At 65.8% G+C, this 56364-nt stretch carries 51 protein-coding genes and 1 tRNA gene (1 of these 52 only partly in view); 28 read left to right on the plus strand and 24 right to left on the minus strand.

The genetic code is table 11. The features are described 5' to 3' along the window. Positions 1-211 precede the first annotated feature (211 nt). On the minus strand, positions 212-739 hold the full coding sequence (locus QMZ05_RS10240; protein WP_353700656.1) for an SH3 domain-containing protein: 528 nt from the start codon (positions 737-739) through the stop codon (positions 212-214). A 346-nt stretch (positions 740-1085) separates the two neighbouring features. Between QMZ05_RS10240 and QMZ05_RS10245 the strand changes: the two genes are divergently transcribed. Further along, the gene (locus QMZ05_RS10245) at positions 1086-2090 is read left to right on the plus strand and encodes a D-glycerate dehydrogenase (RefSeq protein WP_057015287.1); all 1005 of its coding nucleotides are present in this window, start codon (positions 1086-1088) and stop codon (positions 2088-2090) included. 424 nt (positions 2091-2514) lie between these two features. Here the strand turns inward: QMZ05_RS10245 and QMZ05_RS10250 are convergent, their stop codons facing one another. Then, positions 2515-3426, minus strand: a complete 912-nt coding sequence (locus QMZ05_RS10250) for a LysR family transcriptional regulator (RefSeq protein WP_353700657.1) — start codon at positions 3424-3426, stop codon at positions 2515-2517. A gap of 123 nt (positions 3427-3549) precedes the next feature. On the opposite strand from QMZ05_RS10250, the gene QMZ05_RS10255 reads away from it, so the two are divergent. Then, the gene (locus QMZ05_RS10255) at positions 3550-4557 is read left to right on the plus strand and encodes an aldo/keto reductase (RefSeq protein ID WP_353700658.1); all 1008 of its coding nucleotides are present in this window, start codon (positions 3550-3552) and stop codon (positions 4555-4557) included. Positions 4558-4566: 9 nt separating this feature from the next. Here the strand turns inward: QMZ05_RS10255 and moeB are convergent, their stop codons facing one another. Next, positions 4567-5370, minus strand: coding sequence for a molybdopterin-synthase adenylyltransferase MoeB (gene moeB / locus QMZ05_RS10260; RefSeq protein WP_353700659.1), 804 nt, complete (start codon positions 5368-5370; stop codon positions 4567-4569). 110 nt (positions 5371-5480) lie between these two features. Between moeB and QMZ05_RS10265 the strand changes: the two genes are divergently transcribed. Beyond that, positions 5481-6854, plus strand: a complete 1374-nt coding sequence (locus tag QMZ05_RS10265; RefSeq protein ID WP_353700660.1) for a serine protease — start codon at positions 5481-5483, stop codon at positions 6852-6854. Between the two features lie 245 nt (positions 6855-7099). Here QMZ05_RS10265 and ggt read toward each other — a convergent pair whose 3' ends face one another. The 3 genes from ggt to mutM all read right to left on the minus strand — a co-directional run bounded on the left by ggt (position 7100) and on the right by mutM (position 10331). Further along, the gene (ggt, locus tag QMZ05_RS10270; protein ID WP_353700715.1) at positions 7100-8779 is read right to left on the minus strand and encodes a gamma-glutamyltransferase; all 1680 of its coding nucleotides are present in this window, start codon (positions 8777-8779) and stop codon (positions 7100-7102) included. A gap of 111 nt (positions 8780-8890) precedes the next feature. Next, a complete protein-coding gene (locus tag QMZ05_RS10275; RefSeq protein WP_353700661.1) occupies positions 8891-9448 on the minus strand; it encodes a GNAT family N-acetyltransferase in 558 nt (185 codons plus the stop codon). Position 9449: 1 nt separating this feature from the next. Then, the gene (gene mutM, locus QMZ05_RS10280) at positions 9450-10331 is read right to left on the minus strand and encodes a bifunctional DNA-formamidopyrimidine glycosylase/DNA-(apurinic or apyrimidinic site) lyase (RefSeq protein WP_353700662.1); all 882 of its coding nucleotides are present in this window, start codon (positions 10329-10331) and stop codon (positions 9450-9452) included. Between the two features lie 139 nt (positions 10332-10470). On the opposite strand from mutM, the gene ubiE reads away from it, so the two are divergent. The 8 genes from ubiE to QMZ05_RS10320 all read left to right on the plus strand — a co-directional run bounded on the left by ubiE (position 10471) and on the right by QMZ05_RS10320 (position 20416). Further along, on the plus strand, positions 10471-11232 hold the full coding sequence (ubiE, locus tag QMZ05_RS10285; protein WP_353700716.1) for a bifunctional demethylmenaquinone methyltransferase/2-methoxy-6-polyprenyl-1,4-benzoquinol methylase UbiE: 762 nt from the start codon (positions 10471-10473) through the stop codon (positions 11230-11232). Beyond that, positions 11229-12803: a 2-polyprenylphenol 6-hydroxylase gene (gene ubiB / locus QMZ05_RS10290; protein WP_353700663.1), complete on the plus strand. Its 1575-nt coding sequence runs from the start codon at positions 11229-11231 to the stop codon at positions 12801-12803. The genes ubiE and ubiB overlap by 4 nt, the downstream gene beginning before the upstream one ends. Before the next feature lie 65 nt (positions 12804-12868). Further along, positions 12869-14293 carry a bifunctional phosphopantothenoylcysteine decarboxylase/phosphopantothenate--cysteine ligase CoaBC gene (coaBC, locus tag QMZ05_RS10295; RefSeq protein WP_353700664.1) on the plus strand — a complete coding sequence of 475 codons (1425 nt, stop codon included), beginning with the start codon at positions 12869-12871 and terminating at the stop codon, positions 14291-14293. Further along, positions 14290-14748, plus strand: coding sequence for a dUTP diphosphatase (dut, locus tag QMZ05_RS10300; RefSeq protein WP_353700665.1), 459 nt, complete (start codon positions 14290-14292; stop codon positions 14746-14748). The genes coaBC and dut overlap by 4 nt, the downstream gene beginning before the upstream one ends. 319 nt (positions 14749-15067) lie before the next feature. After that, complete coding sequence (locus QMZ05_RS10305) at positions 15068-17578, plus strand: ATP-binding protein (protein WP_353700666.1); 2511 nt, start codon at positions 15068-15070, stop codon at positions 17576-17578. Further along, positions 17575-19098 carry a tRNA (adenosine(37)-N6)-threonylcarbamoyltransferase complex ATPase subunit type 1 TsaE gene (gene tsaE / locus QMZ05_RS10310; RefSeq protein ID WP_353700667.1) on the plus strand — a complete coding sequence of 508 codons (1524 nt, stop codon included), beginning with the start codon at positions 17575-17577 and terminating at the stop codon, positions 19096-19098. Before QMZ05_RS10305 ends, tsaE begins: the two co-directional genes overlap by 4 nt. Before the next feature lie 98 nt (positions 19099-19196). Beyond that, positions 19197-19514, plus strand: coding sequence for a PilZ domain-containing protein (locus tag QMZ05_RS10315; protein ID WP_353700717.1), 318 nt, complete (start codon positions 19197-19199; stop codon positions 19512-19514). A 179-nt stretch (positions 19515-19693) separates the two neighbouring features. Next, positions 19694-20416, plus strand: coding sequence for a nucleotidyltransferase family protein (locus QMZ05_RS10320; RefSeq protein ID WP_353700718.1), 723 nt, complete (start codon positions 19694-19696; stop codon positions 20414-20416). Between the two features lie 12 nt (positions 20417-20428). Here QMZ05_RS10320 and QMZ05_RS10325 read toward each other — a convergent pair whose 3' ends face one another. Together QMZ05_RS10325 and QMZ05_RS10330 are read right to left on the minus strand one after the other, a co-directional pair. After that, positions 20429-21442, minus strand: a complete 1014-nt coding sequence (locus QMZ05_RS10325; RefSeq protein WP_353700668.1) for a DUF2891 domain-containing protein — start codon at positions 21440-21442, stop codon at positions 20429-20431. 15 nt (positions 21443-21457) lie between these two features. Further along, positions 21458-22471 carry a hypothetical protein gene (locus QMZ05_RS10330; RefSeq protein WP_353700669.1) on the minus strand — a complete coding sequence of 338 codons (1014 nt, stop codon included), beginning with the start codon at positions 22469-22471 and terminating at the stop codon, positions 21458-21460. On the opposite strand from QMZ05_RS10330, the gene QMZ05_RS10335 reads away from it, so the two are divergent. From QMZ05_RS10335 to QMZ05_RS10355, 5 genes are all read left to right on the plus strand, one after another. After that, positions 22458-23378 (plus strand): LysR family transcriptional regulator, encoded by a 921-nt coding sequence (locus tag QMZ05_RS10335; protein ID WP_353700670.1) that lies wholly within the window; start codon positions 22458-22460, stop codon positions 23376-23378. The genes QMZ05_RS10330 and QMZ05_RS10335 overlap by 14 nt on opposite strands. Positions 23379-23458: 80 nt before the next feature. Further along, the gene (gene addB / locus QMZ05_RS10340; RefSeq protein WP_353700671.1) at positions 23459-26605 is read left to right on the plus strand and encodes a double-strand break repair protein AddB; all 3147 of its coding nucleotides are present in this window, start codon (positions 23459-23461) and stop codon (positions 26603-26605) included. Continuing rightward, complete coding sequence (gene addA / locus QMZ05_RS10345; protein ID WP_353700672.1) at positions 26599-30075, plus strand: double-strand break repair helicase AddA; 3477 nt, start codon at positions 26599-26601, stop codon at positions 30073-30075. Before addB ends, addA begins: the two co-directional genes overlap by 7 nt. A 116-nt stretch (positions 30076-30191) precedes the next feature. Further along, a complete protein-coding gene (gene trxA, locus QMZ05_RS10350; RefSeq protein ID WP_016847387.1) occupies positions 30192-30512 on the plus strand; it encodes a thioredoxin in 321 nt (106 codons plus the stop codon). Positions 30513-30666: 154 nt separating this feature from the next. Then, entirely contained in the window at positions 30667-31125 is a 459-nt protein-coding gene (locus QMZ05_RS10355; protein ID WP_353700673.1) for a DUF2231 domain-containing protein, read from the plus strand. 28 nt (positions 31126-31153) lie between these two features. Here QMZ05_RS10355 and QMZ05_RS10360 read toward each other — a convergent pair whose 3' ends face one another. The 10 genes from QMZ05_RS10360 to rpsA form a co-directional block, all read right to left on the minus strand. Further along, positions 31154-31894 (minus strand): metallophosphoesterase family protein, encoded by a 741-nt coding sequence (locus QMZ05_RS10360; RefSeq protein ID WP_353700674.1) that lies wholly within the window; start codon positions 31892-31894, stop codon positions 31154-31156. A 47-nt stretch (positions 31895-31941) separates the two neighbouring features. Then, the gene (locus tag QMZ05_RS10365) at positions 31942-33186 is read right to left on the minus strand and encodes a folylpolyglutamate synthase/dihydrofolate synthase family protein (RefSeq protein ID WP_353700719.1); all 1245 of its coding nucleotides are present in this window, start codon (positions 33184-33186) and stop codon (positions 31942-31944) included. A 95-nt stretch (positions 33187-33281) separates the two neighbouring features. After that, positions 33282-34223: an acetyl-CoA carboxylase, carboxyltransferase subunit beta gene (gene accD, locus QMZ05_RS10370; RefSeq protein WP_050425714.1), complete on the minus strand. Its 942-nt coding sequence runs from the start codon at positions 34221-34223 to the stop codon at positions 33282-33284. A gap of 104 nt (positions 34224-34327) precedes the next feature. Further along, entirely contained in the window at positions 34328-35164 is an 837-nt protein-coding gene (gene trpA / locus QMZ05_RS10375; RefSeq protein ID WP_353700675.1) for a tryptophan synthase subunit alpha, read from the minus strand. Next, positions 35161-36378, minus strand: coding sequence for a tryptophan synthase subunit beta (gene trpB / locus QMZ05_RS10380; RefSeq protein WP_353700676.1), 1218 nt, complete (start codon positions 36376-36378; stop codon positions 35161-35163). The genes trpA and trpB overlap by 4 nt, the downstream gene beginning before the upstream one ends. After that, positions 36375-37034, minus strand: coding sequence for a phosphoribosylanthranilate isomerase (locus tag QMZ05_RS10385; RefSeq protein WP_353700677.1), 660 nt, complete (start codon positions 37032-37034; stop codon positions 36375-36377). Before QMZ05_RS10385 ends, trpB begins: the two co-directional genes overlap by 4 nt. A gap of 75 nt (positions 37035-37109) precedes the next feature. Beyond that, a complete protein-coding gene (locus tag QMZ05_RS10390) occupies positions 37110-37496 on the minus strand; it encodes a LapA family protein (protein ID WP_353700678.1) in 387 nt (128 codons plus the stop codon). An 83-nt stretch (positions 37497-37579) separates the two neighbouring features. Then, on the minus strand, positions 37580-37909 hold the full coding sequence (locus QMZ05_RS10395) for an integration host factor subunit beta (RefSeq protein ID WP_050426527.1): 330 nt from the start codon (positions 37907-37909) through the stop codon (positions 37580-37582). Between the two features lie 174 nt (positions 37910-38083). Continuing rightward, positions 38084-39061: a signal peptide peptidase SppA gene (gene sppA / locus QMZ05_RS10400; protein ID WP_353700679.1), complete on the minus strand. Its 978-nt coding sequence runs from the start codon at positions 39059-39061 to the stop codon at positions 38084-38086. 287 nt (positions 39062-39348) lie between these two features. Then, entirely contained in the window at positions 39349-41058 is a 1710-nt protein-coding gene (rpsA, locus tag QMZ05_RS10405) for a 30S ribosomal protein S1 (protein WP_018269280.1), read from the minus strand. A 502-nt stretch (positions 41059-41560) separates the two neighbouring features. Here rpsA and QMZ05_RS10410 point away from each other — a divergent pair. Next, on the plus strand, positions 41561-41734 hold the full coding sequence (locus QMZ05_RS10410; RefSeq protein WP_353700680.1) for a hypothetical protein: 174 nt from the start codon (positions 41561-41563) through the stop codon (positions 41732-41734). Positions 41735-41811: 77 nt separating this feature from the next. Here QMZ05_RS10410 and cmk read toward each other — a convergent pair whose 3' ends face one another. Together cmk and aroA are read right to left on the minus strand one after the other, a co-directional pair. Then, on the minus strand, positions 41812-42441 hold the full coding sequence (gene cmk / locus QMZ05_RS10415) for a (d)CMP kinase (protein WP_353700681.1): 630 nt from the start codon (positions 42439-42441) through the stop codon (positions 41812-41814). Beyond that, entirely contained in the window at positions 42438-43775 is a 1338-nt protein-coding gene (gene aroA / locus QMZ05_RS10420) for a 3-phosphoshikimate 1-carboxyvinyltransferase (protein ID WP_353700682.1), read from the minus strand. The genes cmk and aroA overlap by 4 nt, the downstream gene beginning before the upstream one ends. A gap of 146 nt (positions 43776-43921) precedes the next feature. Here aroA and QMZ05_RS10425 point away from each other — a divergent pair, with 146 nt between their 5' ends. The 3 genes from QMZ05_RS10425 to QMZ05_RS10435 all read left to right on the plus strand — a co-directional run bounded on the left by QMZ05_RS10425 (position 43922) and on the right by QMZ05_RS10435 (position 44910). Further along, positions 43922-44329 carry a TIGR02300 family protein gene (locus QMZ05_RS10425; protein ID WP_074131087.1) on the plus strand — a complete coding sequence of 136 codons (408 nt, stop codon included), beginning with the start codon at positions 43922-43924 and terminating at the stop codon, positions 44327-44329. A 109-nt stretch (positions 44330-44438) separates the two neighbouring features. Continuing rightward, positions 44439-44514 (plus strand) — tRNA-Ala (locus QMZ05_RS10430). 159 nt (positions 44515-44673) lie between these two features. Beyond that, entirely contained in the window at positions 44674-44910 is a 237-nt protein-coding gene (locus tag QMZ05_RS10435; RefSeq protein WP_353700683.1) for a GIY-YIG nuclease family protein, read from the plus strand. 13 nt (positions 44911-44923) lie between these two features. Here QMZ05_RS10435 and QMZ05_RS10440 read toward each other — a convergent pair whose 3' ends face one another. Continuing rightward, on the minus strand, positions 44924-45385 hold the full coding sequence (locus QMZ05_RS10440) for a MarR family transcriptional regulator (protein WP_353700720.1): 462 nt from the start codon (positions 45383-45385) through the stop codon (positions 44924-44926). A gap of 171 nt (positions 45386-45556) precedes the next feature. On the opposite strand from QMZ05_RS10440, the gene QMZ05_RS10445 reads away from it, so the two are divergent. The 8 genes from QMZ05_RS10445 (at position 45557) to QMZ05_RS10480 (ending at position 52721) form a co-directional block, all read left to right on the plus strand. Beyond that, positions 45557-45982 carry an organic hydroperoxide resistance protein gene (locus QMZ05_RS10445; protein WP_076863571.1) on the plus strand — a complete coding sequence of 142 codons (426 nt, stop codon included), beginning with the start codon at positions 45557-45559 and terminating at the stop codon, positions 45980-45982. A 212-nt stretch (positions 45983-46194) separates the two neighbouring features. After that, positions 46195-47400: a CaiB/BaiF CoA-transferase family protein gene (locus QMZ05_RS10450; protein ID WP_353700684.1), complete on the plus strand. Its 1206-nt coding sequence runs from the start codon at positions 46195-46197 to the stop codon at positions 47398-47400. A 212-nt stretch (positions 47401-47612) separates the two neighbouring features. Beyond that, the gene (ugpB, locus tag QMZ05_RS10455; protein WP_050424109.1) at positions 47613-48929 is read left to right on the plus strand and encodes a sn-glycerol-3-phosphate ABC transporter substrate-binding protein UgpB; all 1317 of its coding nucleotides are present in this window, start codon (positions 47613-47615) and stop codon (positions 48927-48929) included. A 64-nt stretch (positions 48930-48993) separates the two neighbouring features. Then, positions 48994-49875: a sn-glycerol-3-phosphate ABC transporter permease UgpA gene (gene ugpA / locus QMZ05_RS10460; protein ID WP_146986266.1), complete on the plus strand. Its 882-nt coding sequence runs from the start codon at positions 48994-48996 to the stop codon at positions 49873-49875. Then, a complete protein-coding gene (gene ugpE, locus QMZ05_RS10465) occupies positions 49875-50723 on the plus strand; it encodes a sn-glycerol-3-phosphate ABC transporter permease UgpE (RefSeq protein ID WP_353700685.1) in 849 nt (282 codons plus the stop codon). The genes ugpA and ugpE overlap by 1 nt, the downstream gene beginning before the upstream one ends. After that, positions 50723-51805, plus strand: coding sequence for a sn-glycerol-3-phosphate import ATP-binding protein UgpC (locus tag QMZ05_RS10470; RefSeq protein ID WP_353700686.1), 1083 nt, complete (start codon positions 50723-50725; stop codon positions 51803-51805). Before ugpE ends, QMZ05_RS10470 begins: the two co-directional genes overlap by 1 nt. A 170-nt stretch (positions 51806-51975) precedes the next feature. After that, complete coding sequence (locus QMZ05_RS10475; protein WP_021082592.1) at positions 51976-52401, plus strand: Hsp20 family protein; 426 nt, start codon at positions 51976-51978, stop codon at positions 52399-52401. A gap of 50 nt (positions 52402-52451) precedes the next feature. After that, positions 52452-52721, plus strand: coding sequence for a DUF1150 domain-containing protein (locus QMZ05_RS10480; protein WP_050424105.1), 270 nt, complete (start codon positions 52452-52454; stop codon positions 52719-52721). Between the two features lie 87 nt (positions 52722-52808). Here the strand turns inward: QMZ05_RS10480 and QMZ05_RS10485 are convergent, their stop codons facing one another. The 3 genes from QMZ05_RS10485 to QMZ05_RS10495 all read right to left on the minus strand — a co-directional run. Continuing rightward, positions 52809-53156 carry a DUF6665 family protein gene (locus QMZ05_RS10485; RefSeq protein WP_353700687.1) on the minus strand — a complete coding sequence of 116 codons (348 nt, stop codon included), beginning with the start codon at positions 53154-53156 and terminating at the stop codon, positions 52809-52811. 109 nt (positions 53157-53265) lie between these two features. Continuing rightward, positions 53266-54597, minus strand: coding sequence for an MFS transporter (locus QMZ05_RS10490; protein WP_353700688.1), 1332 nt, complete (start codon positions 54595-54597; stop codon positions 53266-53268). Positions 54598-54895: 298 nt separating this feature from the next. Further along, positions 54896-56364, minus strand: partial view of an AMP-binding protein gene (locus tag QMZ05_RS10495; protein WP_353700689.1) — the 3' portion only. 55 nt of this gene lie beyond the right edge of the window; 1469 of the gene's 1524 nt are visible here — the last part of the coding sequence; the start codon falls outside the window, past its right edge; it ends in the stop codon at positions 54896-54898.

Raw genomic sequence — 56364 nt, forward strand, 5'->3', positions numbered from 1 at the left:
TGACGTGTCCCATCGTCCCCCCGAATCAATCTCAGCCGCCAAAATCCACCATCAGAGCGTGGTTTTTGCACGGCCTGGAAAGCCGGGACCCATAACCACAAATCTTGGTTGCTGCTAAAGGCGTCTCCTACCGCGCGCCAACGATAAATCACGCGGTATGGGTCCGGCCCCCCGTGCGCGATTGCGCACTCGGCCGGGACGACAACAAATCTCAGTCCACCTTCTCGTCGGCGTAGACGCCCCAGAGGCGCTGCTGCTCGATCCAGCCGTCGAAGCCGTTGCCGGTGACCCGGCACCAGCTGTTAGCGCATTTCTTGACCTGCGCGACGACGCCGGCCTGCAGGCGCGCCGCGATCGCGCTGGTGGCGTCGGGGCGATCGTACAGCGAGGCCAGATCGTCCTTGTTCTTCATCGTGACGACCGCAGTGCGGCGGCCGGACAGCAGGGAATGATAGACCCAGCCTTCGGCGCCTTCGGAATCGCGCACCCGGCGCCAGTTCTCGAACTCGGCGGTGATTTCGACCGGCAGCCCCGAGCGCGTGTAGACCCAGGCGACGTCGTTATCCTTGGTCGGGCCGCCGCGGACGTTCACATGATCGGATTTCAGGCTGACATAGCGCGGGATCGGCAAACCGCTGGTGGTGGGGCTCAAATCCTTGGCGGTATGTCCCGGGCTGACCGACGCGCTCAGCATGCTCCCGACCAGAGCCACCAATGAACCGAAACGCCAGACCATCAACTCGTCTCCTGCCGGGATGCCCAACCGCATTCGGCGAGCTGCAACCCAAACCCAAATCCAAACCCAAACCCACGCCTAAAGTCTCAGGCCCCTGCGCCGTCCGCTCCCGCACCGCACGTCCGAGGGGTTCTTGTCTTGGCCCGGCCTTCTGCTAGAGAGGACGGAACGCCTGAGAGCCAGAACACCCGAATTTCCCCTGACGAAAGCCGGGGCAAGTATCGGGGAACCCTAGGAAACGCGAAGGAAACGCCGGGACAGCGCGGCTATCAGCAGTGTCGAACAACCGGGTTAATGAGGCCTCAACGGCTCGGTTTTTGGCGAGCCGCGCGCCTCATGAAAGCAGGACATGTCGGTGAAGAAAAAGCCTCTCGTCGTCGTCACCCGCAAGCTGCCGGACTCGATCGAGACCCGGATGCGCGAGCTGTTCGATGCCAGACTGAATCTCGACGACACGCCGATGACGCCGGAGCAGATCGCCGAAGCGGCGAGGACCGCCGACGTGCTGGTGCCGACCGTGACCGACATGATCCGCGAGGACGTGATCAATCAGCCCGACTGCAAGCTGAAGATGATCGCCAATTTCGGCAACGGCGTCGACAATATCGACGTCGCCGCAGCCCATGCCCGCGGCATCACGGTGACCAACACGCCGAAGGTGCTGACCGAGGACACCGCCGACATGACCATGGCGCTGATCCTTGCAGTGCCGCGCCGGCTGATCGAAGGCGCCTCGATCCTGACCGAAGGCAAGCAGCACTGGGCCGGCTGGTCGCCGACCTGGATGCTCGGCCACCGCATCGGTGGCAAGCGGCTCGGCATCGTCGGCATGGGCCGCATCGGCCAGGCCGTGGCGCGCCGCGCCCGCGCCTTCGGCCTGCAGATCCACTATCACAACCGCCGCCCGGTGGCGCCCATGATCGCCGAAGAGCTCGGCGCGACCTATTGGGAAAGCCTCGACCAGATGCTGGCGCGGATGGACATCATCTCGGTGAACTGCCCGCACACGCCGGCGACCTACCATCTGCTCTCGGCGCGGCGGCTCAAGCTGATCCGGAAAGAGGCCTATGTCGTCAACACCGCGCGCGGCGAGGTGATCGACGAGGACACACTGATCAAGCTGATCGAAGCCGGCGATATCGGCGGCGCAGCGCTCGACGTCTATGAGCACGAGCCCGCGGTGAACCCGAAGCTGGTGCGGCTCGCCAAGGCGGGCAAGGTGACGCTGCTGCCCCACATGGGCTCGGCCACCATCGAAGGCCGCGTCGAGATGGGCGAGAAGGTGATCATCAACATCCGGACCTTCCTCGACGCCCACAAGCCGCCGGATCGCGTGCTGCCGAGCATGCTGTAGGAATTCCGTAGCCCGGATGGAGCGCAGCGAAATCCGGGACAGCATCGCCACGTCAAGACCGCCCCGGATTACGCTTCGCTCCATCCGGGCTACGGCACTGCCAAAATATCGAAAACAACCCCATGCAAAGGAGCCGGTGCGGCCGACCCGCATTCGGTGTCGTCCCTGCCTAGTGCGCAATTGCGCGCGGGAGCCCGGACGACAATGTGGGACTGTTCTGAGGTCGCACAGCGCTCTTTCACCCTCCCCTGGAGGGGAGGGTCGACGCGAATGAAATGAGCGGCGGGGTGGGGTGACGGTCTCTCCACGCAGACACTGTCCGTGTTGAGAGATCACCCCACCCCGTCTCACATTCCGCTGCGCTCCATGTGAGCCGACCCTCCCCCTCCAGGGACCCTCCAGGGGAGGGTGTGACAGCTCGACCTTATTTCCTCCGCCGCGCCTGCTTGCGCCAGTCGGCGACGAACGACACGAACGCGGCGAGCGCCGGCGGCGGCTGGCGGCGACTCGGGTAGTAGAGGAACGGGCCGTCGAACGGCGGGCACCAGTCGTCGAGCACGCTGACGAGCGCACCGGATTTGACGCCGTAGCGGACGTAGCCCTCGAACGTCGCCCAATAGCCGACGCCGTCATGGACCGCGCGCAGCGCGAGGCCGAGATGGGTCGCGGTCAGCTTGGCCGGCGGCGAGATCTTCACCACGCGGCCGTTCTTCTCGAACTCCCAATCGAACATCACGCCGTTGCTGAAGCGGCTGCGGATGCAGGCATGCGCCAGCAGATCCTTCGGATGCATCGGCCGGCCATGCTTGGCGACATAGTCGCTCGACGCCACGACCGCGTAGCGCTGCGGCGCGCCGAGCGGAACCGCCACCATGTCCTGCGCCAAATGCTCGCCGTAGCGCACGCCGGCGTCAAATCCCTGCGCGACGATGTCCACGAACGCGCTCTCGGCCACGAGGTCGAGGTCAACTTTCGGATATCTGGCGAGGAACGGCGCGATCATCGGCGCCAGCACGAGATCGACCGCGGGCGGCGGCGCGTTGATGCGCAGGCGCCCGGACGGCTCGGCGCGCAGGCCGCGCACCTCGGTGATCGCGTCGGCGACATTGACCATGGCCGGCGCGACGCGCGCGAGTAGCAGCTCGCCGGCCTCGGTCAGCGATACGCTTCGGGTGGTGCGGTTCATCAGGCGGACGCCGAGCCGCTCCTCCATGTCGCGCAGCCGCTGGCTGAGGCTGGACACCGAGACGTGCTGCTCCAATGCGGCGCGTCGGAAGTTGCGGGTGCGCGCCACCGCCACGAAGGCGTCGAGGTCGCGAAGGTCGAAATCCTGCATTGTTCGATATAGTGAACAACCTATTCTGGATTGTCCAGCTTATCCCGAAACCCGGGTCGGCCCATATCAGCCGCGCGATTTTGGCGACGTGATCGCACGCCGTAACACGCAGGGAACGCCACCATGGATACACGCAAACTCGGTTCCACCGGCCCCACGGTTTCGCAGATCGGCCTCGGCTGCATGGGGATGTCTGAGGTCTATGGCCCAGCCGATCGCGGCGAGAGCATCGCCACGGTGCATGCGGCGCTCGATGCCGGCATCACGCTGCTGGATACCGGCGACTTCTACGCGATGGGCCACAATGAGATGCTGGTGCGCGAAGCCTTGAAGGATGTCGCGCGCGACCGGCTCCAGATCAGCGTCAAGTTCGGCGCACTGCGCGGCCCCGCGGGTGAATTCGCCGGAATGGACACGCGGCCGGCCGCGACGAAGAACTTCCTCGCCTATTCGCTGCAACGTCTCGGCACCGACTACATCGACATCTACCGCCCGGCACGTCTTGATCCCAACGTTCCGATCGAGGAGACGATCGGCGGCCTCGCCGATCTGGTGAAGTCCGGCTACATCAAACATATCGGCCTGTCCGAGGTCGGCTCCGACACCATCCGCCGTGCCCATGCCGTGCATCCGATCGTCGATCTCCAGATCGAATACTCGCTGATCGAGCGTGGCATCGAACGCGACATCCTGACGACCTGCCGCGAGCTTGGCATCGGCATCACGGCCTACGGCGTGCTGGCGCGCGGGCTGATCAGCGGTCACTGGTCGAAGGATTCCGGCAAGATCGGCAGGGACTATCGGCTGATGACGCCGCGCTTCCAGGGCGCGAACCTCGACGCCAATCTCGCGCTGGCGGAGCAGTTGCGCGCCATTGCCGCCGAGATCGGGGCAACACCGGCGCAGGTCGCGATCGCCTGGGTGGCGGCACAAGGCAAGGAGATCGTGCCGCTGGTCGGCGCCCGCACCCGCAACCGTCTCACCGAAGCGCTCGGCGCGACCAGGCTGACGCTGACGCAGGCACATCTCGCAGCGCTGGCGAAAGCCTTCCCGCCGGATATCGCTGCCGGCACGCGCTATGCGGCCGAGCAGATGGCGCATCTCGACAGCGAGAAGCCGGCCACCCGATAACGGCGGCAATCAGGTCCGATGTCCGCTCAGATCGGTGATGCCCGGTGCATCACCATTGAGCGGGTTCTGCGGATCGCGCGCGTAACGCAGGGTTTCGAACCGCATCGCGCGCGCATCCACCATCAGGAGGCGGCCGACCAGGCCCTCGCCGAAGCCGACGATCTCGCGGATCGCCTCGAGCGCCATCATCGATCCCATGAGTCCGGCCAGCGCCCCCATCACGCCGGCCTCGGCGCAGGCCGGCACGGTGCCCGGCGGGGGCGCCTCCGGGAACAGGCAGCGATAGGTCGGGTTGAAGACGCCTTCCGCATTCTTCTCGTGGGCGCGGATCGTGGTCAGCGAGCCGTCGAACTGGCCGAGCGCCGCCGTGATCAGCGGCCGCTTCGCGAGGAAGCACGCGTCGGCGACGAGATAGCGGGTCTCGAAATTGTCGGAGCCGTCGAGCACGAGATCGTAATTTCCGATCAGCGCCATCGCATTGTCGGCGGTGAGCCGCATCGGATGCGCCTCGAACGTCACATGCGGATTGAGCGCGTGGATCTGCGCCGCCGCGCTGTCGACCTTGCGCTTGCCGATGTCGGACGTCGTATGGATGATCTGGCGCTGCAAATTGGAGAGCGAGACGATGTCGTCATCGATCACGCCGAGACGGCCGACGCCGGCCGCAGCCAGATACATCAGCACCGGTGCGCCGAGGCCACCGGCGCCGATCACCAGCACCGATGCCTCTTTCAGCGCATTCTGGCCGGGGCCGCCCACCTCGCGCAGCACGATGTGGCGGGCATAGCGTTCAAGTTCGTCGGCACTCAGCATCTTGATGTCCTGCGCGCTGTTCCCTGAACCGGAGCGCGGTTGTTGCCGACCAAGCAGATGTGCTTAATTGCGTCGACGTCAATGGTTTCAGTCATTTCCCCGGATTTGTCATGAGATTGATGCTTTCGGCAACATTGATGGTCGCGGCCGTGACGGTTGGAGGCATGGGCGCTGCACATGCCCAGTTGACGCCGCCATCGACGGCCGGGGCCAAGCCGAAGACCGTGACGACGGTGCCGATCCGCCCGGCGCTGCAGAAACCAGAGGATACCGCCAGCGCGATGGCGCAGGCCGAGCGGCTGGCGCTGCAATCCGACCTCGCCTGGGTCGGCGAATATAACGGTGCGATTACCGGCGACGTCAGCGAGCGCATGGTCAATGCGATCAAGGAATTCCAGAAGAACCGCGGCGGCAAGCCGACCGGCGTGCTGAACCCGCAGGAGCGCGGCGTGCTCGCCGACACCGCGCGGCGCAAGCAGGAGAGCGTCGGCTGGCGGATCGTCACCGAGCCTGCCACCGGGGCGCGGCTCGGCATTCCCACAAAACTGGTGCCGCAGCTTACCAGCGACGCCTCCGGCGCCAAATGGACCTCGCCGACCGGCACCGTCCAGGTGCTGCTGACCCGGCGCAAGGAAGCCAGCCCGACCACCGCAAAGCTCGCCGAGCAGGAGAAGAAGGAGCCGGCCGGCCGCACCATCGACTACACCGTGGTGAAGCCGGATTTCTTCGTGCTGTCGGGCATGCAGGGGCTGAAGAAGTTCTATCTGCGCGGCACCTTGAAGGGCGACGAGGTCCGCATCCTCACCATCCTCTACGATCAGGCGATGCAGATCACGGTCGAGCCGGTGGTGATCGCGATGTCGAGCGCCTTCAATGCATTTCCATCTGGCGTGCAGGCCGGCCCGCCGCCGCGCAAGACCGTCGAATATGCCACCGGGGTCGTGGTCAGCGACGATGGCGCAGTTATCACCGACCGGATAGCGACCGATGATTGCATCGCGCTGACGATCCCGGGCCACGGCAATGCCGACCGGGTCGCGGCCGACAAGGACCACGATCTCGCATTGCTGCGCATCTATGGCGCGCGCGGACTGAAGCCGCTCAACATCGCAGGCCAGGCAACCCAGACCGCGCTCGACATCACCGGCATCGCCGATCCGCAGAACCAGGGCGGCGGCGCGGCCGCGAGCAGCGTCAAGGCTGCGGTGGCGCAGCTCGGCGGCGGCGATCAGGCACTGTCACCACCGCCGGCGCTCGGGTTCTCGGGTGCGGCAGCGCTCGACGGCGGCGGCAAGTTTGCCGGCATCGCATTGCTGAAGCCCGTCATCGTTGCAGGTCCCGCAAACGCGGCACCACCGGCGCAGGCCGCGCTGGTGCCGGCCGACACGGTGCGCACCTTTCTGAAGGCACATGCCGTCACCGCATCGGGCGAATCAGCGGATGCCAAATCCGCCGTGGTCCGCGTGATCTGCGTCAGGAAGTAATTCGGCAGAGCAGCCCGGGTTCTGTCCATTCGTCGTCCCGGCCTAGTGCGCAATTGCGCACGGGAGCCGGGACCCATACGCCGCAGCAGGTGTTGTAGGCGGGACTCGTCGTTTCAGCGGTGCGCAACAATGACGGGCTGTGGTTATGGGTCCCGGCTTTCGCCGGGACGACGGTGGGTATAGCTCTCGTTCTGGATGCCCGCTTTCGCGGGGTATGACGATCTCACTTGCGAGTGTACCCAACCTCACCTCAGCGCAAACCGCACGCCCGCCCGCGCGAGACCACCGGCAATGCCGACCGGCGTGCCGTCGGCGCGCCAGCAGGCCGCGCCGGACATCGTGCCATCGGCGTGGAACTGGATCGCGTTCATGCCGCCGGCCACCGTGGCCACCACCTGCACGCGGTGGCCTTTCGCTGAGAGCGCCGCACGCACGGCCTCCGGCACCGCCTGCTCGACCTCCAGCGCATTGCCCTCGGTCCACACCCGCGGCGCCTCGACCGCTTCCTGCAAATCCATGCCGTGATCGATCAGATTGATCAGCGCCTGCATCGCGCTCGGGAAGATGCGCTTTCCGCCGGGCAGGCCGAGTGCGTAGGCCAGCTTGCCGTCGCGCAGCGCCATCATCGGCGACATCGAGGTGGTGACGCGCTTGCCCGCGGCCAGCGACAGCGCGTGCCCCGGCCGCGGATCGAACAGGTTCATGTAGTTGTTCGGCACGGTGCCGAGGCCCGGGATCAATATCTTGGCCCCGAACAGATTGTTGATGGTCTGGGTGGTCGCGACCACATTGCCCATCGCATCCGCCGCAGTCATGTGCGTGGTGTGCGCGCTTTCGAGCTGGGTGATGCCGGCGCCCCAGGCCTGCGCGCGGTCGGGATCGATCGCCCGGCGGCGCTCCTCGGCATAGGCCTTCGAGGTCAGCTGCTCCACCGGCACGTTGATATAGGCGGGATCACCGCTCGCCGCTTCACGGTCCGCAAAGGCGATCTTCAGCACCTCGGCAAGATAATGGATCGTCTCGGCCGTGCCGAAGCCGAAGTGGGCGATGTCATAGCCTTCGAGGATGTTGAGCATCTCTGTGATGTGCACGCCCGACGCGGCCGGCGGCGGGGGCCCGAGGATTTCCCAGCCGCGATAGTCGCAGCGGATCGGCTGCCGCTCGACGGTCTTGTAGGTCGCGAGATCCTGCTGCGCGATGAAGCCGCCGTTCCTCTTCATGTAATCGACCAGGATGTCGCCGAGCGGTCCCTGGTAGAGCGCGTTGTCGCCATGGTCGGCGATGTATTTCAGCGTCTCGGCATACTCCGCCTGCACCACGCGCTCGCCCGGCTTCAGCGGGATGCCGTTGGGCAGGTAGATCGCCGCGATCGGCTTGTCCTTCAGCATCTCTTCGGCGCCGTCGGTGATGCATTCGTGCAGATAAGGCGTCGCCGCATAGCCGCGCGCCGCATGCTTGATCGCGGGTTGCATCACGTCGGCAAGGCTCATGGTGCCGAAGCGGCGCAAGGTTTCGCACCACGCCTTCAGCGAGCCCGGCACCGCGACCGCCTTCGGGCCATTCAGATTCTCATTGCCGACGGTGTCGAACACGTCATGCGCCGAACCGGGCTTCGACGTGTAGGTATCCGGCTTCACCGCCTGCGGCACCGTGCTCTGGCCGTCGATGAAGCGATGGCTGCCGTCGGCGAGACGAATATGCGCCATGCCGCCGCCGATGATGCCGACCATCATCGGCTCGACCACGGTCAGCGTGAACAGGGTGGCGATCGCCGCATCGATCGCATTGCCGCCGGCAGCTAACATCTCGGCGCCCGCAGCTGACGCCAGCGGATGATTGCTCACCACCATGCCGCGGCTGCTGGTGGCCGGCTGCTTCTCGCACTGAAAACTTGTCGCGGCGCGATCGCGCCAGTTGCCGTTCATCGCCATTGTGTTCTCGTTTTTCTAGGGAGCGATGGGCGGCATGTTGTTCGGCCTCGCAGGCGCGGTCAAGCCACCGCGAACTTCGTCATGGCGGCATTCGCGAATGCGACGTCAGCGCCGATCGCGCAGCCAGGCCTCGCGCGTGACCTTCCACTTCTCCGCCCGGGATTCGCCGTTGTGATGCGGAAGCTCGACGAAGCCGACGAATTCGGCGCCGGTCTTCTGCTTGACCCGGCGCGAGGCGACGTTGGACGGCGCGTTGCAGACATGGAAGTGATCGAGGTCGAGCGTCAGGAAGGCGAAATCATTCACCGCGGCGATCGCCTCGGTCATGAGGCCCTGATTCCAATACGGTTCGGCGAGCCAGAACCCGCGATTGCCCTTGCGGCCATCGGCGCGCGGCCGGAAATTGATGTTGCCGATCGCTCCGCCATCGCCGGCGCGCAACACCAGCACCCATTGATAGCTCTCCTCGCCGGCCGCGATCTTGTCCAGCTCCCGCTTGATGAAGCTTTCCGCGCCGTCGTTGGGATACGGCCACGGCACCACCGTGGCGAGGGTCTTGATCACGTTCCAATTGTTGAAGTGACGCTGGATCGCCGGGGCATCCGAGGGCGCAAGCGGCCGCAGGATCAGGCGCTGCGTCTCGATGCGCGGCGTCGCGAACATGTCACTTCTGGCACTTCGGGCACCAGAACGTCGAACGGCCGTTCTGGGTGAAGCGCCTGACGATGCCCCCGCAGCCCGAGGTGCGGCATGTCTCGCCTTCGCGGTCATAGACCTGGAACGAATGCTGGAAATAGCCGAGATCGCCGTTGGTCAACCGATGGTCGCTGATCGAGGAGCCGCCGGCCTTGATCGCCTGGTTGAGCACCGAATGGATCGCATCGACCAGCCGTTTGGCGTGGTCGGTGGGCTCGGCCTTCTTGGTCGCAAGCGTCGCGGCCAATCGCCGCGGCGACAGGTGCGAACGAAACAGCGCCTCGCAGACATAGATGTTGCCAAGTCCCGCCACCACGCGCTGATCGAGCAGCGCCGCCTTCAGGCTGGTCTTCTTGTTGTGGCAGGAGCGCGCCAGCATCGCGGCGCCGAACTCGTTGCCGAGCGGCTCGGGACCGAGCCCCTTCAGCAGTGGTTCATCCTCGACCGCGTTGCGGGCGATGATCTTCATGTAGCCGAAGCGCCTGGGATCGTTGAACACGACCGCCGCGCCCGACGACATGTGGAACACGACATGATCGTGCGCGCGATCGTCGCTGCGCGGGTGGTGGAATTGCCCCGGCGCCGCCGCGCCTTCCTGCTTCAGCACCCGGAACGAGCCCGACATGCCCAGATGCATCAGCAGCACGTCGCCGGAGTTCAGGTCCGCCATCAAATATTTGGCACGGCGGCCGAGCCCGGTGATGGTCCGGCCCTCGAGCCGGGCGATAAAGTCTTTTTGAAACGGAAACCGCAAATCCTTGCGGCGGGCCTCGGCCTTGAGGATTTTGGAGCCTTCCATGGCCGGTTGCAGGCCGCGGCGGACGGTCTCGACTTCGGGTAATTCCGGCATGGCAGGCATTCACCTTTTGAAAGTGACGTGATAGCGCCATTGCGGCCGCCGCGCTATGGTTTGGCTGGAGCGTTTTCGAGCGAAGCGGGCACCGGTTCGCGTGAGGAAAACGCGACCAAAAAGGTAAGAGTTCTGAGTGATGGATCGGCCGGATCAAACCACCCATTTCGGCTTCAGGGACGTGCCCCTGGGCGAGAAGCAGACGCTGGTGAACGACGTGTTTCACAGCGTAGCGTCGCGCTATGACTTGATGAACGATCTGATGTCGGGCGGCCTGCACCGGGCCTGGAAGGACGTCATGATCACGGCGCTCAACCCGCCGAAGGGCAACCGGCCGTTCGCGCTGCTCGACGTCGCCGGCGGCACCGGCGACATCTCGTTCCGGGCCGCCAAGACCGCGGGCACCGGCTTCCATGCCACGGTCTGCGACATCAATACCGACATGCTGGCCGTCGGCCGCGAGCGCGCCACCAAACAGCACCTCGATGACCGCGTGTCGTTCGTTGAGGGCAATGCCGAGGCGCTGGGCTTCGCCGACCGCGCGTTCGACGCCTACACCATCGCGTTCGGCATCCGCAACGTGCCGCAGATCGAGCTGGCACTGCGCGAGGCCTATCGGGTGCTCAAGCCCGGCAGCCGTTTCCTGTGCCTGGAATTCTCCACCGTCGACGTGCCCGGCCTCGACAAGATCTACGATCTGTTTTCCTTCAAGGTGATCCCGCCGCTCGGCCGCGCCGTCACCGGTGACGCCGAGTCCTATCAGTATCTCGTCGAGTCGATCCGCAAATTCCCGCGCCCGAGCGCGTTCGCCGAGATGATCGGCGCCGCCGGCTTTGCGCGCGTGAAGTGGCAGAGCCTCTCCGGCGGCATCGTGGCGCTGCATTCGGGCTGGCGTTTGTGATCTCTGCACTGTCCCACATTACGCGCCTTGCCCGCGCCGGTTTCGTGTTTGCGCGCGAAGGCGTGTTCGGCGTCGTCGATCCCGCGCTGGTGCCGCCGCCCGGGCAGCTCGCGCTGAAGCTGGCGCGGCTGATCGAGCGCCGCGACGGCAAGTCCGGTCCACGGCTGTCGCGCGCGCTGACCCGGCTCGGGCCGGCCTATCTCAAGCTCGGCCAATTCCTCGCCACCCGCCCCGACGTGGTTGGCGTCGCGATGGCGCGCGACCTCGAAAGCCTGCAGGACCGGCTGCCGCCGTTCGCGCAGGAAGAAGCCGAAACCGTCGTCACGCAATCGCTGGAACGGCCGCTGGCGCAGGCCTTTGTGCATCTCGGGCCTGCAGTTGCCGCAGCCTCGATCGCGCAGGTGCATCGCGGCGAGGTCGAGCGCGACGGCGTGCGGCAGCAGGTTGCGGTCAAGGTGCTCCGGCCCAACGTCGCCGCCCGCTTCCGCCGCGACCTCAGCGACTTCTTCTTCGTTGCGCACAAGGCGGAGGCGCATTCCGCCGAGGCGCGGCGGCTGCGGCTGATCGAAGTCATCAACACGATGTCGCGCTCGGTCGCGATGGAGATGGACCTGCGGCTCGAGGCGGCCGCGCTGTCGGAGATGGCCGAGAACACGCGCGACGACCCGGATTTCCGCGTGCCTACGGTGGATTGGGATCGCACCGCGCACAGCGTGCTGACGATGGAGTGGATCGACGGCATCGCGCTGAACGACCATGCTCGCCTCGCGCAAGCCAAGGTCGACCTGCCCGATCTCGGCCGCAAGGTGATCCAGAGCTTCCTGCGCCACGCGCTGCGCGACGGCTTCTTCCATGCCGACATGCATCCGGGCAACCTGTTCCTCGACGAGGCCGGCCGGCTGGTCGCCGTCGATTTCGGCATCATGGGACGGCTCGGGCTGAAGGAGCGGCGCTTCCTCGCCGAGATCCTGCTCGGCTTCATCACCCGCGACTATCGCCGCGTCGCCGAGGTGCATTTCGAGGCCGGCTATGTCCCGGGCCACCATTCGGTGGAGAATTTCGCGCAGGCGATCCGCGCCATCGGCGAGCCGATCCACAACCGCACCGCCGAGGAAATCTCGATGGCGAAGCTGCTCACGCTTCTGCTCGAGGTCACCGGCCTGTTCGACATGCAGACGCGGCCCGAACTGATCCTGCTGCAGAAGACCATGGTGGTGGTCGAGGGCGTGGCGCGCGGCTTCGACCCCAAGCTCGACATCTGGAAGATCGCCGATCCCGTGGTGCGCGAATGGATCACGCAGAATCTCGGCCCGGCCGGACGAATCCAGGGCGCGATTTCGGGTGCGGGCGAGCTCGGCCGCATCCTCGCCAATTTGCCGTCGATCGCCAGCCGCGCCGTGACGGTGCTCGAGCAGCTGGAGACCATGACACGGGAGGGTCACATGCTGTCGTCGGACTCGATCGACGAAATGGCCCGCGCCGAGGCCCGCAAGGCGCGGGTACAGACCGTGGGCCTCTGGGTCATTGCCATCGCCTCCATCGCAATCTTCTTCGCCATCCGTGCACACTGATTGCAATGCATGCACTGTGTGATAGCATCGCTATCACTGTTTGAGCATGATGCCTGGGACACGCCATGGCCAGCCTGACCATCCGCAAACTCGACGACGCGCTGAAAAGCTATCTGCGGCTCCGCTCCGCCAAAAACGGACGCTCGGTCGAGGAGGAGGTCCGGGTGATCCTCCGGGAGCTCGCAGACGGCGGTACGGAGCCCACCGGGGCGCTTGCGGCCGGTTCCCTTACCGTGACAGCCCCTGCCCCACGGCCCGCCAGCGCGGCCGGCGAGCCCAAGGTGACCCTGATCATCGGCGGCGGGATCGCAGCCTACAAGGCGCTGGATCTGATCCGGCGGCTCAAGGAGCGGCGCATCCAGGTCCGCTGCGTGCTGACCAAGGCGGCCCAGCAGTTCGTCACGCCGCTGGCCGCCAGCGCGCTGTCGCATGAGCGCGTCTACACCGACCTGTTCGACGCCGAGAGCGAGTTCGACGCCGGCCATATCCGCCTGGCGCGGGACTGCGACCTGATTGTGGTGGCGCCCGCCACCGCCGACCTGATGGCCAAGATGGCGCAGGGCCATGCCGACGACCTCGCCACCGCCACGCTGCTGGCGGCCAACCGGCCGATCCTGCTGGCGCCGGCGATGAACCCGCTGATGTGGAACAATCCGGCCACCCGCCGCAACGTGCTGCAACTCCGCCGTGACGGCGTCCATACCGTCGGCCCCAATGCCGGCGAGATGGCCGAAGCCGGCGAAGCCGGCGTCGGGCGGATGGCCGAGCCAACCGAGATCGCCGCGGCCGCCGACCGCATGCTGCGGCCGCCGCAGCCGCACCCGCTCGCGGGCAAGCGCGTGCTGATCACCGCCGGGCCGACCCATGAAGCGATCGATCCGGTGCGCTACATCGCCAACCGCTCGTCCGGCAAGCAGGGCTTTGCCATCGCCGCCGCCGCGCGCGCCGCCGGCGCCGAGGTGGTGCTGGTGACCGGCCCGGTCGAGCTCGACGATCCCCAGGGCATCTCCGTGATGCGCGTCGAATCCGCGCGCGACATGCTGCACCGGGTCGAGGCGGCGCTGCCGGTCGACGTTGCGATCTTTGCCGCCGCGGTCGCCGACTGGCGGGTCGCCAGCGAAGGCACCCAGAAATTGAAGAAGACCGCGGCCGGCATGCCGCCGCTGCAGCTGGTCGAGAACCCCGACATCCTCGCGACCATCTCCAAGCTCAAGGAGAAGCGGCCGCCGCTGGTGATCGGTTTCGCCGCCGAGACCGAGCACCTGATCGAGAACGCCAAGGCGAAGTTCGCGCGCAAGGGCTGCGACTGGATCGTCGCCAACGACGTCTCGCCGGCAACCGGCGTGATGGGCGGCGACCGCAATACCGTTCACCTGCTCTCGCGCGAGGGCAAGGACGTCACCGTCGATTCCTGGCCCGTGATGACCAAGGAGGAAGTCGCGACCGCGCTGGTCTCGCGGATCGCACGAGAAGTAGGAACCGGATCGTGAGCGCCACCATCAAGGTTGAAGTCCACCAATTGCCGCATGGCGCAGATCTCCTGCTGCCGATCTACCAGACCGCAGACGCGGCCGGGCTCGACCTGTTGGCCGCGGTGCCGCGGTCGGCGCCGCTGCTGCTGCTGCCGGGCCGGTACGAGATGGTTCCAACCGGGCTGACGATCGCGCTGCCGCCGGGCTTTGAGGCACAGGTGCGGCCGCGTTCCGGCCTTGCCGCCAAATACGGCGTCACGGTGCTGAACTCGCCCGGCACGATCGATGCCGATTATCGCGGCGAGATCAACGTGCTCCTGATCAATCACGGCCATGAGGTGTTCTCGATCCGGCGCGGCGAGCGCATCGCGCAGATGGTGATCGCGCCGGTCACCCGCGCCGAGCTGGTTCCGGTCGACGTGCTGCCGGCAACCGATCGCGGCGGCGGCGGCTTCGGCTCGACCGGCCGCTAGCGCGAAGTGTGCGGACCGCCTCCGCGAGATCACGCTTTGCGCGCGCTCTCCGCACGATTACGGAGTCAATTCGCGTAAAATCCACACCACCGGCCGCATTTTTTCACAGCGGATTCTGCGTTCACGGTCTGGACTCTTACTCGCCGAGTCCCGTTGGGACTATTCTGGATTGATTCGAGCGCGACGGGGGGTCTTCGTCGGGCTGTCGGGTCCTGCTTGGGCATGATCCCCGGACAAACGTCGTACGTTTGCCGTGAGGGAACACCGGTCTCCTCTTTTCCGGATCATGCCTTAAGGTTTGTGCGTTCTGGGGCAACATATGTCGGGCGTAGTCGCGGCAATGCGTCGAACCCTGCTGTCATGCACCTCACTGGCGCGCGACGGCATGATTGGGCTCGCCATGTCAGCATTGCTGCCGGCCCGCACCTCGTTTGCCGCCGAAGGCCTGGTGGCCCAGGCGATGTCGGATCATTTCGGTTTCAATCATCAGGAGGTCGCGGTCCTCGCGACGTCGTTCGCGCTGGTCGGCTTCTCCGCCGTCGCCGCGATCCTGTTGATGCGCACCCGGCTGCGCGCGACGCGGAACGAGGAGCAGCTGCAGTCCGAGATCACGGACCTGCAGGCGCAATCGGACCGGCTGCGCGCATTGCTGTTCGTCGAGCCGCAGGTGCTGATCTCGTGGGCCGCCGGCGACAACCGGCCGCAGATCTCGGGCGACATCTCGCTGGTGATGTCGCAGGAAGGCCCGCCGCAACGCGTCCTCGCCTTCGGAACCTGGCTGCCGCCCGAGCCGGCGTTGCAGATGGACCACGCGGTCGACGCGTTGCGCGAGAAGGGCGAGGCGTTCCTGCTCAACCTCTCGACCTCGGCCGGCCGCGCCATCGAGGCGATGGGCCGCGCGATCGGCGGCCAGGCCATCGTGCGGATCCGCGAGCTCGGCGGCCTGCGCCGCGAGCTCGCCGAATCCAACCTGCGCTACAAGACGCTGCAGGAGGAGACCGAGCTGCTCCGCGATTTCGCCGCCGCAGCCCCCTGGCCGATCTGGGCCAAGAGCCTCGAAGGCAATCTGCGCTATGCCAACGCCGCCTATGTCCGCGCCACCGAGGGCAAGAGCGTGTCGGACGCGCTGCAGCGCAATCTCGAACTGCTCGAAAGCGACCAGCGCACCGAACTGACCCGCGCGCTGAACGACAATGCCAATTATGCCGCACGGCTGCCGATCGTGGTCAGCGGCGAGCGCCGGATCTACGACGTCCAGGCGCTGAAACTCTCCGGCGGCAGCGCCGGGATCGCGATCGACGCCAGCGAGGCCGCGGCATTGCGCGCGGCGATCGCGCGGATGGTCGAAGCGCACCGCCGCACCCTCGACCAATTGTCCTCGGGCGTCGCGGTGTTCGACGCCGACCGGCGGCTCACCTTCTACAACGAGTCCTATCGGCGGCTGTGGGGCCTCGACCAGGCCTTCCTCGACAGCAATCCCGATGATTCCAGCGTGCTCGATCGCCTGCGGGCCAACCGCAAGCTGCCCGAGCAGCCTGACTTCCGCGCCTGGAAGGCCAAGCTGCACGAGGCCTATCGCGCGGTCGAATCCGAGACCTACACTTGGTTCCTTCCGGACGGCCGCGCCATCAGCGTCGTCACCACGCCGAACCTCGAGGGCGGCGTCACCTATCTATTCGACAATGTCACCGAGAGCCTCGATCTCGCGCGCCGCTACGACCGCCTGACCAGGGTGCAGCGCGAGACCCTCGACAATCTCGGCGAAGCGGTCACGGTGTTCGGCAGCAACGGCCGTGCCGAACTGTTCAACCCGCCCTTCGCCAAGATGTGGAAACTGCCGGCCGACGCGCTGCAGGGCGAACCGCATATCGAGCAAGTGGAAGCGCTGTGCCGGCCGCTGTTCGACGACGCGCTGACCTGGCGGACGCTGCGCGAATCGATCACCGCGATCGAGAACCGCGCCCAGGTCGCGCTCAAGCTCGAGCGCAAGGACGGCAGCGTGCTGAATTGCATGACCATCCCGCTGCCGGACGGCAAGACCCTGCTCGCCTTCCAGGACATCACCGACACCGAGAATGTCGAGCGGGCGCTGCGCGAACGTAACGAGGCGCTGGAAGCCGCCGACCAGATGAAGGTGGATTTCGTCCACCACGTCTCCTACGAGCTGCGCGCACCGCTCACCACGATCATCGGCTTCGCGCATTTCCTCAGCGATCCCTCGACCGGGCCGCTGACGCCGAAGCAGGCCGAGTATCTCGACTACGTCACCAAATCGACCAACGCACTGCTGGCGCTGACCAACAACATCCTCGATCTCGCCACCATCGACGCCGGCGCGATGAAGCTCGAGCTCGGCCCGGTCAATATCGGCCAGGCGATCGAGGCCGCGGCCGAAGGCATCCAGGATCGTCTGGCGACCGACCGCATCACGCTGAAAGTCGATATCGAGCCCAACATCGGCGCCTTCGTCGGCGACGAGCGGCGCGTGGTGCAGGTGCTCTATAATCTGCTCGCCAACGCCGTCGGCTTCTCGCCGCATGATGCGACCGTCACGATCAGCGCGCACCGCACCGAGCACAGTGTGGTGTTTGCGGTGACCGATGCTGGTCCCGGCATTCCAGCCGAGATGCGGGACAAGGTGTTCAACTGGTTCGAGAGCCATTCGCACGGCTCGCGGCATCGCGGCGCGGGGCTCGGGCTGTCGCTGGTGCGCTCCTTCGTCGAGCTGCATGGCGGAGGGGTGCGCGTCGATTCGACCGTAGGCCGCGGCACCACCGTGACCTGCGACTTCCCGATCGACCAGACCGCACACCGCAACGCTGCTGAATGACGGCGACCTCGACATTCTCGGTGGCGCTCGCGAACGAAACCGCGACGTCAGAGCTGATGGCCGACCTCGCGCTCTTGATCGGCGCCGGCGACGTCGTCACGCTCTCGGGCGACCTCGGCGCCGGCAAGACCGCGGCCGCCCGCGCGCTGATCCGCTACCTCGCCGCCGACGATACGCTGGAAGTGCCGAGCCCGACCTTCACGCTGGCGCAGAGCTACGAGCTGCCGTCGTTTCCACTGGTTCATGCCGATCTCTACCGCATCAATGACGCGAGCGAGCTCGAGGAGATCGGGCTGTCGCCGCTGCCCGACGACATCGTGGCGCTGATCGAATGGCCGGAACGTGCACCCGACGCGATGCCCACTGACCGCATCGACATCGCGTTCAGCCACCGCCCGGCGCTCGGATCGGCTGCGCGCGCCGCCGAGATCACCGGCTACGGCAAGGCCGCCGCCAAGGTCGCGCGGCTCAACGAGCTGCGCCAGTTCCTCGATCGCGCAGGCTTCCTCAACGCGCGGCGCGAGCGCATGCCGGGCGATGCCTCGACCCGCTCCTATGCGCGGCTGCGCAACGACGACGGCAGCGTCATCCTGATGAACTCGCCGCGCCGTCCCGATGGCCCGGCGATCTACAACGGCAGCTCCTACAGCGCCGCGGTGCATCTCGCCGAAGACGTGCGGCCCTTCGTCGCGATCGGCAACGGCCTGCGCAAACATGGCTTCTCCGCACCGGCGATCCGCCACATCGATCTCGAATCGGGCTTCCTCATCACCGAGGATCTCGGCGCCGAAGGCATCATCGAGGGCGATCCGCCGCGGCCGATCGCCGAGCGCTACGAGGCCGCCGTCGACATGCTGGCGGCGCTGCATCGCGAAGCGCTGCCCGACATGCTGCCGCTGACGGCAGACGAGAGCTACGACATCCCGGTGTTCGATATCGACGCCTGGCTGATCGAGATCGGGCTGATGCTGGAATGGTACCTGCCCGACCGCGGCGTGCAGCCGAGCGAGGAGCTGCGCACCGAATTCCTCGGGATGTGGCGCGGCCTCCTGGAAAAGCCCGCCGCGGCGCCGCAGACCTGGGTGATCCGCGACTTCCATTCGCCGAACATCATCTGGCTTGCCGAGCGCACCGGCATCCTGCGCGTCGGCATCATCGACTTCCAGGACGCGCTGCTCGGCCCCGCGGCCTATGACGTGGTGTCGCTGTTGCAGGACGCGCGGATCGACGTGCCCGAGCAGCTCGAACTGTCGCTCTTGACCCGCTACATCAAGGCGCGGCGCGCCACCGACGAGAGCTTCGATCCGGCCGGCTTCGCCGAGCTCTATGCGATCATGTCGGCGCAGCGCAACACCCGCCTGCTCGGCACCTTTGCGCGGCTCAACCGCCGCGACGGCAAGCCGCAATACCTCAAGCACCAGCCGCGGATCTGGACCTATCTCGAACGCTCGCTCGCCCATCCGGCGCTGACGACTTTCCGCATCTGGTACACAGCCAACGTCCCTCCCCCAGTACCTTAGTTTACGGGTTATTAGCCCTTTATTAGTCTTGGGTCCCCTAAGCTCGCCAAGGCCGCACCTCATCCATGGCGCGGCCGGATCGGGAGCGGGACCACACGATGGCGACGGAACGACGCAGGGGCGATCGTGTCACGTTTGAGCGCGGCATAGCCGCGCACATGATGGGTATCGACGGCACCTGGCGGCGCGACTGCACCATGGAAGACGTATCCGAGACGGGCGCCAAGCTGACCGTCGAGGGCTCGGTCGAGGGTCTCGCCCTGAAGGAGTTTTTTCTGCTGCTGTCGTCCACAGGATTGGCCTATCGCCGCTGCGAGCTGGCATGGGTCAATGGCGACCAGATTGGCGTCAACTTCCTCAAACAAGGCGACAAGAAGAAGAAAACTGCCAGACGCGGCGCGCAAGCCGACGTCTAAGAGCATGATCCGGAAAAGTGGAGACGGTTTTCCGGCAAGATCATGCTCCAACAAAGGGTCGTCGTTATTGCCGTCTTACGGCCGTCATGTCCCATGACTATGGCGTCTGATTGATGTGCTTGCCGAATCGCCGTGATATGATCGGCGCATGAGAGATGATGACCGAGAATATCCGGAAAATGCCCGTCACTCCCCATAAAGCCATGGTGCTCGCTGCGGGTCTCGGCGTCCGCATGCGCCCGCTGACCGACACGATGCCGAAGCCGCTGGTCAGCGTCGCCGGCCAGCCGCTGCTCGACCATGTGCTCGACAAGCTCGCCGGCGCCGGTGTCAGCGAAGCGGTGGTCAACGTGCATTATTTGCCCGACCAGATCATCGAGCACGTCAAGCCCCGCAGCCGCCCGCATGTGATCATCTCCGACGAGCGCGACCAGGTGCTCGGCACCGGCGGCGCGGTCGTCAAGGCGCTGCCGCTGCTCGGCGATGCGCCGTTCTTCCATCTCAATGCCGACACGATGTGGATCGACGGCGTGCGCTCCAATCTGGCGCGGCTGGCCGAGACCTTCGATCCGGCGCGGATGGATATCCTGCTGCTGATGGCGCCGACCGCCTCGAGCATCGGCTATAGCGGCCGCGGCGACTATTCGATGCTGCCCGACGGCGCGCTGCGCAAGCGGCGGGAAAACCAGGTGGTGCCGTTCGTCTATGCCGGCGCCGCGATCATGTCGCCTGCGCTGTTCGCGGACGCGCCGGCCGGGGAATTCTCGCTGACCAAGATGTTCGATCGCGCCAACGAGCAGGAGCGGCTGTTCGGCCTGCGCCTCGACGGCGTCTGGATGCATGTCGGAACGCCCGACGCGATCCAGGCTGCGGAAGAAGCCTACCTGGAAAGCGTCGCGTAAGCGGCATCATCCTCAGCCATCTGCATCGATCGCAAGCACCGCAAAACTCGCCAGCCAATGCTCGCCCATATAGTCGCCGGCGATATGCGGCAGGCCGGCGTCGAGATGGCGTCGCGCAGCATCCAGCAGGATCGGGCGCCGCGCATCGCCCTCCGGCAACGCGCCGGCCAACGCACGCCAGCACCACGCCCGGCTGAGATTGAGCCCATCGAGGTGCGCAAGCTTGCCGTCGCTGCGATCGGTCACGGTCGCGGGCCGGAATAAGGTTGCGGGCTCGCGTTGCGCGAGGTGCGGCAGGAAGCGGTCGAACCAGGGCAGGAAGTCGCGAGGCGACAGCAGCCGCCGCATGCATTCTGCTTCGATCAGCGCGGACGACTGGAAGTCGTCGCCGCTCGGCTCGCCCCAGGCGGGACAATCCTGATCGGCTCCGTACCAGCGCAGTGCCGTCTCGCGCAGCAGCGCACCGAGCGCATCGTCCTGCGTCGCCGCGGCGTAGTCGGCGGCCATGCGCAGCCCGAACGCGGTGTTGAAATGCGTGCCGACCCGCACCGGATAGGTGGCGAGCGGCAGGAAATCGCGAAAGCGCTGCGCGAAGATTGCGGCCAGCGGCGCGATTTGCTCGCGCCAGCTGACGTCGTCGAGTAGCGCGAGCTCTGCCGCGAGCTTCAACAGCCAGCCCCAGCCGTAAGGCCGCTTGAAGCCGCGCGCGGTCGGGGCCGCGAGATAGGCGCACTCGGCCGCGATCTTCTCCGTAACGAACTGCGCGTCGAACAAGGCGCGGATCGCATCCGCAGCTTCGGAGGCCGGATAACGGCGCAGCAGCCGGGCAAGCATCCAATAGCTGTGGACGCAGGAGTGCCAGTCGTAGCTGCCGAAGAACACCGGATGCAGCTCGCGCGGCGTGCGTGCGTCCTGCGGCCCTGCCAGCACATGGTCCGGCTTGTTCGGATATTCGCGCGTGACGTGGCCGAGCGCGATGCGCGCGAAACGGACGGCGAGCTGTTCGGTCAGGATCGTCTCGCTCATGGTGCGGTATTCTCCTTATCGCTCGCGACGGACAAGCATCTCGATCAGGCGCGGCGTCGTGTAGATCGGAAACTGTGTCGCCGCGAAGAACAGCGCCGTCATCGGCGACACCGCCGCGCCCATCGCCGACCAGACCAATCCGACATTGCGGTTGCCGAGAATGAGGCCCGTGGTCAACCGTTCGGCCAGCGGACCCGGCGTCAGCAGCGCGCCAAGTCCTTGCAAGGCGAGATTACAGGCGAAGGCTAGGCCGACACAGGTCGCCGCTGCGATCGGCTGCGCCTCGATCTGCGCACGCACCCCGGCCATGGTGGCAATTGCGAACAGCAGCAGCGAGGCAAGCACGAGCGCGTCGATGAGGCGCGCATGCTGCACCAATTGTGCAACGGCCTGACGGCGCAGCAGCAATGCCAGCGCGCCGGCGCCGCCGACCAGCAGCGCCAGCCGCGTCGCGAGCGCCAGCGGATCGAGTGCAAGGCCGGCAATTGCCGCGGCGATCAGCGGCACGGTGACCGGGGCCAGCACCATCGACAGCAGCGTCACGGCCAGCGGAACGGTGGCATCGAAGCCGAGCATGCGCGCGACCGCCGCGGTACCGCTCGACGGCGGCGCGCAGACCGACAGCACCAGCGCGACAATCAGCTCCGGCGCAAATCCGGCGCCGCGCGCCGCGAAACCGACCGCAAGCGGACAGACCAGCATCGCGAGCGCCGGCAACAGCAGCCAGACCAGCGGCCGCCGCAACGCGCGCCGGAACGCCGCGCCGTCGATCTGGAGGAAGGTGCCGAGCACCAGCACGAAGATCGCGGCCGCCATCAGCGGGCGCACGCCGTCCGCCAGGGACGGGAAGGCCAGCCCGGCCAGCACGCCGATGATCAGCAAGGTCGGCCCGCGCGGCATCAGTCTCGCAAATGATCGTCCCAAATCTTCCAGCCTCGTCGTCATGCCTGCGACGACCCTAGGACTATCAAGATCATTGTTGAAATCGATTATTATTATGACAACTATTGCTGTGATGAATTTAGCCACCGTCGATCTCAACCTGCTGGTCGCCTTCGAGGCGCTGATGGAGGAGCGCCACGTCACCCGCGCGGCCGAACGCATTGGCCTCGCCCAGCCGTCGATGAGCAGCGCGTTGCGAAGGCTGCGCGCGTTGTTTGCGGACGAATTGTTCCTGCGCGCCGGCGCGGGCATGCAGCCGACCGAGAAAGCACTGGCGCTGGCGGGCCCGATCGGCGAGGCGCTGCGGCAGATCCGGGGCGCGCTGGCGCCCGACCGGAGCTTCGATCCGGCCACCGCGCGCCGGCGCATCACCATCGCAGCGACCGACTATGGCGATCTCGTCCTGGTGCCGGAACTGACCCGGCTGTTGCGCATGGAGGCGCCCGGCATCGACCTTGCCGTGCGCCCGCTGACCGATGCGACGGCGGCGCTGGCAAAACTCGAGCGCGGCGAGCTCGATGCATTGATCGGCGGCCATCTGCCGGAGACGCCGCGCTGCGTCCGGCATCGGCTGTTCGAAGAGCGCTTCGTCTGCATCCGCGACGCCGCGCGTGCGAGCCGGTCGGAGGCTCTCAGCCTGGAGGACTACGCGACCCTGCCGCACGCGCTGTTCTCGGCAGCCGGCGGCGATGGCCTGCCGAGCGTGATCGACGCGCTGCTGGCGCGTCATGGGTTGAAGCGGCGCCTCGCCGTGACGCTTGCGCATGTGGTGGCCGTTCCATTCGCCGTGGCCGGCACCGATCTCATCGCCACAATGGCCGAGCGCGTCGCCCGGCGCTTCACGCATCTGGCTGAAATCGCCATCGTCGCGCCGCCGATCGAGATCCCCGCCTTCGCAATCGACCTGATCCATACCGGCCGTGCCGCGCAGGATCCGGCTTTGCGCTGGTTCCTGGATGCCGTCGATCGCTGCGCGGGCCACCTGCGACATTGAGCTGTCATGGCTGACCGACAGGGGTGGCTAACGACGGCCGCCGCTCCCTATATTGGCGCCTGATTCGAACAAGGCAGCCCATGCGCGTTTTCAGCGTTCCCGTTTCCGCGCCGTTCCTGCGCACCGTCATTGCGGCGCTGGTCGACGGCCGCCTGGTGGCGGGATTCGAGGCGCGCAACGATCCGGCCAAGCTCGCCAACGCCACGCTCTATCTGCCGACCCGCCGCGCCGGCCGGCTGGCGCGCGAAATCTTCCTCGACGTGCTCGATTCCGACGCCGCGGTGCTGCCGCGCATTGTCGCGCTCGGCGAGATCGATGAGGACGAGCTCGCCTTCGCCGACCAGAGCGACGATGTCGGCGGCGCCGCGCCGCTAGAGATCCCGCCTCGGCTCGGCGAGCTCGAGCGCCGGCTGACCCTGGCGCATCTGGTCGCGGCCTGGGCCAAGACGCCGGTATCGGCGCCGCTGGTGGTTGGCGGACCCGCCTCGACCTTGCAGCTCGCCGGCGATCTGGCGCGGCTGATGGACGACATGGTGACGCGCGGCGTCGACTGGCGCGCGCTCGACCGCCTGGTGCCGGACCAGCTCGACAAATACTGGCAGCACTCGCTCGACTTCCTGCGCATCGCGCGCGACGCCTGGCCGAACTATCTCAAGGAGATCGGCCGGATCGAACCCGCCGCGCGCCGCGATCTCCTGATCGAGGCGGAGGCGGCGCGGTTGACCGCGCACCCTACGGGCCCGGTGATCGCCGCCGGTTCGACCGGCTCGATGCCGGCGACGGCGAAATTCCTGCACGCAGTGGCGAAGCTTCCGAACGGCGCGGTGGTGCTGCCCGGGCTCGACACCGATCTCGACGAGGACAGCTGGGACACGATCGGCGGCGAGCGCAGCGACGACGGCCGGTTCACCACGCCGCCCTCGTCGAACCATCCGCAATTTGCGATGCACGCACTGCTCGACCGCTTCGGCATCAAGCGCCGCGATGTCGAGAGCCTCGCGGAGCCCGCGCCGCTCGGCCGCGAGGTGCTGGTGTCGGAGACGATGCGTCCCTCGACGGCGACCGCGCAATGGCACGACCGGCTGGAGCGGCCGGAGATCGTGGCGCGGATTTCCGCGGGGATGACCAATCTCACCGTGGTCGAGGCGCCCAATCCGGAAATGGAGGCGCTGGCGATTGCGGTCGCGATGCGCGAGGCGCGGCATCTCGGCAAATCGGCCGCGCTGGTGACGCCGGATCGCGCGCTGGCGCGCCGGGTGATCGCTTCGCTGACGCGCTGGAAGCTGGAGTTCGACGATTCCGGCGGCGATGCGCTGATCGAAACACCGGCCGGCGTGTTCGCCCGCCTCACCGCGGAAGCTGCGGCCAACGGGCTGGAGCCGCCGACATTGCTCGCGCTGCTCAAGCATCCGCTGTTACGGCTCGGCGGCGCCCATGGCGCGCTGAAGCGCGCGATCGAGGTGCTGGAGATCGCGCTGTTGCGCGGAACGCGGCCGCAACCGGGGACCGGCGGCCTCGCGCGCGACTTCGCGCGCTTCCGCGCCGAGCTCGTGAAGCTGCATGGCGGCGAGACCTCGTCGCTGCACGCCATGGAGCCGCGCGCCCGGCTGCGCGACAACGAGCTCAACCAGGCCGAGGGCCTGATCGCCAGATTGCAGGCGGCGCTGGCACCGCTGGAAGGCATGGCGTCGTCAAGGCCTTACGATTTCGCCGAGCTCGCGGCGCGCCATCGCGAGGCATTGATCGCACTGTCGGCCGATCAGAATGGCGTCGCCATCATATTCGAGGAGCGTGCCGGTGCGTCGCTCGCCTCCGCCTTCGACGAGCTGCTCGCCAGGCAGCAGCCGAGCGGGCTGATGACGCCGCTGTCAGATTATCCCGAGGTGTTCCAGACTGCGTTCGCCGACCGAATGGTGCGGCGGCCGGAATCGGCGCGCGCACAGCTCAACATTTTCGGTCAGCTCGAAGCGCGTCTCACGGAATCCGATCGCGTCATCCTCGGCGGATTGGTCGAGGGCGTCTGGCCGCCGGCGCCGCGGATCGATCCGTGGCTGAGCCGACCGATGCGGCACGAGCTCGGGCTCGATCTGCCCGAGCGGCGCATCGGCCTGTCCGCGCACGACTTCGCCCAGCTGCTCGGCCATGACGAGGTGATCCTCACCCATGCCGCCAAGGTCGGCGGCGCGCCGGCGGTCGCCTCGCGCTTCCTGCACCGGCTCGAGGCGGTTGCCGGCGAAGCGCGCTGGAAAGCGGCGACCTCGGCCGGCGAGAGCTACGTGCAATATGCCGCCGAGCTCGACCGCCCCGACACGGTCGAGCCGATCCCGCAGCCGGAGCCGCGGCCCCCGCGCGAGGCGCGGCCGCTGAAGATGTCGGTCACCGCGATCGAGGACTGGCTGCGCGATCCCTACACGATCTATGCGCGCTACATTTTGAGGCTCGATCCGCTCGATCCCGTCGACATGCCCTTGTCGGCGGCCGATCGCGGCTCGGCCATCCACGAGTCGCTCGGCGAGTTCACGCAGGTCTATGCCGACGCACTGCCTGACGACATCAAGAGCGCGCTGCGCGATATCGGGGCCAAGCATTTTGCGCCGCTGATGGAACGACCGGAGGCGCGCGCGCTGTGGTGGCCGCGCTTCCAGCGCATCGCGGCGTGGTTTTCCGAATGGGAGCAGGCACGGCGCGGCAATATCGATGCGATCAAGGCCGAAATCCGCGGCGAGATCGGCATTCCGCTCGACGATGCCAGGACATTCACGCTCTCCGCGCGCGCCGACCGCATCGAGCGGCGCGACGACGGCAGCTTTGCGATCCTCGACTACAAGACCGGCCAACCGCCGACCGGCAAGCAGGTGCGCATGGGCCTGTCGCCGCAGCTGACGCTGGAGGCCGCGATCCTGCGCGAAGGCGGCTTCGCCGACATCCCGGCCGACTCCTCGGTCGGCGACCTCGTCTATATCAGGCTGAGCGGCAACAACCCGCCGGGCGAGCAGCGTTCGCTGGAGCTGAAGATCAAGACCAGCGACACACCGCAGCCACCCGATGAAGCCGCCGACAGCGCGCGGCGCAAGCTGGAAGCCCTGATCCGCGCCTTCGACGACGAGCAGCAACCCTACACCTCGCTGAACCTCTCGATGTGGGCCAACCGCTACGGCGCCTATGACGACCTCGCGCGGATCAAGGAATGGTCCGCCGCCGGCGGCCTGGGGATCGAGGAATGGTGAAGGCCCCACGTCCAATCCCATCAGCAGTGCGCGACGCGCAGGCGCGTGCATCCGATCCGAAGGCATCGACCTTCGTGTCGGCCAATGCCGGCTCAGGCAAGACCCATGTGCTGGTGCAGCGCGTGATCCGCCTTTTGCTGTCAGGCGTGCCGCCGGAGAAGATCCTCTGCATCACCTTCACCAAGGCCGCGGCGGCCAACATGGCCGAACGCGTGTTCACGACGCTGGGTCATTGGGTGACGCTCGACGACGCCGGGCTCGATGCCGCGATCCGCGAAGCCGGCATCGCGCATCCCAGCGTCTCGCTACGGCGCGAGGCGCGGAAGCTGTTCGCATGCGCGCTGGAGACGCCCGGCGGACTGAAGGTGCAGACCATCCACGCGCTGTGCACCCGCCTGCTGCAGCAGTTCCCGTTCGAGGCCAACGTGCCGGCGCGCTTCGCCGTGCTCGACGACCGCGACCAGAACGAGATGATGGAGCGCGCCAATCTCGCCGTGTTCCTCGAAGCGTCGCGGATTCCCGACAGTCCGATCGGCCGCGCGCTGCGGACGGCGATGGCAAATGCCGCCGACGTCACCTTCAAGGAGGTGGTCCGTGAGGCCTGCCTCAGCCGCGACCATTTCATGGCCTGGACCGATGCCGCCGGCAACGCCGCGGCCGCCGCCGCGCAGATGTCGGCCGCGCTCGGCGTCGCCGCTGATGATCGCATCGAGGATGTCGAGCGCGAGATCGTCGACGGGCCGAACCTGCCGCGGTCGAGCTGGAAGGAGATGGCGACGCTGCTCGACACCAGCAGCAAGGCGGATCAGAAGCAAGCCGAACGGCTGCGAAGCGCGCTGACCTTCACCGGTGCGGCCCAGGTCGACGAATATCTCGGCGTCTTCCTGACCGATGACCGCGCGCCGCGCGCGTCCGTCATCACCAACAATTTCATCAAGAAGAATTCGGTCGCGGGCAACAGGTTCGAGGCCGAGATCGACCGGCTCGGTCCCCTGATCGAGCGGCGGCGCGCCGTGGTGACGCGGGACCGCAGCGAGGCGCTGATCCACATCGCGACCGCGGCGGCTGCGCACTACCGGCGCGAGAAGCTGGAACGCGGCCTGCTCGATTACGACGACCTGATCGACAAGACGCTTGATATGCTCGACCGCGTTTCCTCCGGCTGGGTGCATTACAAGCTCGACCGCGGCGTCGATCACGTGCTGATCGACGAGGCGCAGGACACCAGCCCGCGGCAATGGGACATCGTCGCGCACATCATCTCCGAGTTCACCTCGGGCGCCGGCGCGCGCGACGGCCTGGTGCGCACGGTGTTTGCGGTCGGCGACGAGAAACAGTCGATCTTCTCGTTCCAGGGCGCGGCACCGCGCGAATTCGATCTGCGCCGGCGCGAGCTGAAGCGGCGGTTCGAGGAAGCCGGGCTGAAGTTCGATCCGGTGTCGTTCACCTATTCGTTCCGCTCGGGACCGGTGATCCTGCATTCGGTCGACCATGTGTTCCGCGAGCAGGAGATCTTCCGCAGCATCCATGCGGTCGAGAACGGCTATCCGATCCACAATGCGATGGCCGATGCCGGCCCCAGTTTGATCGAGCTATGGGATCTCGCGGTCGCCGACGATCGCCAGGACATCGAGGGCTGGCGCGCACCATTCGACGGCGTCTCGGTGACCAGCCCCGAGGTGAAGCTGGCGCGGCGCATCCAGGCCGAGATCAAGCGCCTGGTCACCAGCGGCACCATGACCGGCAGCGCCGGCGGACGGCGGCCGTTGCGTTACGGAGATATGTTGATCCTGGTGCGGCGGCGCGGCAACGCCTTCGACGCCGTGATCCAGGCGCTGAAGCACGCGGGCATTCCGGTCGCCGGTGCCGACCGGCTGAAGCTGACCGAGCACATCGCGATCATCGACCTGATGAACCTCGCCGACGCGCTGCTGCTGCCGCAGGACGATCTCGCGCTCGCGGTGGCGCTGAAGAGCCCGCTGTTCGGCCTCGACGACGACGATCTGTTCAAGCTGGCGTATCAGCGCCGCGGCTCGCTGCGCGAGGCATTGACCGCGCAGGCGCCGGCCGACGAGCGTTTTTCGGCCGCGCTGCGGCGCTTGGAAGAGTGCGAGCGCCGCTTCACCCAGGAGACGCCGTTCGCGTTCTACGCCTGGCTGCTCGGCGGTGACGGCGGGCGGGCGCGCATGCTGCGCCGGCTCGGCCATGAGGCCAACGACGCGCTCGATGAATTCCTCGAGCTTGCGCTGAGCTATGAGCGCAAGGCGCCGGCCTCGCTGCAGGGCTTTGTCGCCTGGCTGCGCGCCGCCGACACCGAGGTGAAGCGCGACATGGAGATTTCGCGCGACGAGGTGCGCGTGATGACCGTGCACGGCGCCAAGGGCCTCGAAGCGTCGGTGGTGTTCCTGGTCGACACCACGACCTCACCGTCGGACACCCAGCGGCTGCGGCTGATCCATCTGCCGCAGGGCAATGCGGCGCCGAACGCGCCCGGCGTCGTGGTGTGGGCCGGCAAGAAGGCCGAGGATCCGCCCAATGTCGCCGACGCGCGCAAGGCGATGCTCCTCGACACCGAGGACGAATATCGCCGCCTGCTCTATGTCGCGATGACCCGCGCCGCCGACCGGCTGATCGTCGGCGGCTGTATGCCGGGCAACATGAACACGGTGCGGAAATCCTCCTGGTACGATCTGATCACCAAGGGGCTCGCCAATGCCGGGCTCAAGCTCGAAGAGTTCGAGACGCAGGCCGGCAAGGTGATGCGCTATTCGCGGCCCGACGACACAGCCGATCTCACCGGTGCCGCGGCATCAGCGCCCGCGGCGCCGATCGCGCGGCCGTCCTGGCTGCGCACCGCGGCCGCACCTGAAGCCTCCGCCGCGGGCGTGTTGCGTCCGTCCGATCCGGCCGATGACGACAGTCATCCGATACGATCAGGCGAATCGGTGCAGCTGCGGGCCCGCGCCCTGCAACGCGGCACGCTGGTCCATCGCCTGCTCCAATCGCTGCCCGACGTCGCGGTGGAACGGCGGCTCGGCGCGGCGCTTGGTTATCTTGCGCGTAACGCCGACGGCTGGAGCGAGGAAGAGCGCGCGGCGCTGGCTCGGCAAGTGGTCGCCTTGACCGTCGATCTGCGCTTCGCGCCGGTATTTGCCCCCGGCAGCCGTGCCGAGGTGTCGATCGTGGGCCGGCTGGAGCGGCCGGGCCAGCCTAAGGCGCTGGTCTCGGGCCAGATCGACCGGCTGGTGGTGACGCCGAACGAGGTCCTGATCGTCGATTTCAAGACCAACCACGCCCCGCCGAAGACCGCCGCCGAGGCCCCCAAGGGTTATATCCGGCAGCTCGCGCTGTACCGTGCCGTACTGGCAAAACTTTATCCCCAAAGGATCATCCACGCCGCCCTGCTCTGGACCGAAACCGCTGAAATGATGGAGATTTCTGCCTCCGCGCTGGACGCCGGGCTGGCATAAGTTCATGTCGGCGTGAGCAAGCTTGACCCGGCAAGGGGGCGTTCATACGTTTGCCCCATGCTCCCGGGCGCGATTCTCCACCGCGCCCTTTTGTCTCAACCGAACGAGGTATTCACATGGCCGTTGGCAAGGTTTCTGACGCCGATTTCGAAGCCGAAGTGCTCAAGGCGACCGGGCCGGTGGTCGTCGACTTCTGGGCCGAGTGGTGCGGTCCCTGTCGCATGATTGCGCCCGCTCTCGATGAGATTTCCGGCGCGATGGGCGACAAGGTCAAGATCGTCAAGCTCAATGTCGACGAGAGCCCGAAGACCGCGTCGAAGTATGGCGTGATGTCGATCCCGACCCTGATGATCTTCAAGGGCGGCGAGATGGCGTCCCGTCAGGTCGGCGCCGCGCCGAAGGCCAAGCTGCAGCAGTGGATCACCGCTGCGGTCTGATCCGATTCGAATTAGCCGATTTGCGAAGCGGCCGGCGAAAGCCGGCCGTTTTGTTTTGTGCGCGTTGCGCTGCAACGATGCGCTGCCTTGGCCAAATAGGAACTTTGCGCAGTCAGCCCCGGTTGGGGTGACTAACGGCCCTCAGGAGGGACCTATGTCAAACCCCAGATCAACGGCGCAGGTCGCGGGACATCCCATTCATCCGATGCTGATTCCGTTTCCGGTCGTGTGCTTTGTTTTGACCTTCGTTGCCGACCTCGCATTCTGGAAGACGGGCACTGACTTCTGGGCCAGCGCCTCGCTCTGGCTACTGGGTATCGGCTTGATCATGGCCGCACTCGCCGCCGTCGCCGGCGTGATCGATCTCCTCGGAGACGATCAGGTCCGCAACCTGTCCGACGCGTGGCAGCATGCCGGCGGCAATGTCATCGCGGTGGTGATCGCGCTGTACAACTGGTACTCGCGCTTCGATCACGGCACATCCGCCATCCTGCCGACGGGTCTCGTGCTGTCGCTCATCGTGGTCCTGATCCTGCTGTTCACAGGCTGGAAGGGCTGGGAGGTGGTCTATCGCGAGCACGTCGGCGTGTCCGACGAGGCGCATATTCACTAGCGCGCGAGGTTTCATCCCGAGCGCGTCTTCAGCGCATCCATCCCGTCGCCAGCGCCGCGGCGAGTTCAGCCTCGCCATTGCGCCGCGCCAGCGCGGCCATGGCCGCGTGATCGTAGGGGATATGCCGGAACGTCACGTCCCAATCACCACCAACCTGTTCGAGGATGGCGTAGCGCGCATCGGGTGAGCCGGCCTCGACGACGTGCGGATGCGGCTTGCCGGCGCGATAGCCGGGTGAGCCGACGCTGCCGGGATTGACGATCAGCCGCCCGTCACGCAGCCGCACCGCGCGGGCGATGTGGGTGTGCGCGCACAGGATGAGCGATTGCGTTACGCCCGCCGCCCTCGCCTCGATCGATTCCAGCGCGGACATCAGGACCTCGCCGCCCGGCAGCACTGTGTCGAGCCAGTAGGTCTCGTCATCTTGCGGCGTCGCGTGGCAGAGGAAGACTCCGTCGCGATAGACCGCATTCGCCGGCAGCGTACGCAGCCAGTCGAGATGCCGCGGCTCGAGCTGCGTGTAAGTCCGCCGCTCCCAAGGGCCCATTTTCTCGTGCGGGCGGTCGATCAAATAGCGGTCGTGATTGCCGAGCAGATGGACCGCATCGAGCTTCATCAGAATATCGATCGTCGGCTGCGCGTCGAGCGGCCCGCTCACCATGTCGCCGAGATCGACGATGTCGGAAATCCCTTGGGCGCGGATGTCCGACAGCACGGCTTCAAGCGCGAGATGATTGCCGTGGATGTCGGCGATCGCAGCAAAACGCATGTGTCTCGTTCTCCCTCATGCGTACCGCAGCAGGGACGCGAGGCCTGTTATGCAGGAGGCGTGCCGTTGGCCGCAAGCACCGGGCCGGCGAGGTACAGCGAGCCGGTGATCAGGATGCGCGGCGGCACCTCGTAGGCGAGCGTGGCGAGCCGCTGTAGCGCGGCATCGACGCCGGTGGCGATCTCGACGCGCATGCCGAGCGCACGTGCGGCATCGGCGAGTTTGTCCGGTGCCATGCCGTTGTCGCGGCCGGGCACCGGGACCGCGATGATGTGGCGCGTCAGCCCGGCGAAATTGGCGAGGAAGGCATTGGCATCCTTGTTGGCCATCATGCCTGCGATCACGACCAGCGGCCGCGACACCCGTTCCTCGAGATCGCCGAGCGCGGCGGCCGCAACGCGGCCACCTTCGGCATTATGGCCGCCATCGAGCCAGACCTCGGAGCCCTGCGGCCCCTGGCAGACGAGCGTGCCGGAGACCAGCCGCTGCATCCGCGCCGGCCATTCCGCGTTGACGATGCCGGCCTCGTAGGCCGCAATGTTGAGCTTGAACGTATCGATCGCGCGCAGGGTCGCGATCGCGAGGCCCGCATTGTCGAACTGGTGCCGGCCGAACAGTTTTGGTGCGGCGAGATCGAGGAGCCCGCGCTCGTCCTGATAGACCAGCCGGCCGCGCTCGACGCCGACATGCCATTGCTGGCCGGCGGCATGCAGCGGGGCGCGCATCCGGTTCGCCTCGGCCTCGATCACCGCCATCGCGTCCGGCGCCTGCTCTGCTGAGACCACCGGCACCTTGCGCTTGATGATCGCGGCCTTCTCGCCGGCGATCGCCGTCAGATTGTCGCCGAGGAATTCCATGTGATCCATGCTGACCGGCGTGATCACCGAAGCGAGCGGCGTCTCGACCACATTGGTCGAATCGAGCCTGCCCCCGAGGCCGACCTCGAGCAGCGCGACGTCGGCCGGATGTTTGGCGAACAGGCAGAACGCGACCGCGGTTTCCATCTCGAAGATGGTGATGGGGTTGCCGGCGTTGATGCGCTCGCACTCTTCGAACGTCGCGCGCAACTCGTCGTCGCCGACGAGCTTGCCGCCGCCGACCGCACCGAGCCGGTAGCATTCGTTGAGCCGGACCAGATAGGGCGAGGTGAAGACGTGCACGCGCAGGCCAGCGGCTTCGAGGATCGCGCGCAGATAGGCGACGGTCGAGCCCTTGCCGTTGGTGCCGGCGACATGGATCACCGGCGGCAGCTTGCGCTCGGGATGATCGAGCCGCTCCATCAGACCGCGCATGCGATCGAGGCTGAGATCGATGCGCTTCGGATGCAGCGCCGATATCCGCGCGATCAGCGCCTCGAACGAGGCCTGCGATGGGGCGGCGCTTGCGGTCACGCGTGCGGCGCGGCCGGCACCGTCTCCGGGGCCGTGACGATCTGGGCCGGCTCGGTGACGGGCGTTGCGGGCTTCGATGCGGTTTCGAGCGCCGGCGATTTGGTGAACAGGCGGCACAGCCGGGCCAGCGTCGCCTTCATGTCGTGGCGGTGCACGACCATGTCGACCATGCCGTGCTCGCGGAGATATTCGGCACGCTGGAAACCTTCCGGCAGCTTCTCGCGGATGGTCTGCTCGATCACGCGCGCGCCGGCAAAACCGATCAGCGCGCCGGGCTCGGCGATCTGGACGTCGCCGAGCATCGCATAGGAGGCGGTAACGCCGCCGGTGGTCGGATTGGTCAGCACCACGATGTAGGGCTGCCGCGCCTCGCGCAGCATCTGCACGCCGACCGTGGTGCGCGGCATCTGCATCAGCGACAGGATGCCTTCCTGCATCCGCGCGCCGCCGGATGCGGCGAACACGATGAAGGGCGATTTCTTCTCGACCGCGAGCTCGAGCCCGCGCACCATCGCCTCACCGGCGGCCATGCCGAGCGAGCCGCCCATGAAATCGAAATCCTGCACCGCGACCACGACGCCGGCGCCCTCGAGCTTGCCGTAGCCGACCTTGACCGCGTCGTTCAGCCCGGTCTTGGTGCGCGCGTCCTTGATGCGGTCGACATATTTGCGCTCGTCGCGGAATTTCAGCGGATCGGGCGTCACCTCGGGCAGCGCGACGTCGAACCAGGTCTCGTTGTCGAAGATCGACTTCAGCCGCGCCACCGCGCCCATACGCATGTGGTAGTTCGAGCCGGGGATCACGAACTGGTTGGCCTCGACGTCCTTGTAGAACACGAGCTGCCCGGAATCCGGGCACTTGATCCAGAGATTCTCCGGCGTCTCGCGCCGCAGGATGTTGCGGATCTTCGGCCGGACGACGTTGGTGAGCCAGTTCATGGTTCGCTCCGAAATGCGGGTCGGTCCCGCACCAGCTGGATATATGGCGGGCCGGGCGAACCCGGCAAGCCGCCGTTGGCGGCCTTGTTGCCGCAAAATGTGGCTTATTCAGCGGCCTGCTTGGCGCCCCGGACCCCCAGCGCCAGCGCCGACACCAGGTCCGCCACCGCGCTCACGGTCTTCGGCGTGGCACGGCCCTCGGCATCGAGGCTGCCCTTCAGGGCATCGACCAGCGCGGTACCGACCACGGAGCCATCGGCGTTCTCGGCAATCGCACGCGCCGCTTCCGGAGTTCGGATGCCGAAGCCGACACAGACCGGCAGCGCGGTGTGCCGCTTGATGCGCGCCACGGCCGCTCCAACGACCTTCGAATCGGCCGCGGCACTGCCGGTGATTCCGGTGACCGCGACGTAGTAGACAAAGCCCGAGGTATTCGCGAGCACCGCCGGCAGGCGCTTGTCGTCGGTGGTCGGCGTCGCCAGACGGATGAAGTTCAGCCCGGCCTTGATCGCGGGGATGCAGAGCTCAGTGTCTTCCTCCGGCGGCAGGTCGACGATGATCAGTCCGTCGACGCCGGCGGTCTTGGCATCGGCCAGGAAGCTGTCGACACCGTAGATGTAGATCGGATTGTAGTAGCCCATCAGCACGATCGGCGTGGCGTTGTCCTCCTTGCGGAAGTCGCGGACCATCGCCAGCGTCTTGCGCAAGGTCATGCCGCCCTTGAGCGCGCGCAGGCCGGCAGCCTGGATCGATGGACCGTCGGCCATCGGATCGGTGAACGGCATGCCGATCTCGATGACGTCGGCGCCGGCCTTCGGCAGTGCCTTGAGGATGTCGAGCGAAGTTTTCGGGTCGGGGTCGCCGGCCATCACGAAGGTGACGAAAGCGGAGCGGCCCTGCTGCTTCAGCTCGGCGAAACGTGCGTCGATACGGGTGCTCACTTCTGCCTGCCCTTCAAGATGTCGCCGACCTGCGGCACGTCCTTGTCGCCGCGGCCCGAGAGGTTGACCACCATCAGGTGATCCCTGGGCCGCTGCGGCGCGAGCTCGGACAATTTTGCGATCGCATGCGCGGATTCCAGCGCGGGGATGATGCCCTCCAGCCGCGACAGCAGCTGGAATGCGGCCAGCGCCTCCTCATCGGTCGCCGAGAGATATTTGACGCGGCCGGTCTCGTGCAGCCAGGCGTGCTCCGGGCCGATGCCGGGGTAATCGAGGCCCGCCGAGATCGAATGCGCTTCCTCGATCTGACCGTCGGCGTCCATCAGCAGATAGGTGCGGTTGCCGTGCAGCACGCCGGGGCGCCCGCCGGCGAGCGAGGCGGCGTGCAACTGCGTCAGGCCGTGACCGGCCGCCTCGACGCCGAAGATCTCGACCGAGGGATCGTCGAGGAACGGATGGAATAGGCCCATCGCATTGGAGCCGCCGCCGATGCAGGCAATCAGCGAGTCCGGCAGACGCCCCTCGGCCTCCTGCATCTGCTTGCGGGTCTCGTGACCGATGATCGACTGGAAGTCGCGCACCATCATCGGATAGGGGTGTGGGCCGGCCACCGTGCCGATGCAATAGAAGGTGTTGTGCACGTTGGTGACCCAATCGCGCAGCGCGTCGTTCATCGCATCCTTCAGCGTGCGCGCGCCGGACTGCACCGGGATCACCTTGGCGCCGAGCATCTCCATCCGGATCACGTTCGGCTGCTGCCGCTCGACGTCGACCGCGCCCATATAGACCACGCATTCGAGCCCGAACCGCGCACACAAGGTCGCCGTCGCCACGCCATGCTGGCCGGCGCCGGTCTCGGCGATGATGCGCTTCTTGCCCATGCGGCGCGCGACCATGATCTGGCCGAGCACGTTGTTGACCTTGTGCGAACCGGTGTGGTTGAGCTCCTCGCGCTTCAGATAGATCTTGGCGCCGCCGAGATGCTCGGTGAGCCGTTCGGCGAAATAGAGCGGCGAGGGCCGGCCGACATAGTCCTTCAGATAGACATTCATCTCGGCCTGGAACGCCGGATCGGCCTTGGCGTCGGCATAGGCCTTTTCGAGATCGAGGATCAGCGGCATCAGCGTTTCCGCGACGAAGCGTCCGCCGAAAATGCCGAAATGCCCGCGCTCGTCGGGACCGCTGCGGAATGAATTGGGAAGATTTGGATTCATCGAACCATCAGTTCTTGGGTTGCGCGTGCGGCGCGGATGAAGACGCGGATCAGCTCGGGATCCTTGACGCCGGGCGTGCGCTCGACGCCCGACGAGACGTCGACGCCGCCGGCGCGGGTGACGCGGACGGCTTCAGTGACGTTGTCGGCGTTGAGCCCGCCGGAGACCATGTAGGGCAGCGCGAGGTCGAGATTTTCCAGCACGTGCCAATCGAACGGCGCGCCGAGACCTCCCGGCCGCGTGGCATCCTTGGGCGCGCGGGCATCGAACAGGATGCGGTCGGCGACGCTGACATAGCCCGGCAGCGGCGCGAGATCGGCTGTGGTCTCGACCGGCAGCGCCTTCATCAGCGGCAGGCCGAATTTCTGCTTGAGATCACGCAGCCGCGCGGTGGTTTCCTTGCCGTGCAGTTGCAGGATATCCGGCCGCAGCGTCTCGATGATGTTCTCGATGGTCGCATCGTCGGCATCGACCGTCAGCGCGACCTTGACGGCGCGACCCTTGGCCTGTTTGCCGAGCTCGCGCGCCATCTCCAGGCTGATATGGCGCGGCGACGGCGGAAAGAACACGAACCCCACCATGTCGGCGCCGCCATCCAGCGCGACGTCGAGCGTCTCGCGCGTGGACAGGCCGCAGATTTTGACGAGCAGGGGCATGGTCTCGAAACGGGTCTCAAAGCAGGTTTTCGGGCGGCCGGAACCGGGGTGAACCCTGGTCCGACGGGGCGGGTTCTACAACGTCGCGCTCTGCTTGTCTCGCCCATTGGGCACGTAAAACCCGAGCTGGGCCGCGGCCGGGCGGCGCTGCGCGTCGTCCCGGGAGGCCGCGGCCCTGAGGTCGGCGAGCTCGGCGCGGATATGGCGGGCGTCGGCCTCGTGCTGCCGGGCGGCGCGGCGCCAGCGCCCCTGCTTGAACCAGGTCGCCATACCGCCCGCGATCACGCCCAGGATCGCCGAAGCGATGATGACCACGAACAGCGGCAGTGTGACCGCAACCGTCGGCGTCACAGAATTGAACGGATCAAACGACACCGTCACCCAGTGACGGTTGGCGACGGCAAAGATGATGAAGATCAGTCCGAGCGGAATGACGACCACTGCCGTGAAAAACTTTCGCATGACCATCTCTCGCAGCGATGGAGAAAGTGCGGGCGCATCGCCCGCAGCACGGCAACGCCGGAGGCGGCGCTCAGGCGTCAGCCCTAAGCGTCAGCCTTGGGCGCGTCGATCTTGGAGGCTCCGGCCTCGGCCTCGTCGCGATTGAGACGCTCGCGCATTTCCTTGCCGGTCTTGAAGAACGGCACGCTCTTCTGGTCGACCGGCACATGCTCGCCGGTTCGCGGATTGCGGCCGGCACGCGCCGGGCGATGCTTCACCGAGAATGCGCCGAAACCGCGCAGCTCGACGCGGTCGCCACGCGCCAGCGCCGCAACGATTTCATCGAGAATCGCATTCACAATGTTCTCGACGTCCCGTTGGTAGAGGTGCGGGTTGTGCTCGGCGATACGCTGAACAAGTTCGGATTTGATCATCGAAAATGGGATCCGGGCTCTTGCGGAAACCCATTTCCGTGAAAATGCCGTGCACTGTCAAGACGCTAAATCGATTTAGGACGCCGTGAAATCGCGTGACAAATAGCCCAATTGGGGCATGCGGCGATTCCCGCAGAGCGGGAATACCTTGATCAGCACGCGTTCCGCACCCGACTAGTCGGTTCCTCCCGGCGCCCACAGCGCCAGCATGCCGTCGAGCCCAAACCGGTCCACGGCCTGGGCTACGCCACCCTGCTCGATCCGCCGCGCGATGGCGCCAAGACCGAACGCATCGAGCGTCATTGACGCTGCGGTGCGCAGGAAGGTGAGGTCGCTGAATCGCGGATTAAGCGTGTAATTGCGCACCGGCAGGTCGCTTTTGACCTTCTTCTCCGCAACCAGCCAGGCAATCGCGGTCTTTTCATCTCCCAGCTGATCGATCAGCTTGAGATCGACCGCCTGCCGGCCCGTGAAGACGCGTCCGTCAGCGACCTTCTCCAGCAGGGCATCGTCCATGCCGCGCCGCTCCTTCACCAATCCACGGAACCAGGCATAGGAATCCTTGACCAGACCCTCGATCGCGGCGCGAGCCTCGGGGCTGGTCGGCTCCATGCCGTTGGGCGCTGCTTTCAACGGTGAGGATTTGATCTCCTCCATCTTCACGCCAACGGTCTTGAGCAATTCCGAAACGTTGGGAAACTGGAAGAGCACGCCGATCGAGCCGACCAGCGAGGTCTGCTGGGCGACGATATGATCGGAGGCGATCGCGGTGATGTAGCCGCCCGAGGCCGCCAATCCCTCGACCACGACGACGAGCGGCTTCTTCGCCTTCAACTGCATCAGCGAGTCGTAGAGCTGCTCGGAGCCCGCGGTGGTGCCGCCGGGCGAATTGATATGCACGACAACCGCCGCATAGCTCGACTTGCCGAGCCGCTCCAGCGCCTCGACGCGCTGCTGGTCGCTGCGGATCAACCCGTCGATGTTGATCCGCGCGATCGTGTTCGACGCCGACAAGCTGCCGCGTCCGCCGGCGGCGATCACGCCCACGCCGACGATGGCCGCGATTGCGATGACCGCAGCGGCAACGCGCCAGAACGTCAGCTTGCGCCTGATACGGCGACGGTCGACGATCACGTCTGAATCCAGCGACATCGGTCTCTCCAGAAATGGTCAGCGCGAAAGTCCGCGCGTTTTGCAGTCGCAGCGTCACTATCAGCTTAGCCAAATACATCAATTGCGACGCAATATGAAGAAAACAAGACCCGCGGCATGACCGCATCCGTAGCCCGGATGAAGCGAAGCGTAATCCGGGAAAGCCTCACCGTGGCGAAGAACCCCGGATTTCGCTCCGCTGCATCCGGGCTACGGCAAATTGCCTCAAGCAAAAAGGGCCCCGGCTTGCACCGGGGCCCCATGGTTCGCTCAAATCGCGCGAACGCTTACTTGTCGGTGCCGCGGTTCTTCAGCGCGGTGCCGAGGATGTCGCCAAGCGTCGCTCCCGAATCGGAGGAGCCGTACTGCGCGATGGCTTCCTTCTCTTCGGCAACTTCCAGCGCCTTGATCGAGACCTGCACCTTGCGGGCCTTCTTGTCGAACTGGATGACGCGGGCATCGACCTTCTCGCCGACGGCGAAGCGTTCGGCGCGCTGGTCGTTGCGATCGCGGGCCAGCTCGGACCGCTTGATGAAGGTGGTGAACTCGGTGCCCGAAATCCGGACCTCGATGCCGCTCTCCTTCACTTCGAGCACTTCGCAGGTCACGACCGCGCCCTTCTTGACGTCGCCCGGCTCGGCGAAGGGGTCGCCTTCGAGCTGCTTGACGCCGAGCGAGATACGCTCCTTCTCGACATCGACATCGAGCACCACGGCCTTGACCATGTCGCCCTTCTTGAAGTTGTCGATGACCTGCTCGCCCGGAAGCTTCCAGTCGAGGTCGGAGAGATGGACCATGCCGTCGACGTCGCCCTCGAGACCCAGGAACAGACCGAACTCGGTCTTGTTCTTGACCTCGCCCTCGACCACCGAACCGACCGGGAACTTCTCGACGAAGACTTCCCAGGGATTGCGCATGGTCTGCTTGAGACCGAGCGAGATGCGGCGCTTGACCGAATCGACCTCCAGCACCTGCACTTCGACTTCCTGCGAGGTCGAAACGATCTTGCCGGGGTGCATGTTCTTCTTGGTCCACGACATCTCGGAGACGTGGATCAGGCCTTCGATGCCCGGCTCGAGCTCGACGAACGCGCCGTAGTCGGTGATGTTGGTGACGCGGCCGGTGAAGCGGGCACCCAGCGGGTACTTGGCTTCGATGCCCTGCCACGGATCATCCAGCAGCTGCTTCATGCCGAGCGAGATGCGGTGGGTCTCGTGGTTGATCTTGATGATCTTGACCTTCACCGTCTGGCCGATGGTCAGCACCTCGGTCGGGTGGTTGACGCGGCGCCAGGCGATATCGGTCACGTGCAGCAGGCCGTCGATGCCGCCGAGATCAACGAACGCACCGTAATCGGTGATGTTCTTGACCACGCCGTCGATCACCTGACCCTCTTCGAGGTTCTGCACCAGCTCCTGGCGCTGCTCGGCGCGGGTCTCTTCGAGAACCGTGCGGCGCGACACCACGATGTTGCCGCGGCGGCGGTCCATCTTGAGGATCTGGAACGGCTGCGAGTTGTTCATCAGCGGCGCAACGTCGCGGATCGGACGAATGTCGACCTGCGAGCGCGGCAGGAAGGCCACCGCACCGTCGAGGTCGACCGTGAAGCCGCCCTTGACCTGGTTGAAGATGACGCCGTTGACCTTTTCGTTGTTCTGGAACGCCTTCTCGAGCTTGCCCCAGCTTTCCTCGCGGCGCGCCTTGTCGCGCGACAGCACGGCTTCACCGAGCGCATTCTCGATACGGTCGAGGAACACCTCGACTTCGTCGCCGACCTTCAGGTCGCTTTCGCGGCCGGGGCCGGCGAATTCGCGCAGCGCGACGCGGCCTTCGGTCTTCAGGCCGACGTCGATGACGGCCATGTCCTTCTCAATTGCAACCACCTTGCCCTTGATGACCGAGCTTTCCTGCAGATTGCCGCCGGCAAAGGACTCATCAAGCATCGCCGCGAAATCGTCGCGGGTGGGAGTATAGGAAGACGCAGAATTCGAAACCATTTGTTCTCCAGATGCGGAATCTCGCCGGCCATTCGGGTTGATGGGCGCACCGCGCGTGAAGTGACAGGGTTCCGCAAACCCTGACGACCGCTCATTGCAGGAGGTGCAACAGCGGGCCGGCAGCAAGACTGCACGTTCGGTACGTTTGAAGTTTCCGGAGCGTGATTTAAGAAAATATCGACTTCAAGGCCTGGGAGCGGGCGTTCCTCCAGATGCGGCGTCAGTTTTGCTTGAGGATGGCTCAAACCCGGCGCCGGCCCACTCGGACACGGCCTCGACAGGGTCGATGGTGCTCCGAACGGCGCTGATATAGCCCCGGCGGCCATTTTGGGCAAGCCGGAAACGCCCGATTTACGGGCGCTTAAGGCTGATCGCGCCCGCACAGCGCTGCAACGCCTTGTTGACCGCATCACGCGAAATGCGATGCCGGCGGGCATGGCTGGAACCCGCCTTTAAGCGGTCTGCCCCTTACGATGACACCGTTAGAAACAGGGGATTACCAATGAAAAGCTTTATGGTGCTGGCGGCTTTTGCCGTCCTGACGTTTGGAAATGCCGTCGCCGCGATACCCGGCGCCGTACCGGCCGGACACGAGGCTGCCGCCCAGGCGGCGCAGCCGCTGCTGACCATGGCTGAGCAGGAACTGCCGTTCGATCGCTACTGGTCGAAGGACTGATCGATCGAGCCGCCGCTCGCCGGCTAGGGGCGCGATGACCACGGTCATCGCGCTTTTTGTTGTCCAACCTTGCCGGATCAGCGCCGGGCGCGGGCCGCCTCAACGATGGCGATGGCGGCGCGGACGCCGGCCTCGATGTCGAGATTGGAATTGTCCAGCGTGTGGGCGTCCGCGGCCGGCCGCAACGGCGCAACGGTGCGGTTCTTGTCCCGCTCGTCGCGCTTGAGGATGTCGGCGAGCACCGCTTCCTCGTCGGCGTCCTCGCCACGGGCGCGGGCCTCCAGGGTGCGCCGCCGCGCCCGCACGCGGGGGTCGGCGACCACGAAGATCTTCACGTCGGCATCCGGGCAGATCACCGTGCCAATGTCGCGCCCATCCAGCACCGCACCGGGCGGACCGGCGGCGAATTGACGCTGGAAGTTGACCAGCGCCTCGCGCACTTTTGGAAAGGCCGAGACGACCGAGGCGCCTTCGCCGACCTTCTGGGTCTTCAGGATCGGATTGCCGAATTTCTCGGGATCGAGCTCAAGCGCGACGGCAACCGCCAGCGCCTCGTCGTTGAGATCGGCGCCCTGCGCCATCATCGCGTAGGCCACCGCACGGTAGATCACGCCAGTGTCGAGATGGCGATAGCCGTAGTGGTGGGCGAGCCGCTTGCCGAGCGTGCCCTTGCCGGAGGCGGCGGGTCCGTCGATGGCGATGATCATCCGAAATCAGCTCCGAGCGCGCGCATCATCGGAATGAAATCCGGGAAACTTGTGGCGATGAAGGCTGTGTCGTCGATCTTCACCGGCCGGTCCGAAGCACAGCCCATCACCAATGCCGACATCGCGATGCGATGATCCATATGGGTGGCGACAAGGCCGCCGCCCGGAACATGGCCGCGGCCCTCGACGATCAGATCGTCGCCGGAAACCTCGACCTTGACGCCGTTGACGCGCAGCATGTCCGCGGTGGCTTCGAGACGATCGGATTCCTTGACGCGCAGCTCCTGCAGGCCGCGCATGATCGTGGTGCCTTCGGCAAACGCAGCCGCAACCGCCAGCACCAGATATTCGTCGATCATCGACGGCGCGCGCTCCGGCGGCACCTCGACGCCTTTCAGCTTCGAGGCACGGACGCGGAGCTGCGCCATCGGCTCGCCGGCATCGCCGCGCACATCGCTCTCCTCGATCGAGGCGCCCATTTCGCGCAGCGTCGTGAACAGGCCGGTACGCAGCGGATTGGTCATCACATCGGAGAACACGACGTCGGATCCTCCGACGATCAGCGCCGCCACGATCGGGAACGACGCCGAGGACGGATCGGCGGGCACCACGACGTTGGCGCCGTGCAGCTCGGGCTCGCCGTTCAGCGTGATCCTGCGGCCGTGGCTGCCTTCCTTGTCCGTGGAGATCTCGGCGCCGAAATGCTTCAGCATCAGCTCGGTGTGGTCGCGGCTCGCCTCCTGCTCGATCACAGTGGTGACGCCGGGCGCGGACAGGCCCGCGAGCAGCACGGCGGACTTGATCTGGGCCGAGGCAACCGGGGTCTTGTAGACGATCGGCACCGGATAGCGGGCACCGTGCAGCGTCAGCGGCAGCCTGCCGCCCTCCCCGATGTCGCTGGTCCGGGCGCCCATCAGCTCGAGGGGGTCGAGAATCCGGCGCATCGGGCGCGACCGCAGCGAGGCGTCGCCGTCGAAAATGGCCGCGATCGGGCAGCCAGCGACCGCACCCATCACCAGCCGGCAGCCGGTGCCGGAATTGCCGAAATCGAGCGGGGCTGCGGGCTGGGCGAAACCGCCGACCCCGACGCCCGCGACCGACCAGGTAAACGGCGCCGTCCGCTCCACCTTGGCGCCCAGCGCGCGCATGGATTTGGCGGTGTTGAGGACGTCCTCGCCCTCCAGAAGGCCGGAAATCCGGGTTTCGCCGACCGAAAGTGCTCCCAGGATCAGGGCACGGTGGGAAATCGATTTATCGCCGGGAACGCGGACCTTGCCGGCCAGCGGGCCGCATGCGCGTGATTCCAGCGGGGTTGGGGTGTCAGAATGGGCCAAGATTGTGTCCTCTCGCGCCGCGGCAGGTATCACATAGGCAACACCGCGTCACGCGCCCGTCACTTGCGCGCAAACCGCTATTGACAGCGGCTGCTCAACTAGCCAAGTGAAGCACCGTTTTTCAGCAAAATTCTGGGATGACCACGTTGGCCAAGTCCGAGCTCGGAACCAAGCGCATTTGCCCGACCACGGGCAAGAAGTTCTACGACCTCAACAAGAATCCGGTGATTTCGCCCTACACCGGTGAGGTCGTGCCGATTGCGCCCATCGCCCCCGCGCGGGGCCGCGGCGCCACCGTCAATTCGCCTGCGACCGCGGCCGACATGCCGGAGCCCGCCGAGGCCGAAGAAATGGTCTCGCTCGAGGAGGCCGATGCCGAGGAGAACACCGGCAAGGTCAAGGCCCAGGTTCCCGAATCCGAGGACGATATCGAGGTCGATGAGACTATCGACGACGATGACGACGACGATTCGACCTTCATCGCCGACGAGGAAGAGGGCGATGAGGACGTGACCGACATCATCGGTGACGTCGGCGGCGACGAAGAGACTTGATAGAAGAGACTTGAGATCGGCGCCGATCTATGATCAACGGTGCTGCCGCGCGAGTCGTCTAGGCCGCGCGGACCGGGACTGATCCCCCAGGATCGTCCCAACTGGATAAGGGGCCATAGCTCAGCTGGGAGAGCGCTTGCATGGCATGCAAGAGGTCGGCGGTTCGATCCCGCCTGGCTCCACCAGCCTTCGCTCGCTTCGCGAGCTACGGCTCGGCAAGCCTGGGGAAGTCCCTCGCAGCGAAGTGAGCGAAGGCTGCCTCGGCGTAGCCCGCAGGGCGAGGCCGGGCTCTCACAGAATCCAAATGCGTTAGCATGCTCCCTATCCGCTGCTCGGGGAGCCTCATGAAATACGTCTACATTCTCGAAAGCCTCGACGGCCTGCATTTCTACGTCGGGCTTACTGACGATCTGCGCGCCAGATTGGCGAAACACAATGCTGGCGAAGTGCCGCATACCTCGAAGTACGGACCTTGGCGGCTCAAGACCTACGTCGCCTTCAGCGATGAGAAACAAGCCGTCGCGTTTGAAAAGTACCTGAAGTCAGCGTCTGGCCGCGCCTTCGCGAAGAAGCGCCTCTAGCCACCGCGCCCCCCTACTCCCCCAGCACCGCATTCAACCGGTCGCGCAGCGCCACGATCTCGTCCTTCATCGCCAGCAGTTCGCCAACCGTGCAGTCCGAGGCCGCGAGGATCGATTGCGGGACGGCCTTGGCCTTTTCGCGCAGCGCGTGGCCCTGCGGCGTCAGCGCGATCAGCACCACGCGCTCGTCCTCGGTGCTGCGGGTCCGCTTGATCAGTTCGGCTGCTTCCAGCCGCTTCAAGAGTGGCGTCAGCGTGCCGGAATCCAGGAACAGCCGCTCGCCGAGATCCTTCACCGGCACGTCGTCGCGTTCCCACAGCGCCAGCATCACGAGATACTGCGGATAGGTCAGCCCGAGCCGGTCGAGCAACGGCTTGTAGACGCGGTTGAAGGCGTGCGCGGTCGAATAGACCGCAAAGCAGATCTGGTTATCGAGCCGCAGCGCCTGATCCGCCGCCGTCTGTTTCCTGACCATGATTCCCATCGAATCCATCTCGTTTCCGGGCCATTCTGGGCTCACGGGACCGCGAATTCAATTGCGAACAATTAAATGTGAGGCCGCATAATTTATATTGCGCACAATTCAATTGAGTGCAATGCATAGACCGTCGAATTCAAACCCAAACCCCAACCAAGGGAGACTGCGATGTCTGTGAACGTGCTCTACAAGACCAGCGCCAAGGCAACCGGCGGCCGTGACGGCCATGCGGCAACGCTCGACGGCGCGCTCGACGTCAAGCTCACCACCCCGAAGGAGCTCGGCGGCGGCGGTGGCGCCGGCAACAATCCGGAGCAGCTGTTCGCGGCCGGCTATGCCGCCTGCTTCATCGGCGCGATGAAGTTCGTGGCCTCGCAGGGCGGCCCCAAGGTTCCCGCCGATGCTTCGGTGACCTCGACGGTCGGCATCGGCCCGCGCTCGGAAGGCGGCTTCGGCCTCGCCGTCGACCTCGCCGTCTCGCTGCCCGGCCTGTCCCGCGCCGACGCCGAAGCGCTGGTCGAGAAGGCCCACCATGTGTGCCCCTATTCCAACGCGACCCGCGGCAATGTCGACGTCAAGCTGAGCGTCGTCTAATTCTGCTCTCGCCAATGGTCCGCCACGCCTTCCCGCGTGGCGGACTATTTCGTTTGCATTCGAGATGCCAGTTCGCCCTTTCCAGTTCGCTTGGCGAACGCACGCACCGCCTGCTGCATGGGCCTGCGCCGATGAGAGCATTGCGGCCTCGCCCGAACACCGTTAGCTCTGGGACCCTCGTTTTCGATCCCAACTGAGCGAAGGTTGCTTCCATGAATACCCCAGCGGCAACGGGCGCGATGACCGGACTGCGCGTAATCGATCTGACGCGCGTGCTCGGCGGCCCGTATTGCACCCAGATCCTCGCCGACCACGGCGCCGACGTGATCAAGGTCGAGCCGCCCGCCGGCGACGAGGTGCGCGACTGGGGCCCTCCCTTCCACGACGAAGACGCGGCCTATTTCGTCGGCATCAACCGCAACAAGCGCTCGATCGGCCTCGACCTCGCCTCCGAAGGCGGACGCGTGGTGCTGATGAAGATGCTCGAGACGGCCGACGTGCTGATCGAGAATTTCAAGCCGGGCACGCTCGACAAATGGGGCATCGGCAACGACGTGCTGCGCGCGAAGTTTCCGCGCCTCGTGCATTGCCGGATCTCCGGCTTCGGCGCCGACGGCCCGCGCGGCGGCAATCCGGGCTATGACGCGATCATCCAGGCGATGACCGGCATGATCGCGGCCACCGGCTCGCCGGAGAGCGGCCCGATGCGCATCGGCGTGCCGCTGGTCGACATCACCACCGGTCTCTATGCCGCGATCGGCATCCTGATGGCGCTGTCGGAGCGGCAGCGCTCGGGGCTCGGCCAGTTCCTCGAGACCACGCTATACGAGACCGGGCTTGCGATCATGCATCCGCACACCGCGAACTATTTCATGCATGGCAAGCCGCCGTCACTGACCGGCAACGAGCATCCGAACCTCGTGCCTTACGCGATCTTCCCGACCAAGACCGACAACATCTTCATCGGCGTCGGCAATGACGGCACCTTCCGCAAGCTCGCCAAGGAGATCGGCAAGCCGGAGCTCGGCACCGATCCGCGCTTCGCCCGCAACAAGGACCGCATCGCAAACCGCGATGCGCTGCGGGTCGAGCTGGCCGCGGTGTTCAGCCAGCATGAGGCCGAACCGCTGTGCAACCGGTTGCTCGCCGCCGGCCTGCCGGCCGGCCCGGTGCAGAAGATCGACCAGGCGCTGACCAACCCGCACACCATCCATCGCGGCGACGTCATCGAGAAGGACTGGTACAAGGGCGTCGCCTCGCCGATCCGCCTCGACCGCACCAAGCCGAGCCTGCGCCGCACGCCGCCGAAGTTCAGCCAGCACGCTGCGGAGGTGCTCGGCGAGTTCGGCTACTCCAGGGACGAGATCAACGGCCTCCTCGACAAGGGCGTGGTCTGCGGTCCCCAGCGCAAGCGCTAGGCCAAGCGCCAGAAAGCACACCACCCTGCGGTGCAACGTCGAGTCCGGCGTTGCACCGCACGGAGCCGGCTGCGATCTCCGCCTTTTTTACCGCTTCCCTTCGCTTCGGCTTCCCCCCTACCATGGCTTTCGTTTATACGGTCATTTGAACGTCATCCGGCGCTGATAACGCGCGCAACGAAAGATGACGTTCCAACCGGGAGGGGCTTTTGATGATTTTCCGACGACTCGGCGCTGCTGCTGTAGCCGCTGCTACGCTCGCATTCGCGTCGCCTGCATTTGCGGTGACCGAGATTCAGTGGTGGCACGCGATGACCGGCGCCAACAATGACGTCATCGTCAAGCTGGCCAACGACTTCAACGCCTCGCAATCCGACTACAAGGTGATCCCGACCTACAAGGGCGGCTACGCCGACACCATGAATGCCGGCATCGCCGCCTTCCGCGCCGGCAACGCGCCGCACATCATGCAGGTGTTCGAGGTCGGCACCGCGACGATGATGGCCGCGACCGGCGCCGTCAAACCGGTCTACAAGCTGATGGCCGACGCCGGCGAGAAGTTCGATCCGAGCGTCTATCTGCCCGCGATCACCGGCTACTACTCGACCTCGAAGGGCGAGATGCTGTCGTTCCCCTTCAACTCGTCGTCGACGGTGATGTGGGTCAATCTCGACGCGCTGAAGAAGGCCAACATCGCGGAGATCCCGAAGACCTGGCCGCAGGTGTTCGAGGACGCCAAGAAGCTGAAGGCGGCCGGCTACAATACTTGCGGCTTCTCCGGCTCGTGGGTCACCTGGGTCAATCTCGAGCAGCTGTCGGCCTGGCACAACGTGCCGCTCGCCAGCAAGGCCAACGGCCTCGACGGCTTCGACACCGTGCTCGAATTCAACGGCCCGCTGCAGGTCAAGCATCTCGAGAACCTGGTCGAGCTGCAGAAGGACAAGACCTACGACTATGCCGGCCGCACCAACACCGGCGAAGGCCGCTTCACCTCGGGCGAGTGCCCGATCTACCTGACCTCGTCGGCGTTCTTCGGCAACGTCAAGGCGCAGGCCAAGTTCAACTTCACCGCCGCCCCGATGCCGTATTATCCCGACGTCAAGGGCGCGCCGCAGAACTCGATCATCGGCGGCGCCTCGCTGTGGGTGATGGGCGGCAAGTCGGCCGAGGAATACAAGGGCGTGGCCAAGTTCCTGACCTTCCTCTCGGACACCGACCGCCAGGTCTGGATCCACAAGGCCTCGGGCTATCTGCCGATCACCAAGGCGGCCTATGCCAAGGCCAAGGAAGAGGGCTTCTACAAGGACCAGCCCTATCTCGAGACCCCGCTGCTCGAGCTCACCAACAAGGAGCCGACCGAGAATTCCCGCGGCCTGCGCCTCGGCAACATGGTGCAGCTGCGCGACATGTGGTCGGAGGAAATCGAGCAGGCGCTGGCCGGCAAGAAGACCGCCAAGCAGGCGCTGGACTCGGCCGTCGAGCGCGGCAACCAGATGCTGCGGCAGTTTGAAAAGACCGCCGTCCACTGACATGATGGTTTGAGCCCATCAACCGGCAGGCCGCGACAAGCGGCCTGCCATTTCGTTAGAGATCATGCAAAAGCAAGCGATTTTCCAATCAAAGCTGTTGCCTTACGCGCTGGTTGCCCCGCAACTCGCGATCGTGCTGATCTTTTTCTACTGGCCGGCCGCACAGGCGGTGATCCAGTCCTTCCTGCTGCAGGACGCCTTCGGCCTGTCGACCAGCTTCGTGTGGTTCGAGAACTATCTCGAGCTGTTCAAGGAGCCGGCCTATTTCGCCGCCATCATCCGCACCTTCGCGTTCTCGTTCGCGATCGCGGTGTCCTCGCTGTCGTTTGCGCTGCTGCTCGCGGTGATGGCGGACAAGCCGTTGCGCGGCTCGACGCTCTACCGCACGCTTCTCATCTGGCCCTACGCGGTGGCCCCGCCTGTCGTCGGCGTGCTCTGGGTGTTCATGCTGCACCCTTCGCTCGGCGTGCTGTCGCGCTATCTGCGCGCGATGGGCGTTGACTGGAATCCGCTGCTCGACGGCGACCAGGCTGCGGCCCTGATCATCCTCGCCGCGGCGTGGAAGCAGATCTCCTACAATTTCCTGTTCTTCCTCGCAGGGCTGCAGAGCATCCCGAAGAGCGTGATCGAGGCCGCCGCGATCGACGGCGCGCGCCCGATGCGGCGGTTCTGGACCGTGATCTTCCCGCTGCTGTCGCCGACCATCTTCTTCCTCCTGGTCATCAACATCGTCTACGCCTTCTTCGACACCTTCGGCATCATCGACACCATGACCCGCGGCGGCCCCGGCAAGGCGACCGAAACGCTGGTCTACAAGGTCTATACGGATGGCCTGCTCGGCGGCAATCTCGGCTCCTCGGCGGCGCAATCGGTCATCCTGATGGTCATCGTGGTCGTGCTGACCGGCATCCAGTTCCGCTTCGTCGAGCGCAAGGTGACCTACTGATGGTCGAGGAAGAGGGCTTCCAGCGCTATCTGGCTCACGTCATCCTGTGGATCGGGATCGCGATCGTTGCCTTCCCGGTTTATCTCGCGATCGTCGCCTCGACCCAGGACAACGCCGTCATCGCCAACGGCCAGATGTCGCTGTTGCCCGGCGGCCATTTCATCGAGACCTACTACCAGACGCTGTTTGTCGGCACGAGCGGCTCGACCCGCGAGCCGGTGCTGAACATGATGCTGAACTCGCTGGTCATGGCGCTCCTGATCGCGGTCGGCAAGATCGCGATCTCGATCATCTCGGCCTATGCGATCGTCTATTTCCGGTTTCCGTTCCGGATGGCGATCTTCTGGATCATCTTCATCACCCTGATGCTGCCGGTCGAGGTGCGCATCTATCCAACCTACAAGATCGTCGCCGATCTGCATCTGCTCGATAGTTACGCCGGCCTGTCGCTGCCGCTGATCGCGTCCGCCACCGCGACGCTGCTGTTCCGGCAGTTCTTCATGACGGTGCCGGATGAATTGCTGGAAGCCTCGCGCATCGACGGCGCGGGCCCGTTCCGCTTCTTCTGGGATACGCTGCTGCCGCTGTCGCGCACCAACATGGCCGCGCTGTTCGTGATCCTCTTCATCCTCGGCTGGAATCAATATCTCTGGCCGCTGTTGATCACCACGCGCGACGACATGCAGACCATCCAGGTCGGCATCCGCAAGATGATCACCACGACCGACGCGCTGACCGAATGGCCGGTCGTGATGGCGACCGCGCTGCTCGCGATGCTGCCGCCGGTGTTCGTCGTCGTCGTGATGCAGAAACTGTTCGTGCGCGGATTGGTGGAGACGGAAAAGTAATGGCTAACGTCACGCTGCGCAGCGTCCGCAAGACCTATCCCGGCGGCTTCGAGGCCATCAAGGGCGTCGATGTCGACGTCGGCGACGGCCAGTTCTGCGTGCTGGTCGGCCCTTCCGGCTGCGGCAAGTCGACGCTGCTGCGCATGGTCGCCGGGCTCGAGACCATCACCGGCGGCGAGATCGATATCGGCGGCCGCGTCGTCAATCAGGTCGAGCCCGCCGATCGCGACATCGCGATGGTGTTCCAGAACTACGCGCTCTATCCGCATATGAGCGTCTACAACAACATGGCCTACGGCCTGCGCAACCGCGGCATGGCGGAGGCCGAGGTCAAGACCCGCGTCGAGGAAGCCGCGCGCGTGCTCGAGCTGTCGCCGATGCTGGAGCGCAAGCCGCGCCAGCTTTCCGGCGGCCAGCGCCAGCGCGTCGCGATGGGCCGCGCCATCGTGCGCCAGCCGAAGGTGTTCCTGTTCGACGAGCCGTTGTCGAATCTCGACGCCAAGCTGCGCATCGCGATGCGGGTCGAGATCCGCAAGCTGCAGCGCCGGCTCAACACCACGTCGATCTACGTCACCCACGACCAGCTCGAGGCGATGACGCTCGCCGACATCCTCGTGGTCATGAATGGCGGCCAGGTCGAGCAGATCGGCAATCCGCTGGATATCTACCAGCGGCCGGCGACCACCTTCGTCGCCTCCTTCATCGGCGCGCCGCCGATGAACCTGATGCCGCTGCGCTCGGACGAGCTGACGTCCCAGATCGCCGGCGCCGATGGCGCAGGGATCGTCGGGATCCGGCCGGAGGATTTCGTGATCTCCAGCGAGACCGTGTCAGGGGGCGTCGCGCTCGGCCTGACGGTCGAGGCGATCGAGCATGTCGGCGCCGAGACTTTTGTTTATGGCAGCCGCCAGCGCGAGGAGCAGGGGGTTGCCGCCAATCCGGGCGAGCTGCCGCCGGGCGAGGTCATCGTCCGGGTTCCCGGCGCCACCGGCCCCGCGATCGGCGAGCGGATCCGGGCGGTCGCCCCACGCGACAAACTGCATCTTTTTACCGCTGATGGCCGGAAGCGCGTCGCCGGGTAACCGATCGAGAAGAATTTGCCCTCATGTTGCGGGCGTTTAGGCTGGTTTCGGGGCTGCTTGAACGCTATCCAGATCGCCCCCATATCCCTCACTGACCGGAGGCCAGACGGCCCACCGGTTGCATGGGGCGCCGCAAGGGCCCCTCAAAGTCGCTTCGAGAGGACTTTGTAATGTCTCGTGTTCCATCGTTGTCCAGTCCGTTCCTTCTGGGATTCGACGAGATCGAGCGTGCGCTCGACCGCGTCGTGAAGGGCGCTGACGGCTATCCTCCCTACAACATCGAGCGGTGCGACCGTACCAACGGGCAGCCTGAGCGGCTCCGCATCACGTTGGCAGTGGCGGGCTTCACCCGCGACCAACTCGATGTAACTATTGAGGAAAATCAGCTCGTCATCCGCGGCCGCCAGCAGGACGACAAGGCGCGGCAATACATCCATCGCGGCATTGCCGCGCGCCACTTCCAGCGCACCTTCGTGCTGGCGGAGGGGATGCAGGTGCTGGGCGCGGATCTGAAGAACGGGTTGTTGTCGATTGACCTGGCCAGGCCGGAACCTGAACGGGTCATTAAGACAATCGCTATCAATGAGCACGAATAATAGAAACAAGGAGCGGACTCGACCGCTTATCTCGCTGAGGAGTCGAGACCATGAGTGACATGAGTACCACCACCATCGAATCCAGCAACGTCACGCCGGAAGCGCTGGCTCATCTGGGCGAGGGCCATATCGCCTATGTGAAGCAGGTCCGTTCCGAGGACGTGCCCGATCTCTTTCCGCAGGCGCCGAAAATCGCGCCCGGCCTCAAGCTGTTCGCACTGCATGCCGCGGACGGCACGCCGATGATGCTCACCGACAGCCGCGAAGCCGCGATCGCCAACGCCTGGAGCAACGAGCTGCAAGCCGTCAGCGTCCACTGACACAAATTTCCTGATCGGGTGCTGAATTCAGCACCCGCGAATTCAATGCGCGGGCAGGCCTCCACCTAAGGCGGCCCGCGCATTTTTTTATGGCGATGCGGACGATGCAGCGAGCATCGGACCCATGCTGAGCTGCACCTCGCCGGGAACGTTGTAGTCGCGCATCAGCATCCGGTTGTTGCGCAGCCCGCACGCCTCCCGCTGCACCACGAACATCCAGAGCGCATGGCCGGCTTCCCGCACCAGGGTGCGCCGTGCCCGTTGCGCCGGCGCTGATGCATCATCGCGCGGATGCGCGGCATCGAACTCGCGCAGCTTGGTGAGGGCCTGTTCCAGCGCGCGACCCATCCGGCCGAGCGCACTCGCTCTCTCTTCGGCAAGCTCGTAAGCGAGAACGTCGACGGGAACGCGATCAAGGCGAAAGTCGCGGGACATCAGTGAATCCGTAGGGTCGCATGCGCAACGATGCGCCCATCGTCTTCCCCGGTGCTCGCTTGTCAATAGGCGCCGGCCGCGTTCCATCCGTCGGTCACGGATCATTCGATCAAGGTCTGTCGTGCTCCTCGGAAATGTCCTTGTTGGTGTAGTCGGGCATCATAGCGGTCGCGGCAATGCTGACGACCGCGCAGAACAGAATGTAGAGCGCGATCGCATAACCTGACCCGGTGGCCGCGAGCAGCGCGGTGGCGATCAGCGGCGCCGGTCCGCCTGATATCACCGAGGAGAGCTGGTAGCCGATCGAGCAGCCGCTGTAGCGCAGCCGCGGCGTGAAGCACTCGGCAATCAGGGCCGCCTGCGGTCCATACGTCAAGGCGTGCGGTACGAATGACAGCACGATGGCGATGAAGATCAACCACGGCGTGCCGGTGTTCAGCATGGCGAAATACGCAAAGCCGAACAGCCCGGTCAGGACCGCGCCGATCGTGTAGAGGCGCTTGCGCCCGACGCGATCCGACAGGTGCCCGGCCAGCGGGATGGTGAAGAGCTCGATGGTGCCGGCGCAGATCAAGCAGACCAGCAGGAAGTCGCGGTCCTGATGGATCACCTGGGTGCCGTAGGCGAAGACAAAAGCCAGATAGATATAGGCCGGCGCCTGTTCGACCATTCGCGCCAGCGCCGAGAGGATGATCGAGCGCGGCTGACGCTTGATCACCTCGATCACCGGGACCCGTGCGACACGGTTCTCGGCCACGATCCGGCGGAACGTCGGCGTCTCCATGATGCCGAGCCGGATGTAGAGCCCGATGGCGATCATCACGAGGCTGAGCAGGAACGGGATGCGCCAGCCCCAAACCAGGAATTGATCGCCGGACAGACGGCTGAACACCAGCACCGCTATGTTCGCGAGCAACAGTCCGGCGGGACCGCCGAGCTGCGGCCATGAGGTGATGAAGCCGCGATGCTGGTTGGTGCGCGCCCACTCCATCGAGAGCAGCACCGAGCCGCCCCACTCGCCGCCGACGCCAACGCCCTGGATGAAACGGATGACGGTCAGGATCACCGCACCCCAGATGCCGATCTGGTCATAGGTGGGGACGAGGCCGACGGCCGCAGTGGCAAGTCCGGTCAGCAGCAACGTTGCGATCAGCGTGGCCTTGCGGCCGATGCGATCGCCATAATGGCCGAAGATCGCGGCACCGATCGGCCGCGCGATGAAGCCCACCGTGTAGATCGCGAACGCCTCCAGCACGCCGACAAGAGGATCGGACTTCGGGAAAAACAGCTTGCCGAACACGAGCCCGGTCACCGTGCTGTAAAGCAGGAAGTCGTACCATTCGATGGTGGTGCCCACCGTGCTGGCGATCAATGCGCGACGCAATTGCGCCTGATGCTCGGCTTCCGGCAGTGGGGTGACTGCAATGTCCAATGTCGTCATGTGCATCTCCCTGGCCGACATATTCGGCCTTCTGGAATGCGTTGCGCCACCGTCCAGGGCGGTGGACGATGCTATCGATGCCCGATTGCCAGTTTGGTTGGGGCGGCGTCGCCAATGCGCGGGTCGCGCCCATGCAGGGCCCCGGGAAGCCGGTCCTTGGATCGCGAGCGGCCCAACCGATCGCCATCGCGGGAGTACGACATCCCTTGTGACACGGTCTTGCAGACCGAAATCTAGCCCTTCGGTCCGCCCGGTAAATTCGACCTTGGTCTGTGGCTTACGCCAACTGATCGAACGCTCAGGTCAGTCGCGCGCGGATGTCCGGCTTCAGCACCTTGCCGACCTTGGAGCGTGGAAGATCGTCCCAGACCTCGATCTGCTTCGGCGTCTTGATGCTGCCGATCTGCTGCTTGACGAATGCGGTCAGCGCAATCGCATCGACGGTGTGGCCGACGCGCGGCTGCACCACGGCGACGATGCGCTCGCCCCATTTGTCGTCGGGCAATCCGATCACAGCGCAATCCTGCACCGCCTCATGGGCGCGCAACGCGTTCTCGACCTCGATCGAATAGACGTTGAAGCCGCCGGTGATGATCATATCCTTGGCGCGATCGACGATATAGAGGTAGCCATCGCTATCGATGTAGCCGATGTCGCCGGTGTGGTGCCAGCCATGCAGTGATGCTTCGCGCGTGGCCTCCGGGTTCTTGTAGTAGCCTTCCATGACGAGCGAGCCGCGCACCACGATCTCGCCGCGCGATCCCGCCGGCAACAGCTTGCCGTCGCCATCCATGATGCCGGCCTGCACCAGCGGACCGATCCGCCCGGCCGACGCAAGCCGCTCCATCGCGATGCTGCCATCCGGATTGTAGTGATCGGCGGGCGGCATCATCGAGATCATCATCGGCGCCTCGGTCTGGCCGAACAGCTGCGCCATCGGCCCGATCCGCTGCAATGCTTCCGCGAGACGCGTCGCCGAGATCGGCGCAGCGCCATACCAGAAGCACTGCAATGAGCTGCGATCGGCCGCGTCGAGCCCGGGATGATCGAGCAGCATGTAGATCACGGTCGGCGGCAGGAAGGTATGAGTGACGCGGTAGCGCTCGATCAGCGCCAGGAACTCGCCGATATCAGGGTGGTGCATGATCACGACGCGGCCGCCGAGCGTCATGATCGGGACACACAACACGCCGGCGGCATGCGTGAGCGGCGCCAGCGCGAGATAGACCGGACGACCCTTGAACGGGTAGCCCATCAGGGTCAGCGCGGTCATCGCCTCGATGTTGCGCCCCGACAGCATCACGCCCTTCGGCTTGCCGGTGGTGCCGCCGGTACCGGGAATCATCGCGAGGTCGTCGATCGTGTCGCGTTGATAGTGATCGTCAGCGAGCCCGGAGAGCCAACGGTCGAATGACGGCGCGAACGGCAATTCGGTATCGAGACAGACCAGCGCGCGCAGCTTCGGCAGGTCCGGCCTGACGGCCTCGACCATCGGCGCGAAGCTGGAATGAAACAGCAGCAGGTTGCAATCGAACTGGTCGAGGATGAACTTGTTCTCGGCCGCCTCGTTGCGCGGATTGATCGGGCACCACACGGCGGCAGCACGCGAGATGCCGAACACGCAGGCGAAGGCGAGCGGATCGTTACCGGACAGGATCGCGACCTTGTCGCCGGGCGCGATGCCCGAGCGCTCGAGCCCGCGCGCGATCCGGTAGCTCAGCCGCTGCACCTCGCCATAGCTGAGGTCGCGGCCATCCATGGTGAGGC

Origin of the sequence: Bradyrhizobium sp. INPA03-11B (assembly GCF_040446015.1) — a bacterium.
In the GTDB taxonomy this organism is placed as follows: Bacteria; Pseudomonadota; Alphaproteobacteria; order Rhizobiales; family Xanthobacteraceae; genus Bradyrhizobium; species Bradyrhizobium macuxiense_A.

What these genes read in the sequence shown, in the direction of transcription:
- QMZ05_RS10245 (WP_057015287.1), top strand. Translation starts at nt 1,086, where the DNA reads ATGTCGGTGAAGAAAAAGCCTCTCGTCGTCGTCACCCGCAAGCTGCCG.
- QMZ05_RS10250 (WP_353700657.1), bottom strand. Translation starts at nt 3,426, where the DNA reads ATGCAGGATTTCGACCTTCGCGACCTCGACGCCTTCGTGGCGGTGGCG.
- QMZ05_RS10255 (WP_353700658.1), top strand. Translation starts at nt 3,550, where the DNA reads ATGGATACACGCAAACTCGGTTCCACCGGCCCCACGGTTTCGCAGATC.
- moeB (WP_353700659.1), bottom strand. Translation starts at nt 5,370, where the DNA reads ATGCTGAGTGCCGACGAACTTGAACGCTATGCCCGCCACATCGTGCTG.
- QMZ05_RS10265 (WP_353700660.1), top strand. Translation starts at nt 5,481, where the DNA reads ATGAGATTGATGCTTTCGGCAACATTGATGGTCGCGGCCGTGACGGTT.
- ggt (WP_353700715.1), bottom strand. Translation starts at nt 8,779, where the DNA reads ATGAACGGCAACTGGCGCGATCGCGCCGCGACAAGTTTTCAGTGCGAG.
- QMZ05_RS10275 (WP_353700661.1), bottom strand. Translation starts at nt 9,448, where the DNA reads ATGTTCGCGACGCCGCGCATCGAGACGCAGCGCCTGATCCTGCGGCCG.
- mutM (WP_353700662.1), bottom strand. Translation starts at nt 10,331, where the DNA reads ATGCCGGAATTACCCGAAGTCGAGACCGTCCGCCGCGGCCTGCAACCG.
- ubiE (WP_353700716.1), top strand. Translation starts at nt 10,471, where the DNA reads ATGGATCGGCCGGATCAAACCACCCATTTCGGCTTCAGGGACGTGCCC.
- coaBC (WP_353700664.1), top strand. Translation starts at nt 12,869, where the DNA reads ATGGCCAGCCTGACCATCCGCAAACTCGACGACGCGCTGAAAAGCTAT.
- QMZ05_RS10305 (WP_353700666.1), top strand. Translation starts at nt 15,068, where the DNA reads ATGTCGGGCGTAGTCGCGGCAATGCGTCGAACCCTGCTGTCATGCACC.
- tsaE (WP_353700667.1), top strand. Translation starts at nt 17,575, where the DNA reads ATGACGGCGACCTCGACATTCTCGGTGGCGCTCGCGAACGAAACCGCG.
- QMZ05_RS10315 (WP_353700717.1), top strand. Translation starts at nt 19,197, where the DNA reads ATGGCGACGGAACGACGCAGGGGCGATCGTGTCACGTTTGAGCGCGGC.
- QMZ05_RS10320 (WP_353700718.1), top strand. Translation starts at nt 19,694, where the DNA reads ATGCCCGTCACTCCCCATAAAGCCATGGTGCTCGCTGCGGGTCTCGGC.
- QMZ05_RS10325 (WP_353700668.1), bottom strand. Translation starts at nt 21,442, where the DNA reads ATGAGCGAGACGATCCTGACCGAACAGCTCGCCGTCCGTTTCGCGCGC.
- QMZ05_RS10335 (WP_353700670.1), top strand. Translation starts at nt 22,458, where the DNA reads ATGAATTTAGCCACCGTCGATCTCAACCTGCTGGTCGCCTTCGAGGCG.
- addB (WP_353700671.1), top strand. Translation starts at nt 23,459, where the DNA reads ATGCGCGTTTTCAGCGTTCCCGTTTCCGCGCCGTTCCTGCGCACCGTC.
- addA (WP_353700672.1), top strand. Translation starts at nt 26,599, where the DNA reads ATGGTGAAGGCCCCACGTCCAATCCCATCAGCAGTGCGCGACGCGCAG.
- trxA (WP_016847387.1), top strand. Translation starts at nt 30,192, where the DNA reads ATGGCCGTTGGCAAGGTTTCTGACGCCGATTTCGAAGCCGAAGTGCTC.
- QMZ05_RS10355 (WP_353700673.1), top strand. Translation starts at nt 30,667, where the DNA reads ATGTCAAACCCCAGATCAACGGCGCAGGTCGCGGGACATCCCATTCAT.
- QMZ05_RS10360 (WP_353700674.1), bottom strand. Translation starts at nt 31,894, where the DNA reads ATGCGTTTTGCTGCGATCGCCGACATCCACGGCAATCATCTCGCGCTT.
- QMZ05_RS10365 (WP_353700719.1), bottom strand. Translation starts at nt 33,186, where the DNA reads ATGCGCGGTCTGATGGAGCGGCTCGATCATCCCGAGCGCAAGCTGCCG.
- accD (WP_050425714.1), bottom strand. Translation starts at nt 34,223, where the DNA reads ATGAACTGGCTCACCAACGTCGTCCGGCCGAAGATCCGCAACATCCTG.
- trpB (WP_353700676.1), bottom strand. Translation starts at nt 36,378, where the DNA reads ATGAATCCAAATCTTCCCAATTCATTCCGCAGCGGTCCCGACGAGCGC.
- QMZ05_RS10385 (WP_353700677.1), bottom strand. Translation starts at nt 37,034, where the DNA reads ATGCCCCTGCTCGTCAAAATCTGCGGCCTGTCCACGCGCGAGACGCTC.
- QMZ05_RS10390 (WP_353700678.1), bottom strand. Translation starts at nt 37,496, where the DNA reads ATGCGAAAGTTTTTCACGGCAGTGGTCGTCATTCCGCTCGGACTGATC.
- QMZ05_RS10395 (WP_050426527.1), bottom strand. Translation starts at nt 37,909, where the DNA reads ATGATCAAATCCGAACTTGTTCAGCGTATCGCCGAGCACAACCCGCAC.
- sppA (WP_353700679.1), bottom strand. Translation starts at nt 39,061, where the DNA reads ATGTCGCTGGATTCAGACGTGATCGTCGACCGTCGCCGTATCAGGCGC.
- rpsA (WP_018269280.1), bottom strand. Translation starts at nt 41,058, where the DNA reads ATGGTTTCGAATTCTGCGTCTTCCTATACTCCCACCCGCGACGATTTC.
- QMZ05_RS10410 (WP_353700680.1), top strand. Translation starts at nt 41,561, where the DNA reads ATGAAAAGCTTTATGGTGCTGGCGGCTTTTGCCGTCCTGACGTTTGGA.
- cmk (WP_353700681.1), bottom strand. Translation starts at nt 42,441, where the DNA reads ATGATCATCGCCATCGACGGACCCGCCGCCTCCGGCAAGGGCACGCTC.
- QMZ05_RS10435 (WP_353700683.1), top strand. Translation starts at nt 44,674, where the DNA reads ATGAAATACGTCTACATTCTCGAAAGCCTCGACGGCCTGCATTTCTAC.
- QMZ05_RS10440 (WP_353700720.1), bottom strand. Translation starts at nt 45,385, where the DNA reads ATGGTCAGGAAACAGACGGCGGCGGATCAGGCGCTGCGGCTCGATAAC.
- QMZ05_RS10445 (WP_076863571.1), top strand. Translation starts at nt 45,557, where the DNA reads ATGTCTGTGAACGTGCTCTACAAGACCAGCGCCAAGGCAACCGGCGGC.
- QMZ05_RS10450 (WP_353700684.1), top strand. Translation starts at nt 46,195, where the DNA reads ATGAATACCCCAGCGGCAACGGGCGCGATGACCGGACTGCGCGTAATC.
- ugpB (WP_050424109.1), top strand. Translation starts at nt 47,613, where the DNA reads ATGATTTTCCGACGACTCGGCGCTGCTGCTGTAGCCGCTGCTACGCTC.
- ugpA (WP_146986266.1), top strand. Translation starts at nt 48,994, where the DNA reads ATGCAAAAGCAAGCGATTTTCCAATCAAAGCTGTTGCCTTACGCGCTG.
- ugpE (WP_353700685.1), top strand. Translation starts at nt 49,875, where the DNA reads ATGGTCGAGGAAGAGGGCTTCCAGCGCTATCTGGCTCACGTCATCCTG.
- QMZ05_RS10470 (WP_353700686.1), top strand. Translation starts at nt 50,723, where the DNA reads ATGGCTAACGTCACGCTGCGCAGCGTCCGCAAGACCTATCCCGGCGGC.
- QMZ05_RS10475 (WP_021082592.1), top strand. Translation starts at nt 51,976, where the DNA reads ATGTCTCGTGTTCCATCGTTGTCCAGTCCGTTCCTTCTGGGATTCGAC.
- QMZ05_RS10480 (WP_050424105.1), top strand. Translation starts at nt 52,452, where the DNA reads ATGAGTGACATGAGTACCACCACCATCGAATCCAGCAACGTCACGCCG.
- QMZ05_RS10485 (WP_353700687.1), bottom strand. Translation starts at nt 53,156, where the DNA reads ATGTCCCGCGACTTTCGCCTTGATCGCGTTCCCGTCGACGTTCTCGCT.
- QMZ05_RS10490 (WP_353700688.1), bottom strand. Translation starts at nt 54,597, where the DNA reads ATGACGACATTGGACATTGCAGTCACCCCACTGCCGGAAGCCGAGCAT.